Origin of the sequence: Microbulbifer sp. THAF38 (assembly GCF_009363535.1) — a bacterium.
GTDB lineage: Bacteria > Pseudomonadota > Gammaproteobacteria > Pseudomonadales > Cellvibrionaceae > Microbulbifer.
Genome location: NZ_CP045369.1, coordinates 1,490,343 through 1,547,047 on the forward strand (window position 1 = coordinate 1,490,343; position 56,705 = coordinate 1,547,047).

Annotated in this window: 59 protein-coding genes and 2 pseudogenes (1 of these 61 only partly in view); 42 read left to right on the forward strand and 19 right to left on the reverse strand. The window is 50.5% G+C overall.

Going from position 1 to position 56,705, the window contains the following annotated elements; all coding sequences use genetic code 11:
- From FIU95_RS06320 to FIU95_RS06330, 3 genes are all read left to right on the forward strand, one after another.
- Positions 1-28: the 3' portion of a barstar family protein gene (locus tag FIU95_RS06320; RefSeq protein ID WP_172975332.1), read on the forward strand. It extends 272 nt beyond the left edge of the window; 28 of the gene's 300 nt are visible here — the last part of the coding sequence; its start codon lies beyond the left edge, outside the window; it ends in the stop codon at positions 26-28.
- A gap of 151 nt (positions 29-179) precedes the next feature.
- Complete coding sequence (locus FIU95_RS06325; protein ID WP_152452546.1) at positions 180-665, forward strand: hypothetical protein; 486 nt, start codon at positions 180-182, stop codon at positions 663-665.
- A gap of 107 nt (positions 666-772) precedes the next feature.
- Complete coding sequence (locus FIU95_RS06330; protein WP_152452548.1) at positions 773-1,249, forward strand: dual specificity protein phosphatase family protein; 477 nt, start codon at positions 773-775, stop codon at positions 1,247-1,249.
- Between the two features lie 216 nt (positions 1,250-1,465).
- On the opposite strand, the gene FIU95_RS06335 is transcribed toward FIU95_RS06330, so the two are convergent.
- Together FIU95_RS06335 and FIU95_RS21100 are read right to left on the reverse strand one after the other, a co-directional pair.
- The gene (locus FIU95_RS06335; RefSeq protein WP_152452550.1) at positions 1,466-1,723 is read right to left on the reverse strand and encodes a hypothetical protein; all 258 of its coding nucleotides are present in this window, start codon (positions 1,721-1,723) and stop codon (positions 1,466-1,468) included.
- 264 nt (positions 1,724-1,987) lie between these two features.
- The gene (locus tag FIU95_RS21100) at positions 1,988-2,146 is read right to left on the reverse strand and encodes a hypothetical protein (protein WP_172975333.1); all 159 of its coding nucleotides are present in this window, start codon (positions 2,144-2,146) and stop codon (positions 1,988-1,990) included.
- 315 nt (positions 2,147-2,461) lie between these two features.
- Between FIU95_RS21100 and FIU95_RS06340 the strand changes: the two genes are divergently transcribed.
- Both FIU95_RS06340 and FIU95_RS06345 read left to right on the forward strand, forming a co-directional pair.
- The gene (locus FIU95_RS06340; protein ID WP_152452552.1) at positions 2,462-3,136 is read left to right on the forward strand and encodes a hypothetical protein; all 675 of its coding nucleotides are present in this window, start codon (positions 2,462-2,464) and stop codon (positions 3,134-3,136) included.
- 128 nt (positions 3,137-3,264) lie between these two features.
- A complete protein-coding gene (locus FIU95_RS06345; protein WP_152452554.1) occupies positions 3,265-3,855 on the forward strand; it encodes an RNA methyltransferase in 591 nt (196 codons plus the stop codon).
- 240 nt (positions 3,856-4,095) lie between these two features.
- Here FIU95_RS06345 and FIU95_RS06350 read toward each other — a convergent pair whose 3' ends face one another.
- The 6 genes from FIU95_RS06350 to FIU95_RS06375 form a co-directional block, all read right to left on the reverse strand.
- The gene (locus FIU95_RS06350; RefSeq protein ID WP_152452556.1) at positions 4,096-5,076 is read right to left on the reverse strand and encodes a carbon-nitrogen hydrolase family protein; all 981 of its coding nucleotides are present in this window, start codon (positions 5,074-5,076) and stop codon (positions 4,096-4,098) included.
- 18 nt (positions 5,077-5,094) lie between these two features.
- Positions 5,095-5,973 carry a HupE/UreJ family protein gene (locus FIU95_RS06355; RefSeq protein ID WP_152452558.1) on the reverse strand — a complete coding sequence of 293 codons (879 nt, stop codon included), beginning with the start codon at positions 5,971-5,973 and terminating at the stop codon, positions 5,095-5,097.
- A gap of 30 nt (positions 5,974-6,003) precedes the next feature.
- Positions 6,004-7,632 (reverse strand): hypothetical protein, encoded by a 1,629-nt coding sequence (locus FIU95_RS06360; protein ID WP_152452560.1) that lies wholly within the window; start codon positions 7,630-7,632, stop codon positions 6,004-6,006.
- 653 nt (positions 7,633-8,285) lie between these two features.
- Positions 8,286-8,897, reverse strand: coding sequence for a TPM domain-containing protein (locus tag FIU95_RS06365; protein WP_253868892.1), 612 nt, complete (start codon positions 8,895-8,897; stop codon positions 8,286-8,288).
- The gene (locus FIU95_RS06370) at positions 8,897-9,658 is read right to left on the reverse strand and encodes a YgcG family protein (RefSeq protein WP_152452564.1); all 762 of its coding nucleotides are present in this window, start codon (positions 9,656-9,658) and stop codon (positions 8,897-8,899) included. The genes FIU95_RS06365 and FIU95_RS06370 overlap by 1 nt, the downstream gene beginning before the upstream one ends.
- Positions 9,659-9,675: 17 nt before the next feature.
- Positions 9,676-10,290 (reverse strand): LemA family protein, encoded by a 615-nt coding sequence (locus FIU95_RS06375; RefSeq protein WP_152452566.1) that lies wholly within the window; start codon positions 10,288-10,290, stop codon positions 9,676-9,678.
- 86 nt (positions 10,291-10,376) lie between these two features.
- Between FIU95_RS06375 and FIU95_RS06380 the strand changes: the two genes are divergently transcribed.
- From FIU95_RS06380 to ung, 6 genes are all read left to right on the forward strand, one after another.
- On the forward strand, positions 10,377-10,913 hold the full coding sequence (locus FIU95_RS06380) for a YaeQ family protein (protein ID WP_152452568.1): 537 nt from the start codon (positions 10,377-10,379) through the stop codon (positions 10,911-10,913).
- 14 nt (positions 10,914-10,927) lie between these two features.
- Positions 10,928-11,410, forward strand: coding sequence for a YajQ family cyclic di-GMP-binding protein (locus FIU95_RS06385; RefSeq protein WP_152452570.1), 483 nt, complete (start codon positions 10,928-10,930; stop codon positions 11,408-11,410).
- 11 nt (positions 11,411-11,421) lie between these two features.
- Positions 11,422-12,357 carry an esterase-like activity of phytase family protein gene (locus FIU95_RS06390; protein WP_152452572.1) on the forward strand — a complete coding sequence of 312 codons (936 nt, stop codon included), beginning with the start codon at positions 11,422-11,424 and terminating at the stop codon, positions 12,355-12,357.
- A 186-nt stretch (positions 12,358-12,543) separates the two neighbouring features.
- The gene (locus tag FIU95_RS06395; protein ID WP_253868895.1) at positions 12,544-13,482 is read left to right on the forward strand and encodes a hypothetical protein; all 939 of its coding nucleotides are present in this window, start codon (positions 12,544-12,546) and stop codon (positions 13,480-13,482) included.
- Positions 13,483-14,076 (forward strand): uracil-DNA glycosylase family protein, encoded by a 594-nt coding sequence (locus tag FIU95_RS06400; RefSeq protein ID WP_152452576.1) that lies wholly within the window; start codon positions 13,483-13,485, stop codon positions 14,074-14,076.
- Entirely contained in the window at positions 14,076-14,798 is a 723-nt protein-coding gene (ung, locus tag FIU95_RS06405) for a uracil-DNA glycosylase (protein ID WP_152452578.1), read from the forward strand. Before FIU95_RS06400 ends, ung begins: the two co-directional genes overlap by 1 nt.
- Before the next feature lie 290 nt (positions 14,799-15,088).
- Here the strand turns inward: ung and FIU95_RS06410 are convergent, their stop codons facing one another.
- The gene (locus tag FIU95_RS06410; protein ID WP_172975334.1) at positions 15,089-15,895 is read right to left on the reverse strand and encodes a substrate binding domain-containing protein; all 807 of its coding nucleotides are present in this window, start codon (positions 15,893-15,895) and stop codon (positions 15,089-15,091) included.
- Between the two features lie 90 nt (positions 15,896-15,985).
- A pseudogene (locus tag FIU95_RS21680) lies at positions 15,986-16,132 on the reverse strand (LysR family transcriptional regulator); the annotation flags it as partial.
- A gap of 84 nt (positions 16,133-16,216) precedes the next feature.
- Here FIU95_RS21680 and FIU95_RS06415 point away from each other — a divergent pair.
- Both FIU95_RS06415 and FIU95_RS21685 read left to right on the forward strand, forming a co-directional pair.
- Positions 16,217-16,564 (forward strand): SDR family oxidoreductase, encoded by a 348-nt coding sequence (locus FIU95_RS06415; protein WP_152452582.1) that lies wholly within the window; start codon positions 16,217-16,219, stop codon positions 16,562-16,564.
- Between the two features lie 40 nt (positions 16,565-16,604).
- On the forward strand, positions 16,605-16,889 hold the full coding sequence (locus tag FIU95_RS21685) for an SDR family NAD(P)-dependent oxidoreductase (RefSeq protein ID WP_371416964.1): 285 nt from the start codon (positions 16,605-16,607) through the stop codon (positions 16,887-16,889).
- A 247-nt stretch (positions 16,890-17,136) separates the two neighbouring features.
- Here the strand turns inward: FIU95_RS21685 and FIU95_RS06425 are convergent, their stop codons facing one another.
- The 3 genes from FIU95_RS06425 to FIU95_RS06435 all read right to left on the reverse strand — a co-directional run bounded on the left by FIU95_RS06425 (position 17,137) and on the right by FIU95_RS06435 (position 19,676).
- Positions 17,137-17,700, reverse strand: coding sequence for a hypothetical protein (locus tag FIU95_RS06425; RefSeq protein WP_152452584.1), 564 nt, complete (start codon positions 17,698-17,700; stop codon positions 17,137-17,139).
- Positions 17,701-17,886: 186 nt separating this feature from the next.
- A complete protein-coding gene (locus FIU95_RS06430) occupies positions 17,887-18,435 on the reverse strand; it encodes a hypothetical protein (protein ID WP_152452586.1) in 549 nt (182 codons plus the stop codon).
- Positions 18,436-18,635: 200 nt separating this feature from the next.
- A complete protein-coding gene (locus tag FIU95_RS06435; RefSeq protein WP_152452588.1) occupies positions 18,636-19,676 on the reverse strand; it encodes a folate-binding protein YgfZ in 1,041 nt (346 codons plus the stop codon).
- A 114-nt stretch (positions 19,677-19,790) separates the two neighbouring features.
- On the opposite strand from FIU95_RS06435, the gene FIU95_RS06440 reads away from it, so the two are divergent.
- Both FIU95_RS06440 and FIU95_RS06445 read left to right on the forward strand, forming a co-directional pair.
- Positions 19,791-20,036, forward strand: coding sequence for a succinate dehydrogenase assembly factor 2 (locus FIU95_RS06440; protein ID WP_152452590.1), 246 nt, complete (start codon positions 19,791-19,793; stop codon positions 20,034-20,036).
- Positions 20,011-20,463 (forward strand): protein YgfX, encoded by a 453-nt coding sequence (locus FIU95_RS06445; RefSeq protein ID WP_152452592.1) that lies wholly within the window; start codon positions 20,011-20,013, stop codon positions 20,461-20,463. Before FIU95_RS06440 ends, FIU95_RS06445 begins: the two co-directional genes overlap by 26 nt.
- A gap of 31 nt (positions 20,464-20,494) precedes the next feature.
- Here FIU95_RS06445 and nadB read toward each other — a convergent pair whose 3' ends face one another.
- Complete coding sequence (nadB, locus tag FIU95_RS06450) at positions 20,495-22,102, reverse strand: L-aspartate oxidase (protein WP_152456171.1); 1,608 nt, start codon at positions 22,100-22,102, stop codon at positions 20,495-20,497.
- A 178-nt stretch (positions 22,103-22,280) separates the two neighbouring features.
- Here nadB and rpoE point away from each other — a divergent pair, with 178 nt between their 5' ends.
- The 5 genes from rpoE to ycjG all read left to right on the forward strand — a co-directional run bounded on the left by rpoE (position 22,281) and on the right by ycjG (position 26,350).
- On the forward strand, positions 22,281-22,895 hold the full coding sequence (gene rpoE, locus FIU95_RS06455) for an RNA polymerase sigma factor RpoE (protein ID WP_152452594.1): 615 nt from the start codon (positions 22,281-22,283) through the stop codon (positions 22,893-22,895).
- A gap of 117 nt (positions 22,896-23,012) precedes the next feature.
- On the forward strand, positions 23,013-23,711 hold the full coding sequence (locus FIU95_RS06460) for a sigma-E factor negative regulatory protein (RefSeq protein ID WP_152452596.1): 699 nt from the start codon (positions 23,013-23,015) through the stop codon (positions 23,709-23,711).
- 1 nt (position 23,712) lies between these two features.
- Positions 23,713-24,900 (forward strand): MucB/RseB C-terminal domain-containing protein, encoded by a 1,188-nt coding sequence (locus tag FIU95_RS06465; RefSeq protein ID WP_172975335.1) that lies wholly within the window; start codon positions 23,713-23,715, stop codon positions 24,898-24,900.
- 5 nt (positions 24,901-24,905) lie between these two features.
- Positions 24,906-25,358, forward strand: a complete 453-nt coding sequence (locus FIU95_RS06470) for a SoxR reducing system RseC family protein (protein WP_172975336.1) — start codon at positions 24,906-24,908, stop codon at positions 25,356-25,358.
- 44 nt (positions 25,359-25,402) lie between these two features.
- Positions 25,403-26,350 carry an L-Ala-D/L-Glu epimerase gene (ycjG, locus tag FIU95_RS06475; protein WP_152452600.1) on the forward strand — a complete coding sequence of 316 codons (948 nt, stop codon included), beginning with the start codon at positions 25,403-25,405 and terminating at the stop codon, positions 26,348-26,350.
- Here the strand turns inward: ycjG and mpaA are convergent.
- Positions 26,338-27,042: a murein tripeptide amidase MpaA gene (gene mpaA / locus FIU95_RS06480; protein ID WP_152452602.1), complete on the reverse strand. Its 705-nt coding sequence runs from the start codon at positions 27,040-27,042 to the stop codon at positions 26,338-26,340. The genes ycjG and mpaA overlap by 13 nt on opposite strands.
- 175 nt (positions 27,043-27,217) lie before the next feature.
- On the opposite strand from mpaA, the gene FIU95_RS06485 reads away from it, so the two are divergent.
- The 8 genes from FIU95_RS06485 to acpS all read left to right on the forward strand — a co-directional run bounded on the left by FIU95_RS06485 (position 27,218) and on the right by acpS (position 34,677).
- On the forward strand, positions 27,218-28,615 hold the full coding sequence (locus FIU95_RS06485) for a Do family serine endopeptidase (protein ID WP_152452604.1): 1,398 nt from the start codon (positions 27,218-27,220) through the stop codon (positions 28,613-28,615).
- 133 nt (positions 28,616-28,748) lie between these two features.
- Positions 28,749-30,554 carry a translation elongation factor 4 gene (gene lepA / locus FIU95_RS06490; protein WP_152452606.1) on the forward strand — a complete coding sequence of 602 codons (1,806 nt, stop codon included), beginning with the start codon at positions 28,749-28,751 and terminating at the stop codon, positions 30,552-30,554.
- A 44-nt stretch (positions 30,555-30,598) separates the two neighbouring features.
- Positions 30,599-31,366, forward strand: coding sequence for a signal peptidase I (gene lepB / locus FIU95_RS06495; protein WP_152452608.1), 768 nt, complete (start codon positions 30,599-30,601; stop codon positions 31,364-31,366).
- A 48-nt stretch (positions 31,367-31,414) separates the two neighbouring features.
- Positions 31,415-31,855 (forward strand): DUF4845 domain-containing protein, encoded by a 441-nt coding sequence (locus tag FIU95_RS06500; protein WP_152452610.1) that lies wholly within the window; start codon positions 31,415-31,417, stop codon positions 31,853-31,855.
- Positions 31,848-32,528, forward strand: a complete 681-nt coding sequence (gene rnc, locus FIU95_RS06505; RefSeq protein ID WP_152452612.1) for a ribonuclease III — start codon at positions 31,848-31,850, stop codon at positions 32,526-32,528. Before FIU95_RS06500 ends, rnc begins: the two co-directional genes overlap by 8 nt.
- Before the next feature lie 90 nt (positions 32,529-32,618).
- The gene (era, locus tag FIU95_RS06510) at positions 32,619-33,518 is read left to right on the forward strand and encodes a GTPase Era (protein WP_152452614.1); all 900 of its coding nucleotides are present in this window, start codon (positions 32,619-32,621) and stop codon (positions 33,516-33,518) included.
- Positions 33,519-33,541: 23 nt separating this feature from the next.
- Positions 33,542-34,291, forward strand: a complete 750-nt coding sequence (recO, locus tag FIU95_RS06515; RefSeq protein ID WP_152452616.1) for a DNA repair protein RecO — start codon at positions 33,542-33,544, stop codon at positions 34,289-34,291.
- Entirely contained in the window at positions 34,288-34,677 is a 390-nt protein-coding gene (gene acpS, locus FIU95_RS06520; protein ID WP_152452618.1) for a holo-ACP synthase, read from the forward strand. The genes recO and acpS overlap by 4 nt, the downstream gene beginning before the upstream one ends.
- Positions 34,678-34,713: 36 nt before the next feature.
- On the opposite strand, the gene FIU95_RS06525 is transcribed toward acpS, so the two are convergent.
- Complete coding sequence (locus tag FIU95_RS06525) at positions 34,714-37,545, reverse strand: response regulator (protein WP_152452620.1); 2,832 nt, start codon at positions 37,543-37,545, stop codon at positions 34,714-34,716.
- Between the two features lie 225 nt (positions 37,546-37,770).
- On the opposite strand from FIU95_RS06525, the gene cysM reads away from it, so the two are divergent.
- The 12 genes and pseudogenes from cysM to FIU95_RS06585 all read left to right on the forward strand — a co-directional run.
- Positions 37,771-38,661, forward strand: a complete 891-nt coding sequence (cysM, locus tag FIU95_RS06530) for a cysteine synthase CysM (RefSeq protein WP_152452622.1) — start codon at positions 37,771-37,773, stop codon at positions 38,659-38,661.
- A gap of 698 nt (positions 38,662-39,359) precedes the next feature.
- Positions 39,360-41,606, forward strand: coding sequence for a GTP diphosphokinase (relA, locus tag FIU95_RS06535; RefSeq protein WP_152452624.1), 2,247 nt, complete (start codon positions 39,360-39,362; stop codon positions 41,604-41,606).
- A gap of 9 nt (positions 41,607-41,615) precedes the next feature.
- Entirely contained in the window at positions 41,616-42,443 is an 828-nt protein-coding gene (mazG, locus tag FIU95_RS06540; protein WP_152452626.1) for a nucleoside triphosphate pyrophosphohydrolase, read from the forward strand.
- Positions 42,444-42,586: 143 nt separating this feature from the next.
- A complete protein-coding gene (gene adk, locus FIU95_RS06545) occupies positions 42,587-43,240 on the forward strand; it encodes an adenylate kinase (RefSeq protein ID WP_152452628.1) in 654 nt (217 codons plus the stop codon).
- Positions 43,241-43,409: 169 nt separating this feature from the next.
- Positions 43,410-44,408 carry a ferrochelatase gene (gene hemH / locus FIU95_RS06550; protein WP_152452630.1) on the forward strand — a complete coding sequence of 333 codons (999 nt, stop codon included), beginning with the start codon at positions 43,410-43,412 and terminating at the stop codon, positions 44,406-44,408.
- Between the two features lie 265 nt (positions 44,409-44,673).
- Positions 44,674-45,480 (forward strand): hypothetical protein, encoded by an 807-nt coding sequence (locus tag FIU95_RS06555; protein ID WP_152452632.1) that lies wholly within the window; start codon positions 44,674-44,676, stop codon positions 45,478-45,480.
- 164 nt (positions 45,481-45,644) lie between these two features.
- Positions 45,645-46,346, forward strand: a complete 702-nt coding sequence (gene tsaB, locus FIU95_RS06560) for a tRNA (adenosine(37)-N6)-threonylcarbamoyltransferase complex dimerization subunit type 1 TsaB (protein WP_152452634.1) — start codon at positions 45,645-45,647, stop codon at positions 46,344-46,346.
- A gap of 3 nt (positions 46,347-46,349) precedes the next feature.
- The gene (locus tag FIU95_RS06565; protein WP_152452636.1) at positions 46,350-47,147 is read left to right on the forward strand and encodes an undecaprenyl-diphosphate phosphatase; all 798 of its coding nucleotides are present in this window, start codon (positions 46,350-46,352) and stop codon (positions 47,145-47,147) included.
- A gap of 5 nt (positions 47,148-47,152) precedes the next feature.
- Positions 47,153-48,034: an NAD(P)-dependent oxidoreductase gene (locus FIU95_RS06570; protein ID WP_152452638.1), complete on the forward strand. Its 882-nt coding sequence runs from the start codon at positions 47,153-47,155 to the stop codon at positions 48,032-48,034.
- An 81-nt stretch (positions 48,035-48,115) separates the two neighbouring features.
- Positions 48,116-49,237, forward strand: a complete 1,122-nt coding sequence (locus tag FIU95_RS06575; protein ID WP_172975337.1) for a DUF3524 domain-containing protein — start codon at positions 48,116-48,118, stop codon at positions 49,235-49,237.
- A gap of 590 nt (positions 49,238-49,827) precedes the next feature.
- Positions 49,828-50,097, forward strand: coding sequence for a hypothetical protein (locus FIU95_RS06580; RefSeq protein WP_152452639.1), 270 nt, complete (start codon positions 49,828-49,830; stop codon positions 50,095-50,097).
- Positions 50,098-50,244: 147 nt separating this feature from the next.
- A pseudogene (locus FIU95_RS06585) lies at positions 50,245-50,457 on the forward strand (helix-turn-helix domain-containing protein); the annotation flags it as partial.
- A 390-nt stretch (positions 50,458-50,847) separates the two neighbouring features.
- Here FIU95_RS06585 and FIU95_RS06590 read toward each other — a convergent pair.
- On the reverse strand, positions 50,848-51,447 hold the full coding sequence (locus FIU95_RS06590; protein ID WP_216646312.1) for a MarR family winged helix-turn-helix transcriptional regulator: 600 nt from the start codon (positions 51,445-51,447) through the stop codon (positions 50,848-50,850).
- Positions 51,448-51,516: 69 nt separating this feature from the next.
- Between FIU95_RS06590 and FIU95_RS06595 the strand changes: the two genes are divergently transcribed.
- Positions 51,517-52,257 (forward strand): hypothetical protein, encoded by a 741-nt coding sequence (locus FIU95_RS06595; protein ID WP_152452640.1) that lies wholly within the window; start codon positions 51,517-51,519, stop codon positions 52,255-52,257.
- A gap of 545 nt (positions 52,258-52,802) precedes the next feature.
- Positions 52,803-53,762, forward strand: a complete 960-nt coding sequence (locus FIU95_RS06600) for a DUF2279 domain-containing protein (protein ID WP_152452641.1) — start codon at positions 52,803-52,805, stop codon at positions 53,760-53,762.
- Positions 53,763-53,851: 89 nt separating this feature from the next.
- Here the strand turns inward: FIU95_RS06600 and FIU95_RS06605 are convergent, their stop codons facing one another.
- Complete coding sequence (locus FIU95_RS06605) at positions 53,852-54,787, reverse strand: TauD/TfdA family dioxygenase (RefSeq protein WP_152452642.1); 936 nt, start codon at positions 54,785-54,787, stop codon at positions 53,852-53,854.
- Positions 54,780-55,550, reverse strand: a complete 771-nt coding sequence (locus tag FIU95_RS06610; RefSeq protein WP_152452644.1) for a class I SAM-dependent methyltransferase — start codon at positions 55,548-55,550, stop codon at positions 54,780-54,782. The genes FIU95_RS06605 and FIU95_RS06610 overlap by 8 nt, the downstream gene beginning before the upstream one ends.
- Positions 55,551-56,705 lie beyond the last annotated feature (1,155 nt).

Consider the following 56,705-nt stretch of genomic DNA (forward strand, 5'->3'; position numbering starts at 1 on the left):
TAGTTTATTATCATTCAGAGTGTTGTAGTGGTCCCATGCACTAACAAGCCGAGCAATTTGCTCCGGGATAGCTTGCCTGGTACACGTTTTGCGCTGGTCGCTGCGCACCCATTTTCGCGCAAATCGCGCATCAGGTAAGCTGCCCCTGTCGGCGGCGTTAAAAATAGGAAATGATTCAAGTGAAGTTACTATTAACAAGCCTCTTATTGTTCATGAGCTTGCAGGCCTCAGCTACACAACAAATCAAAGAAGAATTTACTGTTGATCAAGCTAGATTCGAAATATCTCAGCTACCACTAGATTCATATATTGATCAAAAATCCTTTCATGAAAAGGTCAAGCCTCAGATGTGTAGCGCAAATTGGCGAGGGTATCGAGGATCATGGGCTTTAGAAAAAGAGATGCTTGTTCTAAGGTACTTGGTTGCCAATGCTTGTGATAAATCTCCAAAACCTATCGATGTGGACACAATTTTTCCGAATAAAAGCTATCCCATTGCCGCTACTTGGTATACAGGAAAAATCATCGTAAGAATTGGTGAGAGAACTTTTCTATCCCCAAAAGAGCATGGTTTATCTGGCGTCGAGTATGAAGCTGTAGTTTATGACTTCCATTCAGGTAAGTTGGTCTCAAGGTCAATTGAGACTATTACTAATAGGTGGTAGAAATTTTTAACAAGGGCAGGCGCGATCGCAAATGCTGCGCATTTACTGGACCTTCGCCGCATTGCGGCTCCGGCCCGTGTTGCTGGCGTTACATAGTTTAGGAGCGTATGTTACCAACTACATATAAAGTAAAAGACATAGAATCTGGCACATTAACAGTAATGGCTAAACCTGCATCTGGAGAGTGGATCGAAGATGAATTTATAGGTTTTGCTCGTCTGGGTATTAACAAGATTGTTTGCCTGCTTGAAACTTTCGAGCAACAAGAGGTAGGTTTAGCCTGTGAAGAACAGCTCTGTATAAAGAATTCCATCGAGTTTGTTTCATTTCCCATACCTGATAGAGGCTTGCCTAATACACAACAAGCAATTGAGTTGGCTGAGCATCTATTGCAAGAAATACGTTCAGGCAAGCATATAGCTATTCATTGCAGAGCCGGTATTGGCCGTACCGGAATAATAGCGGGCGCCATTTTAGTGAAATCAGGTTTGAATGCAGAAGAGTCTTTAGCATTAATATCTAGTGCTCGTGGTGTTCAAGTACCTGATACCGAAGAACAAGAAGCATGGCTTGGTTTTATTTGATGACCAACTATGTAACAAGTGACTATGGTCCTTTGTCAAGTATTTAGGCCGTTTTCTCATCCCAGTAAGTGTTGTTTTTTACCATCGCATTTTGGATGGTAAGTTGTTTCCTCATACATACGATAAGGTGGATAAGGGCAGCTTTCTTTGGTTTGCCAGCAGAGATCAGGCACTCATACATTGGCTTTATTCTAGGGTGGCATTGTATTGCCGACATCATAGAAACAAACAAAACCGTGCGTACACGATGTCGCACATCTCAGGAAGTTCGCTCATTAGCGTGTAAGCCAGTACATTGCCGACTCCTTTAGCGCTTAATAAGAGATCGCGTTTTTGTCGCCACTCGGCAACACTATTAACAAGTTTATCAAGTTGCTTATCGACCCCTTCTAGCTCTTTCTTGACGGCTTTTAAGATAGCCTGAATGGGCTTGTGCACAGACTTGGGCATTCTCTTGAGACGATTCTTTTGCATTGTGCTTATTTCTAAGGACTGGTTCCTGACCGTCAGCAAATCACTGGTATTTCTTAGTTTTTCTGGTTCGATCGATGACAATCTTGGCTTTATTGCTTCACCAAAATGTGCGTTGTCAATTGCATCTAGTTTATCTTTTTTTGCGAGCCGCCCCCGCTGACTTTACAAAGTTTCTTACTTGTGACGGATAGCAAACAACTATCGGCAGTCCCGCTTTATGTGCAGCACAGACAAATTCTAATTCTAGCCTTCCTGTGGACTCGATTAATACTCTTTGAGGTTTAAGCGGTTGTAGTTGTTTAATGGCGTCTTTAATACTTCTTTGTTATTGGTAACACTAAAGAACTGGCCAGTAGGTCTCACATAAATATCGAGTTGTTTACTGCTGGTATCGATACCGACATTGATCTCTTGAGGTTCCATAAGATAAGCTATCTCCGGCTTGCTATTCGGGCTCAAGGCCCACATGACTATTCGAGTTATGCCTAGTGAGTGCCTGTCACGTTCATACTTGTTATCGGTCTTTATGAACCGGCGTAGCAACGAACTGTGACAAACAAGGCCTTCGGTGGCCGCCGAAGGTGGGTCTCAATTTACCCGTTAGCGAAAAGGATTTTCTACATCAGAATCGGACAAGAACAAACATACAAGCGTAAGCACGCGGACCCGTCTTCCGCTCCACTCAAGCTGCCGGTGTTGCGGGCATGATAGTTAGATAAAATAAATGAGTATTTTCACATGTTTCAAGTGATCCAAAAGATAAATTCGGTATTGTTTCTATTAATTCTATTGGTTGGCATTGGGTCTATTTTCTATTTTACTTCCCAATCGGCTAAGTGGAAGAAAAGTAGAGCTGTTGAGGTGGCTAAGGTAGACGGATCAGGAGAGCCTGTTGAGCTTAGAATGGGAAGATTGAAAGAAATTGATGGGCATAACTCATATTTCGTAGAGCTTTATAATGATAGTGAAGGTGGAAAGTTTTCAGGTTACACGCCATCTAAAACACGTAATATCCTTTTTTTAATTGGCGATGAACTTAATTCTAGTTGGCTATTCGATAATAACCGAAACTTGATAGAAGAAATAAAGCTGCTAAAGCAAAAGTCAGAAGAAGGCGAGGAAACACCTGTGAACGCAATCTATCTGAATGTTGTGAAAGAAGACACTAATTTTGATGGCTTGTTATCTAATTACGATAGATTTACCATTGCTTTGGTAAAGCCTGACGGAAGTCAATATACCGAATTAGTGAGCAATATTAATCAAGTCATGGATTATGAGTTATCCAGTGATAGTAAATCTATTGCTTTTATTTGCCAGATTCAGAGAAAAGTGGTGATTCTAAAATATTCATTGATAAGCTTTCAAAAAGAGTCTGAGAGAGTATTGGCAAATGTTGGTGGGAAGCTATAGAAAACGCCTGCAATCGGATCTCCGTCCACTGACACCTTTTATGCAAAAAATCGCACAAAAGGCCTCAGCAGCCTCCAGCAGTTGAGGTGGGTGCTATGTGCAAGTAATTTATCTGAGATCTATGAAATATGGAGGTTGACAAAAGTGACGCTCGGAAAAGAGCCGATGAAATCAAACCTTACCGTTGCAAACATCTTATCGCTGTCCTGGAATATCCAATAGATATGAAGAACATCGGAACAGTCATTAGAAACGTCAATGCGCTAGGGGTCGAAAAAACATACATTGTTGATCCACGCAATTCACTACCTGATGATTGGCAGGAAATGAGAGAAAGGAAATCACTTTCTAAACCATCTGTCTCTGCGATCAAATGGAGCTTCGTAAAGCGGTTTGATAGTACCGAAGAATGTTTGGCTCATTTGGAGAAGAACCGATTTACCTCAATCGTCACTTCACCTCATGTAAAAGGAAAGGACAATTTTATATTGCACGAGGCTGATTATACACAGCCAAAATTGGCTGTATGGTTTGGTAATGAATCTAGAGGTATAAGTGATCTTGCAGTTGAAAATAGTGAATTCTGCGTATCCATTCCAATGTTTGGAATGATAGAAAGCCTGAATCTCGGAACAACATCTGGAATTGTTTTGTATGAAGTTACTAAACAGCGCCGGGAGTATCAGGAAAAGTACAAGCGGGCCAACCGCGGCGCGTAAAAAGTAATACACTCGACGTCTTACTTTGTGCGCTTTTTACACGGCCACAGCGCTCCTATTTTCGTGTAAAAAATACAAAAAGTAAGCCGCGTTTGATTGCGGTGTTTAACCATAAATAATTTATTAAGGTGTTTTTCTGTCACACCCCTATATTAAATAGATCTGGAGTTAGTAAAGCTCTGAATTTCCTTCCCTGCCTGGTATTTTGGGCAGGATTTAATAGGGAGGCTCTGGCATTTCTTAAAAATCAATCTCGTTAAAGTCGATTACCGAGTACCGTGGCCTATGGTTATGCAATAGGGCCACTGCATCGGCGCGAGCATAGTGGCCTGCGGGATCGGCGGTGGTTTTGGCGGCGAGTATTTGGTCTAGGTCAATCTCATCAATCAATAAGCCCTCTTGGTTGTGGGGGAGGTGATTTTTGAATTCTGATCCGTCAGGGGCGAAGATTCGGCTGTAGCCGCCCCCCATTTCTAAATAACTTTCCTGTTGTTCGTTCTTAACCAGCTGGTTGAAAATAGCTTTATCGATTATTGAGCAGGCAGATAAGACAAAGCATTGCCCCTCTAGCGCATAGATTTGGTAGACGCGCATACTGATTTCTGGGCTAAATGCTTTGAAGAGTTTTGTATAAAGACCGTAAGTAGGGGTTGCTGCACAGTGTATTTCTTCATTCTGGCTGTACAGCGCAAACTTCATGAGAGGCTGCAGGTGCTCCCAGCAGCAGAGGGCACCCAGACGTCCATATTCTGTTCCTGCAACAATCAGGCCACTGCCATCCCCCTCGCCAAACACACTGCGCTCTACATGGGTGGGCTTTAACTTGCGACGGCGCCAGAGAACCTCTCCTTCAGGCCCATAGTGCCACTGGGCAATATAAAGGCTGCTGCCCATTCGCTCTGAGAGGCCCATAATCACATGGATACTATTGCGGCATGCAGCTTTGCGTAGAGTTTGGTCGAATTTATCATCGACGACGAGTGAGTTCTTGATATAGCCAATGGCGTACTGCATATTCTCCGCTGGTGGATTTAGCCAGATCCACCAGGGATATCCTGGTAGCCATAGCTCCGGGAAATTTATAATCTTTGCGCCGGCTTGTCCCGCCTCATCAATAAAGGCGATCGCTTTTTCAATCCCTGCTTGTAAATTCAGTAAGCAGGGCGCGGCTTGAACTACAGCCACTTTTAACTTTGAGTTAGTCGATTTACTGTCCAGCATAATAAATGTTGTTTCTTGCTAAATAACACTGATCAACCCATAGCCCCTCTGAAAGGTCCAGATTAAGGCAGCGGCACAACACATAGTGGCAATTGAATAGCGTAGTTGAGTCTCCCATGCTTGCTGTCGGTGCCTAGCCAAGTAAAGAAGAGGCCAGATTGCCAAAATTATTAAAATCTGACCCGCTTCCACGCCGAGATTAAATGCCAACAGGCTCTGACAAATATTAGGTGAGTTGATACTGAGTATGTCGTGCAAAACAAAAGAAAACCCCAGTCCATGCAGTAGGCCCAGCATACAGGCAGTGAAAAAAATTGTTCGCTCGCTGGATGTTGTAGTGATGGATGGTTTCCTTAACGAAAGCCAGGCTACATAGATAATAGAAATAGCGATCCCGGTTTCAATTAATGGGATAAACCAGGCAGCGGTGGGAATAAAACCAAAGAATCCCGCTGACAGGGTAATACTATGGCCGATGGTAAAGCCAGTGACACGCCATAGTAGTAGGGGGAGGGTTAGTGCACTTAAGCTAAGGCAGAGTACAAAAAGCACATGATCTAATCCTTCAATAATATGCACAATGCCCTGCAGGAGGAAGGTCTTTACAGAGTTCACACTGGAATGACTAATTAGAACATTACTCGTTACCCACTTAGAGCGGTTCACCTGAGTTTTTCCTGAGTTGGGATCGGTAGTGAGCTGGGCTTTATCCCCTAGTAAATAAATAAGAGGTAGCTTCGTATAGAGGCTTGCTCCGTTGGAAGTATGCTCAATGTGTCGGACTTTTATATTTTGGTTGAGTAAGAAATGGGCCTCAACAGTTTGGGATATTGCAGATAAGTGTAGCGCCAGAGCCAGTGAAAGGAGCTGAATGAGATATGAATGGTGTTTTTTCATTGTGCTTACCTTCCAAGCCTAGCGGTAAGGTTATCGTATAGAAAGCGGTGTAAAGGCCGATATCTTCCAATAATTGTCAGATTGAGTGATTTCAATGCTCGCACGGGTTTCTCTCGGTAATTGCTCCATCTGTCCCCAGCTATAGTCTTCGATGTATGAGTGCCACTTGCCGACAATTCTGAAGGTCTTATTTCCGTTTACGACGGTTTGATCAGCATGTTCGATTTCCAGATCGCGAATAGACCTGATTGAACCTTTATTGCCACTACTGGTTAATGGTTGATAGATTTGTGAAAGGTTTTGTACCGTGTAGCTAAATCTTTCTCGGCTTACCAGGTTGGCAAGTTGAACTTTTAATTCCTCGCTCTGTGGTTCTTCATAAGCGGCGGAAAGCCTCACAAGCAATGTCTCTGTAATTTCCTTTAGTTCTTTTTTGTTAATGGTTCCAGGTAAAGGAATGCGCAGCTCACTTGGAAGGGCATAATAGATGGGTACTGCGCAGATAATCACGATGCTGTAAAAAAGTATTGGATGCTTGTTTTTGGTCTCCACTCTTTTGCTGCGCAATGTAAGAATAAAAAATACCGCAAAACAGAAAGAGAAAAGTACTGCCATGGGAATGGCGGCTATAGTACTCTCAACGGGCACAGGGTCGCTGTTGGGCGCGCGATAATCGTATAAATAGTTGCGCCATTGGATGTCGGGGAAATCCGGCATCACATGGGTGGGGAAGGGGCCTGCTGGGTCCTGGATTAATGTGGGAACGGAGTTGATAGATTCGGTAAAGAGCTTCCAGTCTATGGTGACACTCTGCGGTAACTCTTTAATAGGATATTTTTCCCGGTAACCAATTAACAGGGAGCCCATCTCAATGGACTCGTGCTCTTTTACGGTGGTGAAGCCCGTATTGTTGGCTTTAAGAAATACCGTTTCAGTGCTTACGGGTTCTACTGGAGTCTGGTCGATGGTGGTGGGATTTTTTCTTAGCAGAAATTTTTCTGCGGTCTCCTGTAGCTGTTTTCTTCGCTTGATTGTGAGCGGTTGCCAGGCGTTAAAGGATTGGTCAGTCCATTGCAATAAGTCTCTCGGGCGCAGTAGGATCTCGTGGCGAATCTGGCGAGGCTCTACATAGAGAAAGGACCTGAGGGGGTGGCGGTTATGTCGATTGATATTTTGGTTTTCGAATTGAGTGTTCCAAGGGTCTTTCCAGTCGATTTTTAGAGGTTCAGCCTGAGACAAATAGTGGAAACTACTCACGGGTGTGTGGCCATGCTGGCTAGTAAACCCGATTGTGACTGAGGCTGTGCCATCTGTATCTAATGGAGGGCGGATTTCCAGATTGGTCAACCCCTTTATGGGAAATTCCAAATTGGCTAAGATGATGGTTTTATCGGAGGGGAAATCCGGCATACGCACCCCGGTCCTGGGGTCTGTTTTTCCTGCAAAAGGGGAGTTTCTTGGCTTTCTCTCTGCAATTCTGATGGATGTTGTTGTGGGTTCAATTTTTCCATCCGGGGAATAAACCTCAATGGCGAACTCTTTTTGTGTTTGGGCAAGCCGAGCGATTTCATAGATACTTTTGGTTGATGGCAGTTCTGGCCAGAATGTACCGGCATCAGCTGCGGAGATTTCAAGGCTGATGTGTAGGTGATTATTCAATATCTCTATTTCTGCGATATTTGGTGCAGTTTCCGCTCCAGTAAGACTAATAAAGTCAGCACGAGTAAGTGGTGATATAAGGATCGGTATAAGGAGCGATGTAAGGATCGAAATTAAAGTGATGAATTTGTCCATTTGACTTTTCTATTTTTGTGGTTTCAAGTTTTTGCTAAGAAGTCTTGAGTTAATAGCGGTCAGGCAGCAGAGTGCTGATCAGTTAATTTGGCGCTTTTACGTCAGTATCGAAAGCTTTATTTACCTTTTGATAGATTTGATTAATCAAATTCTGACAAACCACTGGATCGTCCTCAGTGAAGGGGATGAAGCCCACCTTGCCCTCTAGGCTGGCTGGTAGTTTCTGTATAATGAAATTTAGATAGAAACTAATTAGATAAATACCAAATAGATAAATGCTAAATAGAAGCTAGGCGACAGGCATCGTTATTAACCGCTCCATCCTTGAGGCCACGTTCTATTTAGTGACACGCTATAACATATCATCGTTCGTCAATCCCAACTGTGTAACCCCAGCTGTCTATGGTAATTAACGTTTCTTAAGCAGCAGCTTAGTAGAAGGAATAGTTGGCGCAGGGATATGGGACTATTGTGACGTTAAAAACATGCCTGTCGATAAAGCAGGGCTATAACTAGCGTTAGTTGATCAGGATTAGATGGTTGGGTAGCTCATCCTTTACGGCACTACTTGGGGCGGCCTCTTTTAGTAAGTCTCCACATTGTGCAATACAGAGTAACAGTGCTTCTCCAGCCTTACCGCGCTTGAGCTCCCGCACAAATTGCTCGATGATGGTCTGCCAATCGTCATTGGAGACATGCTGAGCAAGGCCGCGGTCTGCGAGTATTTCTACATAGTGCTCCGCCTCACAGACAAAAATCAACAAACCCAAGCGATCTTTTGTGCTGTGCAGTTCCTGTTCCAGAAATTGGCGGCGGGCCAGGTTTGAGGCTCGCCAGAATTTGATCTTCTTAGGCACCAAGCGCATGGTGATTGGCCGCCAACGAAAGAACACTGCCAGAACGATAAACAGAACCCACTGAAGCAGGAAGGCTTGTTGAAAGCTGAGCCACCAGGGCAGGAATTGAAATAGTGGCGAGAGCAATAGAGTTATGAAAGCGGCCCATAGAGTGGAAATATATAAATATTTATCAGCTTCCCGCGCGACAATTGCCACCAGTTCCGCGTCGGTATGGGTCTCCACTTCCTTGATGGCTTCGGCCACCTGGCGTTGATAACTGCTACTTAGCATTACCATCCTCCCGAAGCGCCTCCTCCGCCAAATCCACCGCCCCCTCCGCTGAAGCCGCCTCCGGTACCACCGCCGGAAAAACCGCCACCTGAATGTCCGGCGCCGAAGCCGCCACTACCATAGTAGCCACCAAAGCGACCGCGCTTGTAATTTCGGCCTTGAACCGGGGAGCTGAGGACAGAGCTGCCGAATAGATGGAGCATTACCAGTAATAGAAATAGACCAACCACAATGGCCAGGCGCCGGTCTTTTTTAGTCTCCACCGGCTCAGCCACATACTCGTTCTTGGTGGCGGCAATGATGGAGTTCACCCCGGCGTAAACCCCTTTGGCTAAATCGCCTTTCTGGAATTCTGGTAGCACCTTGGTTTGGATAATATTGGCAGATAGCGCATCGGTAAGCGCGCCCTCCAGACCGTAGCCCACTTCAATGCGGACTTTGCGCTCCTTGGGCGCTATCAAGAAGAGAATCCCGTTATTTTTCTTCTTGTGCCCCAGCTTCCACTCTCTCGCCAATTGATTGGCGTATTCCTCTATGGTGATACCTTGAAGCTCCGGCAGGGTGGCTACTACCAGTTGATTGCTGCTCTCAGACTCATATTGCTGAATCAATTCTGTCAGTTTGTACCTTTCTTCGGCGGTCAGCAGCTCGGCTCTGTCCACTACTCGCCCAGATAGGGGGGGGAACTGCACCTCGGCCCAGAGCACCATGGCCAGCAGCGGTGTGATGAGTGTCAATAAGGTGAGAGAGGGGCGTGTCATAAGGGGTTTCCGACTGCCTATTGGAAGTTGACTTCCGGAGCCTTCTCGGCTCCCTCACTGGTAGCCTGGAAGGTTTCCCTAAGTGGCATATCCCGGTAGAGGAGAGCATGCCAGATACGGCCGGGAAAAGTGCGAATCTCACGGTTGTAGCGCTGCACTGCCTGGATATAATCCCGGCGCGCCACGCTGATGCGATTTTCGGTGCCTTCGAGCTGAGATTGCAGGCTGAGGAAGTTCTGGTTGGCTTTGAGGTCGGGGTAGCGCTCCACCACAAGCATCAGCCGCGATAGGGCGCTGGAGAGCTGTGTTTGTGCAGCCTCGAACTGTTGTAGCTTGGCCGGATCGTTGAGTAGCTCACCGTCCAGCTGCAGGGAATTAACCTTGGCGCGCGCTTCGGTAACGGCCTGGAGGGTCTCGCGTTCATGGCCGGCGTAGGCTTGAACGGTTTTAACCAAGTTGGGCACCAGGTCTGCGCGGCGTTGGTATTGGTTTTCCACCTGGGCCCAGGCAGCTTTCACCTGCTCGTCATAGGTGGGGATATTGTTGATGCCGCAGCCACTGATAAAGCCTGCCAGCAGACACAGCAGGGTGCAGCGCCAGATTGGCAGGCTGCCACCGGTCGCAGAGGTCATACGGAATATCCTTAATCTTCCGTGAACCAACCAAGAATAGTCCGCCTTAGTTGCAGTGCTAAAGGTGGCGTAGAGATGGAGCCGAAATGGCACTAAAAGCAACAATTTTCAAAGCCAAGGTGCAAATAGCCGATATGGACCGCGATTACTACGCGGAACACCAGCTGACCTTGGCGCGACACCCTTCGGAAACGGATGAGCGCATGATGGTACGCTTATTGGCGTTTGCGCACAATGCGTCCGATGCACTGGAGTTTACCCGAGGTCTCTCCTCTGATGAGGAAGCGGACTTGTGGCAGAAGAACCTCAGTGGAGAGATCGACCTTTGGATAGAGGTGGGCCTTCCGGCCGAGGAGCGTTTGCGTAAAGCCAGCAACCGCGCCGGGCAGGTTTTGGTATACAGTTACGGGCGGCGTGCCGCGCCGATCTGGTGGCAAAAGCTGGAAAGTCAGCTCGAGCGCTTTGAAAACCTCAGGGTTTACCATCTCGCCGCTGATACCACCGAGCAATTAGCGCAGATGGCCGAGCGCAATATGGATTTCAGTATCACCATTCAAGATGGCCATATTTGGCTGGCTGATAACAATCACAATACGGAGATTACTCCGCAAATCTGGAAATAGGAGCAGAGAAATTAATGCCTTCTTTTGACATTGTATCTGAAGTGGATAAGCACCAGCTGACCAACGCTGTAGATCAGGTAAACCGCACTGTCATCAATCGCTTTGACTTTAAAGGCGTGGATGCGGAAGTGGAGATGAGTGATTTTTCCCTGGTGGTGCGCGCCGAAGCCGATATGCAGGTAGACCAAATGGTGGATATGTTGCGCGGTGCTTTGATTAAGTGTGATATCGATCCATTAGCGATGGACGTGGGTGAAAAAGAGCAGTCTGGCAAGCAGGTCAAAGTGGGTATCACCCTGAAAAATGGCCTCGACAAAGAACTGTCAAAAAAAATCGTTAAGCTAATCAAAGATGAAAAACTCAAGGTGCAAGCGGCTATTCAGGGCGAGCAGGTGCGGGTTACCGGCAAAAAGCGCGATGATCTGCAGCAGGTGATTGCCCTTCTACGTGGTAAAGAGCTTGAGCAGCCGCTGCAATTTAACAACTTCCGCGATTAATTGGTTCTTCAGTGATTAAACGTTTTCTCTTCAGTATTACTCTTGTGTTGCTCTCGCCTCTGGCGGCAGCAGTGGAAATTACCCCCGCAAAGCTGCAGGCCAGCTATTGGGTGGATAACAGCGAAGGGCTGGACATTTCGGGCTTAAGCTTTTGTGCCGGCAAGTTGCTGGCAGTTTCCGACAAGGACTCTGGAGAGGTTTACGCTTTGGAGATAGATGGCGATCGCGCCGAGCTGCGCTCCCATCTACTTCTCGCCGATCTGGGTATCCCCAGTAAGGATCAGACGGGGAGTTTATGGGTCGCCCTTACTGAGTTCTTCCGGCCTGCTGATGAGCTGGACTTCGAAGGTATCAGCTGTGCCGATGGCACCATTCACCTGGTGAGCGAGCATTACAACCGTATCGCCAATGTGGATGCTCAGGGTAGGGCGATTTGGCAGGAGCATATCTGGTCGCCAAAAGCCAGGGAGCAGGGCTATCTGCAAAAGCCCAACGCTTCCAGCGAGGGATTGGTCAAGGCCGGTGATACCTTTTGGGTGGCAATGGAGCGCGATCCTCGTGGTTTACTGCGGCTAAGTGCTAATGGCGAGGTCAGAACATTTACCCTGCCGCCGGTTACTGGATTGGACTTTTATGGGCGCTCAGAAGATCTGACCGGTCTTGATTATTATGACGGGGGCCTGTTCACCTTGGAGCGCAATGCCCACGCAGTATGTCGCAGGGAACTCTCAAGCTTAAAAGCCCAGTGGTGTGTGGATTATCGCGCGTTAGAGGAGTCTCCCGAACGGATTTACGAAGAAACCCGTTATGGCAAGGGAGAAGGGTTAGCAGTCAATTCCCAGGGCATTTTCGTTGTATTGGATAATAATAATGTCGGCCGTGCTCAGGCGCCGGAGGACAAACGCGCCTTATTGCTGCATCTAGCCTTCCCTGAGAGTAATCATTAGAGCCTACAAGCACTATCTTTATGACTTCAAAGAGAAGTGCAATTTTTGGCACTGGTGCTGTCGCGTTTGGGGCTTGTCAATTCTGGGCTGAGGGAGCACAAAGACTGTAGTTAGTGCTCGCGTCTGTGAAAACCGCCGCAAAATGCAATCATTGCCTCTTACCTTAGCCTTTTAATAGGAGTGACTGTGATTAAGCGCCTCCTCCTTTGCGTGTTTTTTGTATTGGTGCCATCCCTGGGGATGGCTACAGAAATTATTCCCGCCAAAAAACTCAATCATTACTGGGTAAGCGCCAGTGCCGGGCTGAGTATCTCTGGTTTAACTTTTTGTGATGGCAAACTTTTTACGATTTCTGATAAAAAATCAGAAGAGATTTATGAGATTGTCGTGGAGGGGCGGCGCGCTGAGTTGGAGTCTTATTTGACCCTCTATGGGCTTGGTGCTCCGAAAAAAGATAGGCCCACAAACTTTTGGCACTTTTTACTGGATCTTACCCGACCAGCTGCGGCAATGGACTTTGAGGCAATCAGCTGTGTAGATAATAAATTTTATTTGCTGAGCGAGCGCTATAACCGTATTGCAGAAATCAATATGCAAGGTGAGGGCCATTGGTTGGAAAATATGTGGTCGTCCACAGCAAAAGCGCAAGGTTATTTAAAAGGGTATAACCTTTCAGGTGTGGGCTTGCAGAAGATCGGCGATGACTTCTGGATTGGGCTGGAGAGCGATCCCCGCGGTCTGGTAAAGATCGGTCCCAAGAAGAGCGTGCAGATTTTCAAGTTGCCGCCAGTCACAGGGTTGAACTTTCGAGGACAATCAGAAAATTTAGCGGCGCTCTATTACTATGATGGTGCCCTGTTTACCCTAGAGCCAAATGCTTATGCCGTGTGTCGAAGGGAGTTGCCAAGTTTGAAAGCACAGTGGTGCCTGGATTATTGGGAGCAGGAAAACTCCTCTGAGCTCAGATACGAAGTGTCCCGTACTGGCGGTAAAGGGGATGGGTTGGCGGTGAATGAACAGGGTATTTTTATCGTGTTTGACAACGATAATATTAGCCGCATCCACGATCCTCAGGATCGGAGGGGGCTTTTGTTACAACTGGCTTTTCCCGAGGGGGCGCAGTAGGTGGTAGTTGAGAAGTTACCTGTTCTATTGGAGGAAATTCGCGCTTGTCGCCTCTGTGAGGATCACCTGCCTTTAGGCCCCAATCCGGTGCTGCGTGCAGCGGCATCTGCGCGCCTGTTGATCGTAGGGCAGGCGCCGGGGACCAAGGTCCACGCCACCAGTATTCCCTGGAATGACCCTTCCGGCGATCGCCTGCGCGAGTGGTTATCGATTGATAGAGATACCTTCTATAACGAATCCCAGATTGCCATTATCCCCATGGGTTTCTGCTATCCCGGGCGCGGTAAGGGGGGCGATCTGCCACCGCGCCCTGAGTGTGCTGCAACCTGGCACAAGCGCCTGCTGCTACAGTTGCCTCACTTGCAACTGACACTATTGGTGGGACAATACGCCCAGCGCCACTACCTGCCGCACTGGTATGGCAGCATTACTGAGAATGTACGCCATTACCGCGATGCTCTGCCAGCGGGATATTTTCCTTTACCGCACCCCAGCCCACGCAATACGTTATGGCTGCGGCGCAGGCCCTGGTTTGAGGAAGAGGTAGTGCCCGAGTTGCAAAAATACGTAAAAAAGATTTTGAAGGTTAGATAATGCCGGTTCCGGACAAAATTAAGATCCACCCCTCCTGGTACGATGTATTGGGCGAAGAGTTCAAGAAGCCCTATATGGCCGAGTTGCGCCAATTTTTGCGGGGAGAAAAAGAGGCTGGTAAGTGTATCTATCCACCAGGTGGACAGATTTTCAATGCCTTTAACTCCACTCCATTTGATCAGGTGAAAGTGGTGATTCTGGGGCAGGACCCCTATCACGGTGTGGGCCAGGCGCATGGCTTGTGTTTTTCTGTTATGCCCGGCGTGCGTATCCCGCCATCGCTACAGAATATTTACAAAGAATTGCACTCTGATATGGGGATACCCCCTGCGCACCACGGTTGCCTACAACCCTGGGCAGAGCAAGGAGTGCTGCTACTCAATGCCACGCTCACTGTAGAGGACAGCAAGGCTGGCGCCCACCAGGGCCGCGGTTGGGAGCAGTTTACCGATGCCGCTATCCATAAACTGGCGGAAGAGCGCGAGGGCCTGGTGTTTGTACTCTGGGGTAGTTACGCGCAGAAGAAAGGCGGTTTTATTGATCGCAATAAGCATCTGGTACTACGCGCCCCTCATCCATCCCCCCTCTCAGCCCACCGTGGTTTTTTTGGCACCAAACCTTTCTCTCAAGCGAATCACTGGCTACAAGAACGCGGTGAGAAGCCTATTGAGTGGGCCCTGCCTGAGGCAAATCAGTTAAAAAGAGTGGCAATAGAAATCTAAACGCTAAGATTTCTGCGATAAAAATCACCTCTCAAAATACAGCTCCAGCTTACGATCGTTAAGGGTAAGCTGGGTATATTGAGTCAATTAACCTGAGCGATATTTTTAAGTGTTTGAGGATATTTCTAGCAATATCTTTGCGCTGGTGTATTTAAGTGCTTGAGAAACTCCCCCTCCCAGATGGCTGGTTTTTCTCTGAGGAACTCTAATTACAAAGAATGTTGCCTTTTGAGTTGCACTTATTAGTGAGCTCTTATGAGGATTTGGTGTAGCTTTAATATTAAGTGAGGCTAGGTTAAAAATTCAGCATCAAATGCTCTTAGGGAGTGTGCAGGTGACAATGTAGAGAAAGGGGGGATTAAGTAGTTGCCCATGTAGGTTTCACTTTTCTTTTCTTCTCCTCTTTTCGTGTTGCTAGATACTCCAATTAAATAATTTTTTTCCTCTTTGAGGAAGTCTAGCAATGCAGCGAGTTTCTTAGGTTTGTTGAGCCCCTGCCTGTAAACGGCATGAATATCCATTGGTGGAACATGCCAGTCTGGAAGAATATTAACAAGTGAGCCTTTGTCTAGCTCTTCCATAATGTTGTTGATTGGTAGTTGCGCAATTCCCAGCCCATTGACTGCCGCATTTTTTAGTGCAGTAACATTGGCGCAAAAGAAATTTCCATTAACGGGTACAGTCATTGTCGATTGCTCGGAACTTAGCGCCCGTTCGGTATCTCCAGGATTGAATTGAAACCTCAGGCAGTTATGGCTTATTAGGTCATTGGGTTGCTGGGGTGTTCCCTGTGTAATGAGATATTCAGAGCTGGCTACGAGAACTCGTGTAGAACTACCAAGCTTGCTGGAAATGAGGCGCTCATCGTGTATGTCGCCAACACGAAACGCGAGGTCAATGCCTTGGGAAAAGAGATCTTCAAAGTCGTGAGTGAGGTTTAGGGAGACGGTAATTTTTGGGCAGCGCTTCAAAAAAGTGGGTAAAACCCTCTTGGAGAGAAATTCACCCAGAGCTGGCGGGGCTGAGATTCGCAATAAGCCCTGGACCTGCTGATCCATCACCAGCACATCGTTTTGCATAGTTTTAAAGTCTTCCATCAAATGCAGAGCCCGATCATAGGCAATAGCCCCCACTTCTGTCAGTGCAACACGCCGGGTAGTGCGATCCAATAGTTTGGCTTTGAGGTGGGAATCCAGCTTTGGAACCTCCTTACTAACGGTCGACTTAGGGAGTCCCAGCTGATCTGCAGCCAGTGACAGATTTAAGGTTCTACAGACATGGACAAAAACGGATAAAGTTCTAAAGCGAATTGTTTCCAATTCGCGAATATTCATTTTCTTTTTATATAATTGTTTCCATTTGCTCGAAGAATAGGATGCTCCTGTGTTCGAAGCAACCTAACTCACAGGAGATTTACCATGTCTAACGATCGAATTGCATTGATCACCGGTTCAAATCGAGGAATTGGTCTGGAGGCTGCCAAGCAGCTTTCCGACCAGAAAGTCAAAGTAATCCTGTCTGGTCGAGACAAAGCTAAATTGGAGGCCGTTCAAGCTAATTGGAATGGCAAGGTGGCACCAATTGATATTATTGAGCTGGATTTTACCAAAGTTGAAGATAGGGCACGAGCTGCCCAAAAAATTGCGGAACAATATGGTCGGCTGGATATTCTGGTGAACAACGCCGGTGTTATCGTTGAGGGGAGTGAGGCCAGAACAACAGTGAAACAGTTTCATAGGAGGATCTGCACACCATTTTGGCGTTAATGTATTCGCTCAAATTGGTCTAACGCAAGATCTTCTGTCGCTGCTAAAGAAGAGTAAAGCTGGTCGTATCGTGAACGTGAGTAGTATTCTGGGTTCTTTAGCTGTGAATGCTGATCAGAACTCTGGCTGGAGTGCAGTGAAGCCCTTCGCTTACAATGCCTCAAAGGCTGCGCTCAATATCTTTACAGTGTCTTTGAGCCAAAGTCTTGCAGAAACAGGTATTAAGGTAAATAGCGCACACCCAGGATGGGTTAAAACCGATTTGCGCGGCGCCAATGGATGTGAGCGAAGGGGCGAGAACTGTTGTGGAGCTTGCCTTGATTGATAGTGATGGTCCTAATGGTCAATTTATTCACCTTGGTGAAGAGCAGCCCTGGTAAATAGCTGAAGTATTAGCTGCGTAGTTTTCAGAGCCCCCGTATTTATTAATTTTAAAATAGGTATGGGGCCTTTGGTTTGTTGGGTGACTGTTGATTTTTCTGTAAAGCAGGTTTCTTAAAATCTTTGGCCCACTAAAAATAATTTTCAGGAGTTATTCAGAGGCCCCCTTATGTGCTTAACGGCTTATGTGCTTAACGGCGCCTCCTCAGGCGCTCGCTATGGGGTTGCTTGGCTTCTTTTTTTTCTACAGACTTCCACAGTGGCCGCATCAATAGCCTGGCAAACGCGAATCCCACAAAAAATATATTGCAAATATAAGCCATAAAGTAGGGGCCAAACTCTCGTTCAAAGAATATACCTGCGGCATTTAGGGCGCTTATTATGACCACGAAACAGGCTATTCCAAAGAGCCCATAGTAGGTGAGTCGCATTATGGTAGAGACAAACTTAAAATGCCTTTTCTTCCATAGATAAACGATAAACCCCGTGGTTGCTACTCCCATCAAGGCACTGCTGATGGACCATACATACCCCGGCTTGAGATGAAAGTTTAACAGAGCGAGCGAGAAAGCCGAGAGCAGGGCGCTAAATAGGCTGATATAGACGATCATGGCAAGGGAGACGACATGTCCCCGGGTGATGGTTTCTACTTTACGGGACTGAAATGTCGCCACCATCGCAGCAAAACCCGCCAAAACGATAGCGATTTCTATAATATGAAGCAGCTGATCAATTTGTCCCGACAGTTTATCCATCTTCAGCTGTCGTCCTGAGCGGAGGTGATAAGTTGGAGTGGATTACTCGTGCATAAAGGATAGTTTATGCTTTTTTGTGTTTGCTGTTTCTGTTGAGGGCCTGCATAGAGCGGAAATTTCTTGAGGTCACAATTTTCTTGTGTTGGCGCGATTATCGAATTGATTTTAATTTAGCAAAATTTTTGTCTATCTCCTGCTTATGTGCTTTCTAAGTGGGCCTCTTAATTCATTTTCTCTCACCACTTCCCACATTGGGCGCATAAGTAGTCTGGAAAAGGCGTATCCGACGACAAATAGATTAAAAACAAAAGATAAAAAATAGGGGCCGTACTCTTTGTTGAAGCCAATTCCCAGAGCGTTAAGAATATTCACGAAAACCATGGTTCCAGCAAAGGCAAAAAGAAGGAAATAGGTGATTTTGGCTGCTTTGGATACTGTCTTTAATCGTTTTTTTATCCAGAGATAAACGATAGAAAAGGTTGTGGCTGCGCTCATTGCAAAGCTACTTAAGGACCATAGATTCTGATCGCTTACGCCAAAGTTGGATAAAGTGAGAGTGAAAGCGGCGAGGAGCGCATTGACCAGGCTGATATAAATAATCATTGCAAGGGAGACAATTCTTCCCTTGGTGACCTTTCTGGTCTTTTTGGGCTGGAGTGTGCCCACAATTGCGGCAAAACCGGCCAATACGATGCAGGATTCCAGGGCGATAATAAGCTGATCGATTTCTTTCAATAGCGCCTTCCCCTGCTGCCACGAAAGTGGAAAATAGCATAAACCAGTGTAGTGGCCCTAGCTGCTGCTGTAGTAGATCAGCTAATAAAATTACCGATGTTTCTTTCCTGTGGCAGTAGTGGATTGTTTGTATGGTTTTAAATATAAAAAGGCGACCCGCAAAGTCGCCTTTTTAATTTGTGTCGATTAAGTATTAATTTCTAAGCTAAAGGGTCGGCATCGGCATCGTAAGGTAGTTCCTGAATCTCCAGGGTGCGACCATCTTTTAGTTTTAGGGTTTCGCCGGCGGCAACTTTGGCGATGGTGAGTACAGCGAGTAGCTCTATCCCCTCTTTGCTATGACAAGCTTCAACCAGGTTGCCGATGCTCTGTTGTCCGTCAGCAAAAATCTCCAGTCCGCTGGCGGGAAGATCACCACCCTCACACTTCGCACGGTATAGGCGGCGCTTGGCGGCACCGCGGAACTGCATACGGGCGACGACTTCCTGGCCGGTATAACAGCCTTTTTTGAAGCTTACGCCGCCGAGCAAGTGCAGGTTGGTCATCTGCGGGATAAACATCTCAGAAGTGGCAGCATCAATTTGGGGGATGCCGGCCTCTATTTGTCCTTTTTGCCACTGGTCGTAGCCGGTGGCCTCGCTGTGTGGGGAAAGTATCTGCCAAAGTTGTTGTGTCTTACTGGCAGGACAGAGTAGGGCCAATTGGAACTCATTGGCCGACTGGACGATACAGCGTTCGCCGTCAAAGTTAAAAGTGACACTTTGACCGGGGGAGGGGGCTTCGAAGCCGAGTAATTGTGCCGCCTGTTCCGCGACATCCTGCCCTTGCAGGCCGAGCCAGTGGTATTCCTCGCTGATATCGCGAAGCTCCGCCTTAAAAAATACGGCGTACTTCGCCAGTGCCTGCTGGGCTATCGGGGCCAAGTTGCGGGGCAGGCGGAGTATAAATTCGCTTTGGGAGAGTTTTAGGGCGCTAAAGGCGCTGATCATGCGCCCTTTAGGGTTACAGTGGGCGCCCAAGGTGCTGTGTCCATCGGGTAGATTCACAAGGTCGCAGGTGAGTTGGCCTTGTAGGAACTTCTGGCTATCGGGGCCGATTACTGAAACGACGCCTACTGGGCCGAGATCGATCAGATGCAACCCCTGGCGATTATCATTGCTGGTAAGAGGGAAGTGGGCCCTGCCGCCTTCCCAAATGGCGCCTTCGCTGCTGAGAAAATCCTGCCACTGTTGCTGGTCCATAGTGTTGCCACCTCCGGTTGTCTTGGTGGCATTAATTGGGGATTGCCGCGCCCCTTTTCAAGTTTGCCCAGCTAGCAGGTATACTGCGCGCTTTAACCTGGTTGGAAATGAAGTATGGATCGCAACCGCCTGTTTTGGGCCAGCCGCCGCGGCATGTTGGAGCTGGATCTGGTGCTGCTGCCGTTTCTGGATAATATCTACGAGACTCTGGAGCCTGAGGATCAGCAGCGCTATGTGCGACTGATGGATGAGCAGGACCAGGACCTGTTTGCCTGGTTCATGCGCCGTGAAGATCCGGCCGACCCGGATTTGCTGCGTATAGTGCAGATCATTCGTGACAACACCGGTTTGCAGCAGTAATTCTCCGCCCCAATATTACGAGCGCAGCGCGCGCTTAAGCTGCGTTGTTGCGCGATCGTCTCTGCTTCATCTTTTTTTGCTGCTTGCTACGGGGCAGGCGGTATTGCTGCTCTGGTTGTGTGACCTCCCTCTCTGGCTGTTCTGGCTCTCTCTGTTGCTTGTCTGCGTCTATGCCTTTTTAGAGAAACGCCGTCTGGGGCGAATGGTTGGGGTTATATCGACCCGGGAGCGCCGCTGGTTTTGGCGGGGTGAGAGTGATGAGGAGCGTGAATTTGAGTTTTGCGGTGAGCTGGTGTTGTTGCAGTGGCTGCTGGTAATCCGCGGACGCGATCAGGCCGGCGCACCCCTGCGCCTTGTGCTGGCGCGGGATGCGCTTAATGGGGACGACTGGCGCCGATTGCAGGTGGCATTGCGTTATTCACGTTAGGGCGGATTTCTGCCCGCCCTAACCGCGCTACTTAAATAAACTGCCGCTGATTGGCGTAGTTTTCCGGTACCAATACCGTATCCATAGCCAGTTCCCTGAGACCCGGATAGTCGAGGGAGTAGTGCAGCCCGCGACTCTCGCGGCGGTCCAGGGCCGAGCGGATAATCAACTCGGAAACCAAGGCCAAGTTGCGCAGCTCCACCAGGTCGTTGGTGATACGGTAGTTGGCGTAAAACTCCAGGATCTCCCTCTGCAGCAGCTTCACCCTGTGCTGGGCGCGCAGCAGGCGTTTGCGGGTGCGCACGATTCCCACGTAGTCCCACATAAAGCGGCGCAATTCATCCCAGTTGTGGGAGATCACCACGTCTTCATCGGAATCCGTCACCCGCGAGGCATCCCACTCCGGCGCCTTGCGCGGTGCTTGCACTGATTCGAGATGTTCATCGATATGCAGAGCGGCCGAGCGGGCATATACCAAACATTCCAGCAATGAGTTGCTGGCCAGGCGATTGGCACCGTGCAGACCGGTAAAAGTGGTTTCACCGATAGCGTAAAGTTGATCGAGGTCGGTGCGCCCATGCTGGTCAACCATGATGCCGCCGCAGGTGTAGTGAGCGGCAGGCACCACAGGAATGGGCTCTTTGGTCATATCTATGCCGTACTTCAGGCAGTTGCTGTATACGGTGGGGAAGTGCTCGCGCACAAAAGCGGGATCTTTGTGGGAGATATCCAGGTAGAGGCAGTCGGCACCGAGGCGTTTCATCTCGTGGTCGATAGCGCGGGCGACGATATCCCTGGGGGCCAGCTCGCCGCGCCTGTCGAAACGCTCCATAAAGCGGCTGCCATCGGGTAATTTCAGTTGCGCGCCCTCACCGCGCAGAGCCTCGGTAATCAGGAAAGCCTTGGCCTTGGGATGGTAGAGGCAGGTGGGGTGGAATTGGTTGAATTCCATATTGGCCACTCGGCAACCGGCGCGCCAGGCCATGGCAATGCCGTCGCCACTGGCGCCATCGGGGTTACTGGTATATAGGTATGCCTTACTCGCGCCGCCGGTGGCGAGAATTACCGCCTTGGCTTGCAGCAGCTCCACATCTTCTGTGGTTTTATTCAGTACATAGGCACCGGCGCAGCGAAAGCGGCCTTTTTGCGGGTCAGGCTGGCGGATCAGGTCTATAGCTACATGATGCTCAAAGCAATCGATGTTCGGGCTGTTGAGAACTTTTACCAGTAGAGAGCTGTGTACTGCTCGACCGGTGGCATCGGCGCTGTGAATAATGCGGCGATGGCTGTGGCCTCCCTCTTTGGTCAGGTGGTAGTCCTCGCCTTCGCGGGTGAAGTCCACGCCCTGGTCGATCAACCAGCGAATGGCCGCGGTGCTCTCTTCCACGGTGAAGCGCACAGACGATGGGTGGCAGAGTCCGGCACCCGCGTCTAATGTGTCTGCAATATGTGACTCCACCGAATCCATCTCGTCCAACACTGCGGCGATGCCCCCCTGGGCGAACCAGGTTGAGCCGTCCTGCAGGCGCTGCTTGGAGAGCAGGGCTACTCGGTACTTGGCCGAGAGATGCAGGGCCAGGGTGAGGCCGGCGGCGCCGCTGCCGATGACAAGAACGTCGTAGTTTACCTGGGCATTCATAGATTTCATTTATCTTTTAGGGTCGCGTAGTATAGCGCCTCTTATTTTTTCGTCGATTTGACGTGGAACTTATGTCCTATTGTCAGTGTCTTCAACACAGTAAAAGAAACGCCTGCGCAGGCAGCCCTTTAATAAATAGTCGTGGCACCCGCAGTGTGGCTGGATATGGGAGTTGGGGATGACAGCGCATCAGGCGTCAACGAGTGACCGTGAGCTGGTAGAGCGGGTTCAAAAGGGAGATAAACGCGCTTTTGACCTTTTAGTGCTCAAGTATCAACACAAAATAGTTGCTGTAGTCAGCAGGTTCATCAAGGACCATAGTGAGGTACAGGATGTGACTCAGGAGGCCTTTATCAAGGCCTACCGGGCGCTCGCCAATTTCCGTGGCGACAGCGCCTTTTACACATGGATGTACCGGATTGCGATTAATACCGCCAAAAACCACCTGGTTTCCCGCAGCCGCAGGCCCCCGTCTTCCGATGTGGATCTAGAGGATGCCGAGTTCTACTCCGGCGCCGACCTGTTGCGGGACAACGAAACGCCTGAAAACCAGTTGTTTCGCGACCAGCTGGAATCTGCGGTGCATCGCGCCATACGCGCACTGCCAGAGGACCTGCGCTCAGCGGTTACGCTGAGGGAGCTTGAGGGACTGAGCTATGAGGAGATCGCCGAGGTGATGGGATGCCCGGTGGGTACGGTGCGTTCGAGAATATTTCGTGCACGGGAAGCTATTGACCGGACAGTCCAGGCCGTGATGGCCGGTGAGCCGGAAACACTGGGTGACCGAGGTTAAATTTGCGGAAAATTTTCCCAATTGGGGAAACAAACCGCCGAGAGCCCGGTCTTATCTCATACCAACTATGGTGCGTGTGGGCACCGAATAAACGATTGCACAAGAGGGTTAACCCCTATGTCCCACGGGAATCATCAGGAACGTCTCAACGAGTCGCTCTCGGCGCTTATGGATGGCGAAGTCAGCGAGTTGGAGCTGCAACGGCTGTTAAAAGCCTCTGCGGCTTCTGAAGAGTTGGGTGAGCGCTGGTCACGCTACCAACTGGCGGCGAGTGTTATGCGCCGCGAACAGGTCGCCTCCGTCGAAAGCGGCCTCGCTGCGAGTATCTCTGCGGCGATCGATCTCGAAGAGCCTCTGTCACAAGCCGGGAATGGTGGTGCCGTTGCGGCCAATGGGTTGATCAACAACCGTTGGTGGCGTCCGCTCTCACGCGGTGCGATAGCGGCCACAGTGGCATTTGCCGCAATCCTGGGGGTTCAACAGATTAGCGATACCCAGCAGAATCCAGTGCAGGGTAATGAGCTAGTGGCGGAAGTCGAACGACCGGCACAGCCGGTGGTGCAATCTGCCCCACAGCCGTCCGGCTTCTATGTACCGGCTCCATCCACCCGTTCGGTGAGTACCGCAACTCCGAGTTTCGTGCCCGAGCAACGGGGTGTGGTCGGTCAGCAGGTGATTCAGCAGGTGCCTACGCCGGAGCTGATGCGCCATTTGAACCGCGTAATGATTCAGCACTCTGAGCAGGCGGCGCATGTCGGCAGCCAGGGTATGGTGCCTTTCGCTCGCGCGACTTACGGCGAACAAGTTGGAATGTAGTGTGACGAAAGTCGTTTTCAGGGGGAGCCTTATCCGTATTGGAATTCTCAGGGCCAGCAAATTACTGCTGGCCTCCTCTCTGCTGGCGCCGCTGGCGTTTGCGCAGGAGTCCGCCAACACTGTTAACACTATCCCCTCCAGTGCGCCAAGTACTGTGAATCTCGATATGGCCAGCTCCCAGGCAGCGACTGGCGCAGTGGCAGCCTCTGTTGAGGTGGCCGATCCGGCTGCTGAACAGGATGGCCGGGCCCCTACCAATGCCGAGCCTGAGATTGTCGACCCTACCGTGCTCTCTTCCGAAGCCCTGGTCAGTCCAGGTGCGGTGTCTGTCGCGGTGGCCGGCAATGAAGTGGAGCAGTGGCTGGCCAAGCTTGCCAAGGCGGTTGCCGAGTTGGAGTACAGCGGGTTGGTCACCTTTGAGCACGCCGGCATGCTCGAAACCCTACAGGTTGTGCATGCGGTGCGCGACGGCGAGCAGGTGGAGCGTGTGCGTTACCTGAGCGGCGAGCCGCGTGAATTAATCAGTCATGGCAGCGGCAGCAACTGCGAGTACGGTGTGTCGCCAAGTGCGCGGGCCACACTGTGGAACGCAGTGGGGCAGCAGCAGGTACAGCGCGCTTATCAATTTATTTTGCGTGGCGAGGAGCGTATTGCCGATCGCGACGCGGTGGTGATCGAGGCCCGGCCGCGGGATCGTTATCGCCTTGGGCTGGTGGTCAGCTTGGACCGGGAAACCGGTCTGCCCCTTAAAACCATGTTGGTGAGCACTCAGGGCCGTGTCCTGGAACGTTACCAATTCGTACAGCTGGACCTGACACCTGTTGAAGATAGTGCCCTAGAGGCTGTCTCCAGTAATGCGCGACGGGTTGATAATCGCACTAGTTGTGAATCTTCCCAGAGCCGCTGGCAAGTGCGCTGGCTGCCGGAAGGGTTCAAGGTGGTATCGGTCAAACCCCTCTCCGATGGGGATATGATGGTCTTCAGTGACGGCCTGGGCGTATTTACCGTGTTTGTGCAGCGCCTGGGTCCTGAGCTCAAGGAGTTTAAAGGTCGGGCCATACGCGGTGCTACCGTGGCCTATATGGACCGAATGGAAGTCAATGGCGTGGCTTACACCATCACTGTAGTTGGGGAGATCCCCGATGCTACGGCGCGCAGAGTAGCCAGCTCTATCGCTGAAAAAGGTTGAGAGCCGTGCTGGAAGAGCGCGGCCGTATTGTGGCCATAGAGTCCGATGCTATCTGGGTTGAAACTATCCAGCGCAGTGCCTGTAATGGCTGTGAGGCCAAATCCGGCTGCGGCACAGGGCTCCTTGGCGACTTCTTTTCCTCTTCCACAAGGGTGAGAGCCGTTCTCAACGGCTACCCGGCCAATAAAATTTCCTTGAATGATACTGCGGTGATTGGCATCGCCGAAAATGCCCTTACCAGCAGTACCCTGCTGGTTTATCTATTGCCCCTGGTTTCCCTGGTGCTTGTTGCTCTGCTGGGGGATTACCTTTTCGCTGAAGCTGGTGCGGTAATTGGTGCCGTGCTGGGCCTGTTAGGAGGTGCTCTCGGAGTGCGCTGGTACAGTCGCCGCCAAGCTTCCAACCCCACCTACACGCCAGTGCTGTTGCGAATCGAGCACAACAGCGGGCACGGATAACTAAATCTAAACTGATAACTCCAAAGATTAATTGGAGTCTTTCCATGTTGGCCCGCTGCTATATCGAGCGCTGGCCTCTGCGCACGGCCTTTGTCATTTCCCGTGGGGCTCGCACTGAGGCAGAAGTCGTCGTGGTGGAGGTAAAACTGGAAGGTCGTGTGGGTATTGGGGAGTGCACTCCCTATGCCCGCTATGGCGAGAGTCCCGATTCGGTCGTGCGACAGCTCGAGCCCCTGCTTTCCGAGCTAGCTGCCGGCTTAAAGAGAAATGCTTTGGCGTCGCGGCTGCCTGCAGGGGCAGCGCGCAATGCCTTGGATTGCGCTCTCGCAGACTGGGAGGCGAAGTACAAAGATGAAACTTTTGCCGGCCCCGACTCCCTCCCCACCGTACAGACTTTGGTAATCGATAGCCCGGAAGCTATGGCTCTGGCTGCGGGTGAGGCTGCTTCCCAGGGAGTGGAGGTGCTAAAGCTCAAGCTGGACGATCACCTGGTCTATGAGCGGGTGGCGGCTGTGCGTGCTGCCGCACCCAAAGCTCAGATGGTAATTGATGCCAACGAGGCTTGGCACAGCGCTGACCTGGTCGAGCGCTGCCAACAGCTTGCGGATTTGGGGGTTGCGATGCTGGAGCAGCCCCTGCCTGCCGGTGACGATGAATTTCTTGCCACATTTACACACCCCCTGCCTATCTGTGCCGATGAAAGCTGCCACACCCGCGCCGACTTGCCACGCCTAAGAGGGCGCTACGAAATGGTCAATATCAAGCTCGATAAAACGGGGGGGATTCGCGAGGCCGAAGCTCTGGCGGAGGAGGCGTCCGCGCAGGGTTTTGAGCTGATGCTCGGTTGCATGCTGTGTACTTCAAGGGCAATTCGCGCAGCCTGGCCTTTGGGGCCAAAGGCGCGCTATCTGGACCTGGATGGCCCCACTTGGCTGGCGAGGGATACCGAGCCTCCGCTGCGTTTTACCGCCGGCAGGGTTTATTGGTCGTAAGTGAGTAGATCTATCAGAATACTTAGGTACTCTTCGCTGGCAGCATCGGCAGAGATGGGGGGAAACTCCACAGTAATACAGGGCAGGGCGTGTTCAGCGCACCAGGTACCGAAAGAGCCTGGCGTTTGGTAGCCTATCTGCTCGATTAGTGGCAGCTGCATGCCCTCGGCCAGCCAAGCTCCCAGTTCAGTTTTATCCGGGTCTTCCACACAGCCCAAAGGCTCGTGGATGGATACTGTCCAAGGGGGCGCTAGTGTGGCAATCAGTTGGCACAGTGCGGAGGTCTCGCTCTCTGAAGCGGGGCTATCGCCGGTGCTCAGTTGGACGTCGCGGGCATCCGCCGCGCTGTTCCAGCGGTACACATTGCCATCGCCATCCCAGTTCTTTGTGGCAAAGTTGCGGTTCAGGTCCACCCCATGTGCATTACAGCGGGTGCCCAGTTGGCAACCATCGGGGTTTACCGCCAGTATCACATGGTGCTTGAGGTGGCCCGCTGCCAGTGAGCGCAATGCACAAGAGAGCGCCACCACAGCGGCGACCTCATCGCCGTGTGTGCCGGCCATTACCAGGCCCGCTTTGTGGCCGGATTGGGCGGGAAAATAAAAAAGTGGCGCGCCCAGGGCACTGTATCCGTACAGCTCTCTGGGAAGGTGGAATTGGCCTCGCTGTGGGCGTGGGCGCAGTTTGGACATCGCTGGCCTTTACACAGATTTACATAAGGCAAGAGAACTTTTGTGGCTGTATAGCCACTAAATCGTTACTGAATGTCCCCAAAGGGGCCGGAGCTATTTTGCCATGGCAAGCCCTGGAAGGGATTCAAATTCCAATGGTTTCATATTAGAAGGGAACACTAGGGGTAACAAACCTATGGTTAAACGCTGTACACAATATCTCTTGGTACTCTGTCTTTTGGTTTCCGGCGCTGCCAGTGCGCGCGGGCTGCCAGAACTTACCGAACTGATCGAGGAGAACTCCCCTGCGGTGGTCAAGATCAACACCGTGGATCGCAGCCGTATGGCTCGCGGCAATAACAATGCGCCGCAATACCAGCAGGAGATCCCCGACATTTTCCGCCATCTGCTCGAGCCGCGCCGGAACCAGCGCCCGGTGGCCAGCATGGGTTCCGGTTTTATCATCTCCAAAGATGGTTATATCGTGACCAATAACCATGTGGTCGATGGGGCTGACGAGGTGAGGGTCACCCTAACCGATCGCCGTGAATACGAGGCCAAGGTCATTGGTACCGATGAGCGCTCGGATCTGGCTCTGCTCAAGATCGAAGCTGAAGACCTTTCGGCAGTACGCTGGGGGGACTCAGAGGACTTGCAGGTGGGTGAGTGGGTGGTCGCAATCGGCTCACCGTTTGGTCTCGACTACTCCGCCAGTGCTGGTATCGTGAGTGCTATGGGGCGCAGTATCCCCAATGAGAGCCGCGAGAACTACGTGCCGTTTATTCAGACCGATGTGGCAATCAACCCCGGTAACTCCGGTGGTCCGCTGTTTAACCTCGATGGTGAAGTGGTGGGTATCAACTCCCAGATCTATACCCGCAGTGGTGGCTCTATCGGCCTGTCGTTCGCCATCCCAGCGAGCCTGGCTCAGGATGTGGTGGCGCAGCTGAAGGAGAAAGGGCGTGTGGATCGCGGCTGGCTCGGCGTTGGCATTCGCAATGTGGACCGCGATATGGCGGAAGCCATGGGACTCGGTAAGCCATCCGGTGCGCTGGTGGAACAGGTGAGCCCCGGCACTCCTGCGGCAGAGGCTGGCATCAAGCCCGGAGACATTATCACCCGTTTCGATGGCCGCAAGATTGGTGTGCACGGAGATCTGCCCCATGTGGTTGGCCAGGTCCGCCCCGGTACCCAGGTGCCCGTGGAACTGATGCGCAAGGGCAAGACCGAAAAGCTGCAGGTAATCGTCGGCTCTCTGCCGGGCTCTGATGAGGAGCGCAGCCAGGCTTCCGCACTGCCGGCTTCAAGAATGGGTGGTCCCTTGGGCGTTGTCGTGGAGGAAATCCCCGAGGGCATGAAGCAGCGCTGGAATGTAGATACCGGTGTGCTGGTGCGCCAGGTCATTCCCGGCAAGCCAGGCGCCAAGGCGGGGCTGCGCAGTGGCGATATCATTGCCCAGCTGGGTTTTGAGGAAGTGACCGATATAAGCGACTACGAAACCGTGGTCGATGACCTCCCCAAAGATGAGCTGTTGCCGATCCGCTTCTTCCGCGCCGGCCAGTCAACTTTCCGCACAATTAAGATCGAAAGTTAAGTACAAGAGGCGAATGGTGGCCCAATGGGTCACCTGCCTCTCACCTCTGCTCAGGAGTTCTGTTAGACTTGCGCCACACAGCTGGCAGCTCCGCCGGCTAATCATCTGATTTTTCAAGGGTTTTTATTCCGCAGTGGCCACAGATCTCTCACATATCCGCAATTTCTCCATTATTGCCCATATCGACCACGGGAAATCTACCCTGGCGGACCGCTTCATTCAGGACTGCGGCGGGCTCTCAGACCGCGAAATGGCAGCGCAGGTGCTCGACAGCATGGAGCTGGAACGCGAGCGGGGCATCACCATCAAGGCGCAGAGTGTAACGCTCGATTACAAAGCGCGGGACGGCAAGACCTACCAGCTGAACTTTATTGATACCCCCGGGCACGTGGACTTCTCCTACGAAGTATCCCGCTCCCTGGCGGCCTGTGAAGGGGCGCTACTGGTCGTGGATGCTGCCCAGGGTGTTGAAGCCCAGTCGGTGGCCAACTGCTACACGGCGATTGAGCAGGGGTTGGAAGTTATTCCGGTACTGAACAAGATGGATCTGCCCCAGGCGGACCCGGATAAGGTCGCTGAGGAAATTGAAGAAATTATCGGCATCGATGCTGCCGATGCGACCCGCTGCAGCGCCAAATCCGGCCTGGGGGTGGAGGATGTGCTGGAGGATCTGGTTCGCCTGGTCCCCCCACCGCAAGGTGATGTCGACGCGCCGCTGCAGGCCCTGATCATCGATTCCTGGTTCGATAGTTACCTGGGCGTTGTGTCCCTGGTACGCGTGGTGCAGGGTACCCTGAAAACCAAAGACAAGATTGTCACCAAGTCGATTGGCCGCCCTCACGTGGTGGACAGCGTTGGTATTTTCACTCCCAAGCGCACAGAAACTGGCGTACTGCGCGCCGGCGAGGTGGGTTTCGTGGTGGCCGGCATCAAGGACATCCACGGCGCGCCGGTGGGCGACACCCTGACTCACGCCAAAGGCGCCGATGAAATCGAAATGCTGCCGGGCTTCCAAAAGGTCAAGCCGCAGGTATATGCGGGTCTGTTCCCGGTTAGCTCTGACGATTACGAAGCCTTCCGCGATGCGCTGGAGAAGCTGTCGCTGAACGACGCCTCCTTGTTTTACGAGCCCGAGACCTCCGATGCGCTCGGCTTTGGTTTCCGTTGCGGCTTCCTCGGCATGCTGCATATGGAGATTATCCAGGAGCGTTTGGAGCGTGAATACGATCTCGACCTGATCACCACCGCACCCACCGTGGTGTACGAGGTTGAGCAGACCGATGGCGAAGTGGTGATGGTGGATAACCCATCGCGCCTGCCGGATGTGGGCAATATCGGGGAAATGCGCGAGCCTATCGCCGAGGTGAATATCCTGGTGCCGCAGGAGTACCTGGGTAACGTGATCACTCTCTGTGTGGAGAAGCGCGGTATCCAGAAGGATATGCAGTATGTGGGTTCACAGGTATCCCTGCGCTACGAGCTGCCGATGAGTGAAGTGGTGATGGATTTCTTCGATCGCCTCAAATCGGTAAGCCGCGGCTTCGCCTCCCTGGATTACAGCTTTGTGCGCTTTGAAGCGGCAAAACTGGTGCGTCTGGATATCCTCATCAACGGGGATCGCGTCGATGCCCTGGCGCTGATCGTGCATCGCGAAAATGCCCAGCAAAAGGGACGTGCCATGGCGGAAAAAATGAAAGAATTGATTCCCCGGCAGATGTTCGATGTGGCGATCCAAGCCGCTATCGGTGGACAGGTGGTGGCCCGTACCACCGTGAAGGCTCTGCGCAAGAATGTGACTGCAAAATGTTATGGTGGCGATGTCACCCGTAAGAAAAAACTGCTGGAAAAGCAGAAAGCGGGTAAACGCCGTATGAAACAGCTCGGCCGAGTGGAGGTGCCACAAGAGGCCTTCCTGGCAGTGCTGAAGGTGGATCAATAGCGGGTTGGGCCCGCTATTGGCATCAAGGAAAATAGAGATACGTAATGGATATTAATTTACCTTTGATTCTGCTCTGGTTGGTCGTTATCAGTGGCGGTATCTGGCTGGTGGACAGCTTGTTCTTTGCCCGCCGCCGTAAAAAAGAAGGCGGGGACAAGCAGGAAGACCCGGTTATCGTGGAATACGCGAAGTCGTTCTTCCCGATCCTGGCCATCGTTTTTGTGCTGCGCTCCTTTATTGTTGAGCCCTTCCAGATTCCCTCGGGCTCTATGATCCCGACCCTTCAGGTCGGTGATTTTATCCTGGTCAATAAGTACGAGTACGGCCTGCGTCTGCCGGTATCCCGCAAGAAAGTGGTGGATATCGGCGAGCCTCAGCGCGGTGATGTGATGGTGTTTTTCCCACCGCACATGAACGATACCTACTTTATCAAGCGGGTAATCGGCCTGCCTGGCGATAAAATCGAATTGAAAAACAACGTGCTCTATGTCAACGGTGAGTTGGCTCCGCAGGAGCTGATCCAGGCGATACCACCAGTGAATCCGCAACAGGAAATACTGTGGGAAAACCTCTATGGCAAGCGCCACTTGATGCAAAAAAATGTCCGTGCCAGTCAGTACGGTAACTTCAGCGGCATAGTCCCTGAAGGTCATTTCTTTATGATGGGTGACAACCGGGATAACAGCCTCGATAGCCGTGCCTGGGGATTTGTGCCCGAGCGCGATGTCGTGGGCAAAGCCTTTGCCATTTGGATGCACTGGGATCATTTGCTCAGTTTGCCCAGCTTTAAACGTGTAGGCTCTATCCAATAACGAAAACGGCCGGCGTTCTGCCGGCGATATGGATTGAGGGCAAAAGTCATGAGTAGTGTTATCCGAGCTTCACTAAAGCGTCAGCGTGGTATGAGTTATTGGGGCTGGTTAGTGGTTATTGCGGTGCTGGGCTTTGCCCTCACCTGTGTTTCCAAGATGGCTCCCGCCTACGTGGATGCGCGCTATGTGAGTGAAGCTCTGAAAACCCTGGGGGAAAACCCGGAGCTGGAAAATATGTCGACGGGCCAGATCAAGAAAGAACTGGGCCGTTTCTTTCTGATCAATAATGTGCGCGGCGAGCCTACTAAGGCACTGCAGGTAGTGCGTGGCGCAAAGAGCACAGTGGTCAGTATCAATTACGAGTTGCGCCAGCCACTGATTTATAACGTGGATGTCGTAATGAAATTTAACAAACAGCTCGATACGGCCAAGCCCGAGCTTTGTTGTGATCCTTTGATAGATCTGGAGCAATTCCGCAAACGTGACTGACCTTTTACTGGAGCGCCTCTGTCAGCGCCTTGGCCATAAGTTTGAACAAAGCGCACTGCTGGAGTTGGCGCTCACGCACCGCTCTCACGGCAGCCGCAACAATGAACGTCTGGAATTTCTCGGTGATTCCATTCTCGGCTTTACCATTGGTGCCGCACTCTACGAGCAATTTCCCCAGGGGCGCGAGGGCCAGCTGAGCCGCTTGCGCGCGCAACTGGTGAGTGGTGAAACCTTGGCCAAGCTGGCACGCGAGCTGGATATTGGTGACTGCTTGCGCCTGGGTGAGGGCGAGATGAAAAGCGGCGGTTTTCGCCGCGCCTCGATTCTGGCTGACGCGGTAGAGGCCCTGATTGGTGCAATCTACCTCGACGCCGGCTTGGAGGCTGCACGTTCCAGAGTACTGGAGTGGTTTGCGCCACGACTGCAGGAGTTGTCACTGGAAACGGTGAAAGACCCCAAGACCCGGTTGCAGGAATGGTTGCAGGCCCGCAAGAAACCGCTGCCGGAGTATTCGGTTGTGGATGTTTCTGGTGCTGAGCACGCCCAGCACTTTATCGTAGAATGCCGCGTTAGCGGTCTGGCGCAGCCGGTGCGCGGTGAGGCCAATAGTCGTCGCGCCGCGGAAAAAACTGCTGCGGTAGAGGCATACAAACGCCTCACTGGCCAGGACTAACCTTACAATAAGAGCGCGGGCGGCTCACCGCCCGGCTCGGACAGACAGCCCCTATACACGGGCGCTTCCAACCCTTTTCGGAGAAACTTCTTGAGCGAACAACCCTCTCGCTGCGGCTATGTCGCGATTGTCGGCCGTCCCAATGTGGGAAAGTCTACGCTGCTTAACCATTTGCTGGGCCAGAAGCTGGCGATTACCTCGCGCAAGCCTCAGACAACCCGCCACAATATGCTCGGTATTAAAACCGAGGGGCCCAATCAGATTATTTTTGTGGATACCCCCGGACTGCACTCGGATCAGGAGAAGGCCATTAACCGCTATATGAACCGAGCCGCCTCCAGTGCGGCGCGGGATGTAGACGTGGTCGTATTTGTAGTGGAGCGTACCCGCTGGAGTGAGGGGGATCAGTTGGTGGCTGATAAGTTGCGGGGCCTCAAGTGTCCGCTGATTATCGCCGTCAATAAGGTGGATCAGCTGGAGGATAAGAATGACCTGCTCCCCCAGCTACAGACCCTGGCTGAGCAGAACCCGAATGCCGAGATTGTGCCGATATCGGCGCTGCGCAATGTCAATCTCGATGCCCTGGAGCAGGTGATTCTCAAGCATCTGCCAGAAGGGGAACACTTCTTCCCGGAGGACCAGGTTACCGATCGCAGTTCGCGTTTCCTCGCCGCAGAAATTGTGCGTGAAAAAATCATGCGTCAACTGGGTGCTGAAGTGCCCTACCAGGTCACTGTTGAGGTCGAGGAGTTCAAGCAGGAAGGTAAGATCCTGCATATCAGTGCGGCGATCCTGGTAGAGAGATCGGGGCAGAAACGTATCATCATCGGCAACAAGGGTGAGCGTATCAAGCAGATTGGCAGCCAGGCCCGTGAGGATATGGAGCGCCTTTTCGACAACAAGATAATGTTGAATTTGTGGGTCAAGGTTAAGTCTGGCTGGTCTGATGACGAGCGCGCCCTGCGCAGTCTCGGGTATCGGGACGAGTAAGCTTTTTCAGCCAGCCGCTCGCCATGAAAACGCCACCGCCGGCACAGCCGGCGTATATCCTCCACTCCCGACCCTATCGCGACTCCAGCCTGATCCTAGAGCTGTTCACCCCGGACTATGGCCGGATTGGCTGTGTAGCCCGCGGCGCGCGAAGGGATAAGCAGCGGCGCCAACAGGCGCTGCAGCCATTCACCCCTCTGCTGGTTACTCTGCTTGGTGCAGGATCTCTGAAAACCCTCGGACCGGTGGAGAATGCCGGTGTACCGCTCTGGCTCAAGGGGCGGGCAGTGTATGGCGGGCTCTATGCCAATGAGTTAATGGTGCGCCTGCTGCCAGAAGGTGAGGCGCACTATGGTCTGTTTGCCACCTACCAGCGCTTACTGCAAGAGCTGTCTGGCCTGAGGGGCATGGACAGCGCTGAGTTGGAGGGGCCACTGCGCAGTTTCGAATTACAACTGCTCACCGAGTTGGGCAGTTGCCCGTCTCTGGATTACTGTGCAGAGAGTCAGGGCGTTGTGAGTGAGGCCGGCAGCTACCGGCTGGAATTGGAGTTGGGCTTTGTACCGGTGCTCAGGCAAGGTAACGCAGCTCTGCATGAGGGGGAATTTTATGGTTCAGAGCTGCTGGGTATGTTGCGGGCTAAGGAGTCGGGCAGGTGGCCGGCGGAGGTGCTGGGCCCGGCAAAGCGTTTAACCCGTATTTTGTTGCGCACATTACTGGGGGAAAAGCCCTTGCAGAGCCGTGAGTTATTTATACAGGTTTACGGGAAATGATCGTTAGTATCGGTACCGACATTTGTAATTACAGCCGTATCGAGTCCGTTTGGCGTCGTCACGGCGATCGTTTCGTGGCGCGAATACTGAGCGATGGTGAGCGCTGTGACTTTGCCGACCTGGCCGAAGCCAATCGAGCGGCCTATTTGTGCAAGCGCTTTGCCGCAAAAGAAGCGGTAGGCAAGGCCCTGGGTACCGGAATTGGTGAAGGGGTCTCCTGGCAGGATATTGAAGTGCGCCGGCGCCAGGGGGCAGCTGCGCAAGTGCTACTGCGCGGTGAGGCGCAGAGACGCGCTCAGGCGATGGGGGCAGAAGTGATACATCTTTCCCTCTCAGACGAAAAAGACGCGGCCCTGGCATTCGTGATTTTTGAGGCCCGGCGTTAGGCCGGAGCAATCCCCCCGGCCGAACACCATTGAGGGCTAGGCAACTTCCAGCCCAAATAGCGCGTCCAGGTCTTGTTCTGAGGCCCATTCACGCAGGGCGCGAATCTCTCTTAATACCCTGTCCAGTTTGCGTCGGTCGAATTCGGGGTTCTCCTTGCTCTGCTGGGTGCGCAGTTCCTCTTGCAATACACAGGTGGCTTCGCGCAGACGCGACACGCCACAATAGCAGCAACCGCCGTGCATTCGGTGAGTCAATTCAAACATGCCTTTGATGTCGCCGAGGCTGTGCAGGCGCTCCAGTTCCCGCTCATCGGTCATCAGTCCATCTATAAGCATCTGCAGCATATCCCTGGCCAGTTTTGCATCGCCGTTGGCCAGGTTTAGGCTCTCACCGATATCCACCAGGCGCATTTGGTTTGGATTCAGCTTTTCCACTACCTGGGGCGTGATGATTTTGAGCCAGCGTTTGATCATGTGGGATAGCTGGGCTTCACTCACCGGTTTGCTCAGGTAATCGTCCAGTCCGGCAGACAACAAGCGCGCCTTCTCCTCGGCGCCTACATGGGCGGTGAGGGCGATAATGGGGGTGCGGCGGCCAGTTTCCCGCTCGCGGATACACCGGGTCACTTCAATACCGTCCATGCCTGGCATCTGAATATCCATAAAGACCAGATCGAAGGCGCTTTGCTGCCAGTGCAGTAAGGCTTCTTCACCACTTGCGGCAATCACGACTTCCACACCCTGGGCGCGCAGTAACTCGCCGACCAGGCGCCGGTTGGCGGCGTGATCATCTACGGCCAGAACCCGTGGTGGTGCGGGCCAGGGCAGGGCGGGGACGGCGCCATTGCTGGGGCGGGGCTGGCTCTGTTGGGGTACAGCTCTCTTCAGGGCGCGCAGCAGGTTTTCACGTGTTACCGGTTTGCCGAGGAAGGTCAGGGTGCGGGTGCGCAGTTGCTCGTAGCAGCGGCGCAGCTCCGCCGGAGCACCGAGTACAATCACCCGGCACTGGTAGGCATCGACCAGGGACTGCACCTTAACGCTGAAGTTGTCGAAGTCCCCCTTGGCGATGGCGGTGTCGATAATCACCGCGTCCGGTAGAGCATCGTGCCGCCACATTTGTTCAATCGCCGGCTGCAAGGTGTCGGTATCGGCGAGCTCTACGGGCTCTACCTGCCACTGTTTGAGCAATTGTGCGACCTGGGAGCGGGTCAGTTGGTTGGGATCGGCAATCAATATACGGCAGTTCGGGAAAAGTACGCGTGGCGGGATGCCGCGGTTGCGTTCCGGTACCAGGGTCAGTTCCACCCAGCAGGTACTGCCACCATTGGCGGCAACTTCCATACCGGTGCAGCCGCGCATACGCTCGACGAGGCTGCGGGCGATAGAGATGCCGAGACCGTTGGCGCTGATCTGCTGTGAGTGCTGCGGTGTCTTGGCGTTGAGGATTTGTTCCAGCTCACGGCGGCCCGGCTCATCTATGCGGTTGCCGAGGTCGGTCACACTGATCCGCAATACCAGCTCAGAGTCTTTGTTGCTTTGTACCGTAAGGCGCACAGGAATATTGCCGTTCTCTGAGCTGCGCACGGCATTGCCGAGCAGGTTGGTAAATATTTGCTTAGTGCGCAGCGGGTCTCCTACTAGGGTGGCCGGAAGCTGTGGATCGATCAGTGGTACCAGCTCCAGGCGATGCTCATAGGCATAGGGGGCGAGGATTTGCAGGGTCTCTTCAAGTAGCTGCCCCAGGTCCATGGGAATATGGTCGAGCACCAGATTACCGGATTCGATACGGGAAAAGTCCAGGATATCGTTAATTGTGGTCAGCAGGTTTTCCGATGAGCGCAGAATGGTTTGCAGGTAGTCCTGCTGCAGCTCATCGATTTCGGTTTTTAATAATAGGTTTGTAAATCCGATGATGCCGTTCAGTGGAGTGCGAATTTCGTGGCTGGTATTGGCCAGGAAGGTCGACTTGATACGGCTCGCCTCCTGGGCTCTTTTACGGGCCAGGTCCAGCTCGATATTCTGCTCTTCCATACTGTCGAGAGACTGGCGCAGGTCGTCCATGCTCTGCAACATATTTGATTTATAGTCCCGCTGGTAACTGGAGAGACTCTCGCCCATCTCGTTGATCTGGCTGGCTAGTTGTGCCAGTTCGCGGTTCCCTATTTCATGGGTGCGGCGGTCGAACTCGCCGCGCCCCATGGCCTGGAGAACCTGCCCCATTCGCACCAGGCTGTGTGCAAAACGCTCAGATAAAATCACCGACCAAGCCAAGGCTGCCAAGGTACAGATAATCAGGCCCACCAAGCCGACGAGTAATACCTGGTAGGTGCCCACAAGAAAATAGGGACGGTGCAGTTCGATGCTGATCCAGCAGGTGGTGATATCCCCTTTTAATGGCTGTAAAACCTGCAGGGTCTCGTCATCCTCAAAAATAAAGGCTTCGCGCTTATTGAGTTGGTTGCTGATAATAGGGGTGCGCGGTCGCGGACCCACACTTGCCAAAAGGCCTAGCCCGGTGGTGAGATCCAGCGGACGTTTTTTGCTCGCCTCGGTGGAATAAATATGCACCGAACGCACCATGTCCTTTTCCAGCATTAGCGCTAGCAGGCTTTTGCGTAACCACTCCATGCGCAGCTCGGACGGGTGGCCGCCACTCATCTCGATCAGCTCGGCAAGTTGCTCGGCACTCGCACGTCCGTGACTGAGCAAGAGCTGGCGACGATCGTGCATTTGCTGAAGCGTAAACACCAGGGCCAGGGTCATAGCCAGGATCAGTGCCGGCGCAACCGTGAAGCGAAACATGGTTGAGCGCAATGAGCGCAGCTCGGAAGGCGCCGGTATGGAGGAGTCGGTATTTTTAGGGGCCATGGCAGCTGGGGAGTCTTGTGCGATTATTTTTTCCCCATTTTACCCATATGTAAGAGGGGGCGCACTCTTATACAGGCTCTGGGGGTAAATGTTTTTCTATTTTGTTTATCACAGGTGCTGCGTAATAACTCGACTACCTAGTCCACCAAAATAGTCGGTATTTAGCCGGACAGAGCGCTTCGGGTACACTGTGCGGCCGCAATATTTGTCTGGATTCAAGGTACTATGGATTACCCAACGATTGCTGACTGTGTAGGCAATACGCCCCTGATCAAGCTGCAACGCCTGCCCGGTGACACCAGCAATACGATTTTGCTCAAGCTGGAAGGCAATAATCCGGCTGGCTCGGTAAAGGATCGCCCGGCCCTTTCCATGATTAACCGCGCAGAGGTAAGGGGGCAGATCAAGCCAGGGGACACCCTAATAGAAGCCACCAGTGGCAATACCGGTATCGCACTGGCCATGGCGGCAGCCATCAAGGGTTACCGCATGATCCTGATTATGCCGGATAGTGCTACTGCAGAACGCAAGGCCTCTATGACCGCCTACGGGGCCGAGCTCATTTTGGTCAGTGCGGAGGAGGGCATGGAAGGTGCTCGGGATCTGGCTCTTAATATGCAGGCCGAAGGCAAGGGCCTTGTTCTCAATCAGTTTGCCAATACAGATAACCCTCTGGCCCATTACGAGGGCACCGGCCCTGAAATTTGGCAGCAGACCGGAGGAGAGATTACGCACTTTGTCTCTTCAATGGGAACCACAGGCACCATCATGGGGTGCGGTCGCTTTTTGAAAGAGCAAAAGCCGGAAATCCAGATTGTTGGCCTGCAGCCAACCGATGGCTCCAGCATTCCCGGCATTCGTCGATGGCCTAAGGCTTATTTGCCGAAAATTTTTATCCCAGACGAAGTTGATCTCGTTATCGATATGGATCAGCGGGAAGCGGAAGAAATGACCCGCAGATTGGCACGGGAAGAAGGCATTTTCTGTGGTGTTTCCTCTGGAGGTGCGGTTGCCGGCGCTCTGCGTCTCTCAAGTCAAGTGGAGAATGCCACGATAGTGGCAATTATTTGCGATCGCGGTGATCGTTATTTATCTTCCGGACTTTTCAATCAATAAGTTTGATTTTTAACAAAGATTCATTGGGTGCATAGAAATTTTTTCTGCACCCAAAATTTACGGGAAAACTTTTAAGTATCCATTTTGCTGCCTGCTTAAATTTAATGTTTTCGCTTATCTGCTTTCGAAATTCTTCATTCTTGTTTTCCCTTAACGCTTCTTATCTTGCAAAGTGCCTTTGCTTTCTAGGTCGATAACTCATATTTCCTATTGTAGGAATACAAACCATTCATTGGCTGATGGCAGTAGAAAAAGGCTAAGAGTTTTATTGGCTAATCAATTAATGTTCTATCTTTCTGTAGAAAAGCCCCAGTAAAGGCTGGTTTTTACTAGATGGGGCGCCAGTTCTCGTGTTGATATGATTATAAAAAAGCCTCCCCGGAAAATCCTTTCAGCGTGGCGAGCATTCCTTTGGTCGTATTTTTCATGGTGCGGATTTCTTCACTTAAAAGAGTTTGACTAGTTGGTGTTATGACTTCCAACCCCTTTATTAAACGCTGTCCACCGCTGCGAGTTATCGCTGAATTTCACGCAGCGTATTGAAAACATAAAGAAAATCGTGGACTTTAGTGTGTCCAAACTTATGATAGAAGCGCCCCTAATGAGGGAAGGTATTCTTTTTGCTTGGTTTTGCTGTAGTACAAGCCGGCAAATGGTGCTAACAAGCTAACTAATTCCTGTTTCGGCCCGGTTAAGACATGGTTCAAGTCAGAAAACATCATTCCTTTGGAGGTGAAAGAGAGCACGACCTGGAAGCCTGGTTGCGCCATGTGCAGAAGCTGGCCGGGTTGGACGGTGCTGCCATAGTGACATTGCGCCGTGCGGCAGAAGTGAGTGCCGAGGCGGAGCAGCGGGCTATCGCCGCGGAAAATATTTGGGCCGAGGGTGCTAGCAGTTTTGCCACCGGCCTCGAAATGGCCGAGATACTGGCGGATTTGCAGATTGATTCTGAGGCACTGGTGGCCGCGGTGCTCTACCGGGCGGTGCGAGAGAAGCGCCTGACGCTAAAAAGTGTTGAGGAAGAGTTTGGCCAGACCGTGGCCAAGCTTATTCGCGGTGTACTGCGTATGGCGGCGATTCGCAGCCGCAGCGCCGATACCGGAGGGGAAAGTAAAAGCGGCGCGGTAGAGGAGCACTCGGAAAATATTCGCCGTATGTTGGTGGCACTTGTCGATGATGTCCGAGTTGCTCTGATTAAGCTTGCCGAGCGAACCTGTGCTATTCGCGCGGCCAAAAATGCTGAGCCTGCAAAGCGCAAGCGGGTGGCCCGCGAAGTAGCCGATGTCTATGCGCCGCTGGCCCACAGGCTTGGCATTGGGCATATCAAGTGGGAGCTGGAGGATCTGTCCTTCCGTTACCTGGAACCTGAAGACTACAAACAGATCGCGCGCTTGTTGGATGAAAAGCGGATGGCGCGGCAAAAATATATCGATGAGGTGCTGGAGCTTCTTCGTTCGGAGCTGGCGCGGGCGGACATTGAAGGCGACGTCTATGGCCGGGCAAAGCACATCTACAGTATCTGGCGCAAGATGCGCCGCAAAAATATCGGCTTTTCCCAGGTTTACGATATTCGCGCTGTGCGCATACTGGTGCCTACGGTGCGGGACTGCTATGCGGTGCTGGGGATAGTCCACAATCTCTGGCGAAATATTCCCAACGAGTTTGATGACTATATTGCCTCTCCAAAAGAGAATGGCTACCGCTCCCTTCACACAGCAGTGATCGGCCCCGAGCGTAAGGTACTTGAAGTGCAAATCCGTACTTTTGCTATGCATGAGGAGGCTGAGTACGGGGTCTGTGCACACTGGCGCTATAAAGGTACCGACCTGAAAACAGAGAGCCAGGATAGCTATGAGCAAAAGATTTCCTGGCTGCGACAAGTACTTGACTGGCATGAAGAGGTGGGGGGCAATCCTTTACAGGACGACCTGCAGACTGGGGAGGGGGATTCCCGCATTTATGTGTTCACCCCCGATGGACACGTGGTCGATCTGCCTCGCGGTGCTACTCCATTGGATTTCGCTTACAAAATTCACACCGAGATCGGCCATCGCTGCCGCGGCGCCAAGGTGGATGGGCGCATTGTGCCGCTAAACCACGAGCTGGAAACTGCCAACCAGGTGGAGATTCTTACCGGCAAGCGCGAAGCGCCCAGCCGTGACTGGTTGTCATCCGGTATGGGCTATATCACCACCTCGCGAGCACGGGCCAAAATCATCCACTGGTTCAAGCAGCAAGCCCGCGATCAAAATATTGCCGATGGACGCAGTATTCTCGATGGTGAATTTAAGCAACTGGCCCTTATTGACTTTAATTTTGAAAAGCTCGCCGCCAAGCTGAATATGCACTCACTGGACGATCTCTATGCGGCGGTGGGAGCTGGGGACATCGGTGTCGGCCAAGTATTGAATACCGCCCAGCGTATGGTGAAAGTCGACGATGTTGAGCGGGTTCCCTCTCTGACTGCACCGGTGGCGACAGGGGCGGGCAAAGCGGATGTTTATATCGAAGGGGTCGGTAATTTACTGACGCATATTGCGGGCTGTTGTAACCCTGTACCCGGCGATGAAATTATGGGCTACATCACTCTCGGGCGCGGGGTATCCATACACCGTAAAGACTGTACGAATATGTTGCGCATGCAGTCGGAAGAATCTGAGCGGGTCCTAGAGGTCAATTGGGCGGCTAAGCCGAGGGAGCTCTACGCGGTGGAAATCGTTATTGAGGCCTACGATCGCCTGGGGCTGCTACGTGATGTCACCGCCATGCTCGACAGCCAGAAAATCAATATAACGGCGATGCAAACTCACACCAATAAGCATAAGCACACGGTTGAGATGGTGCTCACCGCCGAGATTCACAATTTTGAAGAGCTGAGTTACGTATTGCACCGCATTAATCGTCTGCCTAATGTGGCATCGGCAAAGCGGCGCATGCTGCGCTGAGGGGGATACTTGCAAGATCAATATTCGGTGGAGGACTTGCTCCACCTAATGGCCCAGTTACGCAATCCAAATGGTGGTTGCCCCTGGGATCTGAAGCAGACATTTTCCAGTATCGTCCCTTCTACGATTGAAGAGGCCTACGAAGTTGCCGAGGCCATTGAGATCGAGGATTACGAGCATCTGCATGAAGAGCTTGGGGACTTGTTGTTCCAGGTGATCTTTTATTCTCAACTCGGTCTTGAGCAGGGTCACTTCGATTTTTCCCGTATTGTCGACACCTTGGTGCGTAAGCTAGTGCGCCGCCATCCCCATGTATTTCCCAGCGGCGAACTCTATGGAGAGAATGACCCCTCTGCGGTGGACGAGGCAGAGGTAAAGCGTAGTTGGGAGGCCATCAAAGCCAAAGAGCGCAACGCTAAGGGGGAGAGTGGAGTCTTGGCTGGTGTTACCGCCGGGTTGCCGGGTTTGACGCGTGCGGGCAAATTACAAAAGCGCGCCGCTCAGGTGGGCTTCGACTGGCCTGATATCAATGGTGTGCTGGACAAAATTGAAGAAGAGGTGGCGGAATTGCGGGAGGCTGTCGCGGCCGGAAATCGTGAGCATGCCGGGGAAGAGCTCGGCGATTTGTTATTTTCCTGTGTCAATGCCGCTCGCCACCTGAAAATTGACCCAGAAGCAGCGCTGCGTCAGTGCAATCGCAAGTTCGAGCGCCGCTTTGGTTTGGTTGAGGCCACACTTCGGACCGATGGACGCGGACCGGAAGAGGCTAGCCTGCAGGAGTTGGACCAGCTTTGGGAGCAGGCGAAAGCCGACGAGAAGCAGAAACCAGGTACATAAACGACAGGAAAAGTCGTCGTTAATCCTGGAGTAATGGGCGTACAACAGTCGCAATCTTGCCCAATTTGGGGTGTACGTGTAAGGTAGCGCTCTTTTGGCGCGGCGGCTATTGGTGCGTCGATAGTTTTGGAGGCTTACTGAACATGCGAATTATTCTCTTGGGCGCGCCGGGGGCCGGCAAAGGCACTCAGGCACAATTCATAACAGAGAAGTTCGGCATTCCGCAGATCTCCACCGGCGATATGCTTCGCGCAGCGGTGAAAGCGGGCACACCTCTCGGCTTGCAGGCGAAAGACATTATGGAGGCCGGCAAGCTGGTTTCCGACGACCTGATTATTGCCCTGGTGAAAGAGCGCATTGCTCAGGCGGATTGTGCAAACGGGTTCCTCTTCGATGGTTTCCCTCGGACTATTCCCCAGGCGCAAGCGCTGTTGGACGCCGATGTTCATATCGACCACGTGCTGGAAATTGCCGTAGACGATGAGGAAATCGTCAAGCGCCTGTCGGGCCGTCGTGTCCATGAAGGTTCTGGCCGTGTCTATCACGTTGTGTACAACCCGCCCAAAAGCGAAGGTGTAGACGATGTGACTGGTGAGGCATTGGTGCAGCGCAGCGACGATACTGAAGAGACTGTGCGCAAACGTTTGGCGGTTTATCACGAGCAGACCGCGCCCTTGGTTGGCTTTTACCGAGAGCTGGAAGCGCGCTCACCAGAAGCGGCCCCCAAATACAGCAAAGTGATGGGTGTAGGCAGCATGGATGAGATCCGCGATAAGATCATCGAGGCCCTGAGCTGATTGCTGCAATAACACTTTTAAAAAAGCCCCCATTTGGGGGCTTTTTTGTATCTTCTCAATGGAGCTCTTTGGAGCTTTCAGGGAGAGTTTCCCTTATAGCTGACTGATCAATCCTTAAGATAGTCGGCAGTTTTTTCCTGGCAAAATTGTATTACAAACGGGGCTTTTTATGTCCACAGCGATCGTTTTGATGAATTTGGGTACCCCTGCGCAACCCACTGCGTCTGCAGTAAGAGATTTCCTGAGGGATTTTCTTTCCGATCCCAGAGTGGTGGAAATACCCCGGCCGTTGTGGTTAACAATCTTAAATGGCCTGATATTACCTTTTCGCCCAAAGCGAATTGCACCGGCTTATGCAGAAATCTGGAATTGCAGTGCAGACGATGCGCAAGTTGAAGGTTCGCCACTTCTCTACTATACCCGCCGCCAAGCGGAGCTACTAGAAGCGCACTTGACGGATAAAGGGTGGGATGTTGCTGTGGAGTTTGCCATGACCTATGGCGAACCGAGACTCGATAAGGTTATTGAGGCGTTGCGAGCGAAAGGCTTTGAATCCTTTATTGTATTTCCCTTGTACCCACAGTATTCAGCTACGACCACCGCTGCAATTTATGACCAGGTGGCGCAAATTTTCCGTAAGAGTCGCGATATTCCGGATATTTCTCTGATTCGTGACTATTACCATAACCCTCTTTATATCAAATCACTCGCTAATTCTGTCCGCGAGCATTGGCAGAAACATGGTCAGGCTGAAAAATTAATGCTGTCTTTTCACGGTATCCCCAAAGCGAATGTCGATAAAGGGGACCCCTATTTGCGCCATTGCCAGGAGACTGCGCGACTTCTCGCGGAGGAATTACAAATTTCGCAGGATCGTTGGCAAGTTACTTTCCAGTCTCGATTTGGTAAGGCAGAGTGGTTGCAACCTTATACTGATAAAACATTGATTGAGTGGGGCAAAAACGGCATTAAGAGTGTCGATGTGATTTGCCCGGCGTTTTCAGCAGATTGCCTGGAGACATTGGAAGAAATTTCGGTAGAGAATCGCGCTAATTTTATCGATGCGGGCGGAAGTGAATATCATTATATTCCCGCGTTAAATTTGCGAGCGGATCATATCGAGGCACTCGCAGCGATTGTCGAAAATAAGTTGCCGGGGCCAAAATAATTTTCGGTTTTAAGCCATTTGGGTACCGCAAAAGGCAATTTGATAAGAAAAAGATACTTTTTTGCTGAAAAGTTTCTCATTTTTCGCTTTTTTACTTGCAATGCCGTATATTTTTATTAACTTTGATAAAGTTGTATCGAAATAGGCGGTGCACCGCTCTGTATAAGCAATAAAACAACCCATTGTGGTTTTATTCGATAGCTAACAGGCAGCGCTGCCAGCACACTTTTGGAAGTACTTCTTCTTTTTAGTGAGGAGACAAGGGATGGCAAGAGTAGTAAAAAAGAGTACACGTGCTAAAAAGGCAACTGGATCGACCAAGGCGTCGCCAGTAGTCGTAAAAGCACAAAAAGCCGTGGATGCAGCGAGTAAGTCGCTGGATGCACAAATGGATCGTGTGGCAAAAGCTAAAGCGCGGGCACAAAAGAGTAGTACGGCAGCGGCAAAGACTTCTTTGACCAATGCCAATAGCAAAGCAAAGGATTTACGCGCCAAGCTGGCGATGGCAAAAATGGAGCTCGCCAAGGCCAGGACCATGGATGCCGTTCGTCTCGCCGAAGAAGCGGCTAAAGAAAAGGTTAGCGCCCTTTCTAATAGCCTCTCTGCCAAAGCCGATAAAGACCTGGCCGCAGCGCTCAAGGCTTTTGAATCGCGCTGGGTGAAGGCCCGAGAGAAGGCTCACGCCAAGAAAATCAAAGCCGCAGAGAAAAAAGCTGAGGCCAAGATAAAGGCCGCAGCGAAGAAAGCCGCTGCAAAAGCGAAGGAGTTAGAGAAGAAGGCCGCTGCCAAGCTTAAAGCTGAAGGGCAAAAAGCGAAAAAAGCCGCGACTAAAAAGTCTACTCCCGCCAAAAAAGCAGGTCGTCCGAAAAAGGCTGCCTCTGAAACTAAAGCCGCTAAGCGCGTAGGGCGTCCTAAAAAGGCTACTTCAGCAGCTAAGCCAGCCAAGAGAGTGGGTCGCCCGAAGAAGTCCACCGCCAAAGCGGAAGTGACCAAGAAAGCACCGACCCGCCGTGGTCGTCCGCCCAAGGCTGGTACCGGCCGCCGCGGCCGTCCGCCGAAGAATGCAGCCTAGTTCAGTATTGTTTTAGTTCGCTGCATGCCTTAGGGCATGGCTGACTCTTCGTCAACCCCGGTTTGCGCCGGGGTTTTCTCTTTGTGCATAACACTAATCTACATGACTAGACATTGTGACCATGCCACAATTCACCCCCCTCGATTACCCGGTTTGAAATAGTTGTGAAGATTCTTGCCTTGGATACCACCTCTGGTGCCTGCTCTGTGGCACTCTATAGTAACGGTCAAATCAATGAGCGCTTCGTACAGGCGGAACGGGATCATACTCGCCGCCTGTTGCCGATGGTGGATGAAGTATTGGCAGAAGCAGAATTAGGCTTATCTAATTTAGATGCCTTTGCTGTGAGCAGGGGGCCCGGCTCATTCACAGGCCTGCGAATTGCTATTAGCTGTGTGCAAGGCTTGGCCTTTTCCGCCGATAAACCCGTAGTGCCGGTTTCCAGTTTGGCCGCTTTGGCTTTGGGTGCCAGGCGTGAGCACCCGCATTGGAAGCAATCCCCAATTATCGCGATGCTGGATGCTCGAATGCAGCAAGTATATTGGGGTATCTATGGCACCGAGACGCCCAATGACAGCCTGCTACCTGAAGCGGTGCAGAACCCGGAGCAGGTTTTACTGTCATTGAACGAGGCTGAACTGACAAATTTTTATTACGGTGCTGGGCCTGGTTGGCACTATGAGGCTTTCGAAAAGGCTCAGGCGGAAGAGTTAGACCTGGATGCCTTGATCCATGCTCGGGATATTGCCGAATTGGCTGTGCCCCTTTTTCAAGAGGGAAAGGTAGTGCCTGCCGAGGCATTGGAGCCCGTTTATCTTCGCAATGAAGTCACCTGGCAAAAACGTCAAAAAATTCGATCCCGGTAATACATGGAAATATTTCAGATTGTCGTACTGGCCTTGATTCAGGGCCTCACTGAATTTCTTCCCATCTCAAGCTCGGCGCACCTGATATTGCCCGCAGAAGTTCTAGGTTGGCAGGATCAAGGGCTCGCTTTCGATGTAGCTGTACATTTTGGTTCACTGATTGCGGTAATCACTTACTTTCGAAAAGATATTTGGCTACTGCTGCGCGATGGCCTGGGAGGGCTTAAGTCGATGCAGTTCAGTGATGAAGGGCGCCTGGCCTGGCTGATCGTACTCGCAACGATTCCTGTAGGCTTGGTGGGTTTAATTTTTAAAGGCTATATAGAAACTCATCTGCGCTCGGCGGCGGTTATAGCGGCTACTACAATTGGATTTGGTTTATTGCTTTGGTGGGCAGATGTGCGCGGCAGACGGGTGCAGACCCTGGCCCAACTCAACTGGAAAAAGGCGCTGCTCATCGGTGGCGCGCAAGTGCTGGCGCTTATTCCCGGTACTTCTCGTTCCGGCATCACCATGACCGCAGGGCTGATGCTTGGAATGAAACGCGAAGCCGCCGCACGCTTTTCTTTTCTGTTGTCGATACCGGCGATAGCCCTGCCTGCCATGTTGCTGACATACGATTTGCTTGCCCTGGAATCGGTACCTTGGGGTGATATTTTATTGGGCACACTGCTTTCTTTTATCAGTGCCTATTTGTGTATTCATTTTTTCCTGCAATTTATTAGTCGCATCGGCATGGCGCCATTTGCGATTTACCGCCTGATTTTGGGGGCGGCTCTTATTTGGATGATATGGGGGTAATCAATATGGCAACGGTAGCGTTTATTGGTTTGGGCGTAATGGGTTATCCCATGGCGGGATACCTGGCAAAAGCCGGCCACTCAGTACGGGTATATAACCGTACCGTAAGTCGCGCAGAAAAATGGCTGGCTGAATATCAGGGTAAACGCTTTGCAACACCCGCTGAAGCCGCAAAAGGTGCAGATGTGGTGTTTGCCTGTGTGGGTAATGATAACGACCTTCGCCAGGTCGTCATTGGGGAGCAGGGTGCCTTCGACACTATGGAAGAGGGCTCACTGTTTGTGGATCACACCACCGCCTCGGCGGATGTTGCCCGTGAACTGGCTGAAATTGGTAAAGAGAAAGGAATAGGCTTTCTGGATGCTCCGGTGTCCGGTGGCCAGGCGGGAGCAGAAAATGGCGTTCTCACCGTAATGGTTGGTGGCGAGGCGGTAGACTTTGAGCGTGTTCAGCCCCTCATTGATACGTTTGCCCGTGCCGTAACCCTGCTGGGCCCGGTGGGCAGTGGCCAGTTGTGTAAAATGGTCAACCAGGTCTGTATTGCTGGCGTTGTACAGGGGTTGGCCGAAGGTTTGCACTTCGCCAAAGCGGCGGGCCTGGATGCCGAACAGGTTGTGGATGTCATTTCCAAAGGCGCAGCGCAGAGCTGGCAGATGGAAAACCGCTCTAAAACCATGCTGGCAGGTGAATATGAGCACGGTTTTGCTGTGGACTGGATGCGTAAGGATTTGGCCATAGTTCTGCAGGAAGCGCAGCGCAACGGCGCCCTGTTACCGGTGACTGCACTGGTGGATCAGTTCTATAGCGAAGTACAGGCAATTGGCGGCTCCCGCTGGGACACTTCCAGCCTGTTTGCACGCCTGATGAACGTGCGCTCTTTCGACTGATTTTCATTCATAAAGCATGTGGTAGGGCTGGATATCTCTATTTCCAGCCCTGCATCCCCTTCTTTTGTTGTTTAGATTTCCATGAAAGTATTACTGCTCTCGGCCTATGACGCTGACAGTCACAAGCGTTGGCGTAAAGGCCTGGTTGCCGCCTTTCCCGAATGGCAATGGACAGTCCTTACCCTGCCGCCGCGATATTTCAGTTGGCGCATTCGCGGCAACAGTCTCTCCTGGGCCAGGGGTGAGGCGGCGCAAACGCTGAGGCAGCAATGGGATCTGATTATTGCAACCTCCATGACGGATCTCAGCGCACTGCGTGGCTTGGTGCCTGAGATAGTGGGGGTGCCCACCGTGGTGTACTTTCACGAGAATCAGTTCGCCTACCCAACCAGTTCGGATGCGTTTCAGTCTATAGAGCCGCAACTGCTCAATATCTACACCGCGCTAGCCGGTGACCTGTTACTGTTTAATTCAGAATACAACCGCCGCACCCTGATTGAGGGAGCTGCCAGGCTTCTGAAGCGTTTCCCCGACTGTGTACCTGTGGGAGTTTGTGAGGAAATAGAAAGCAAGTCTAAAGTATTACCGGTGCCACTAGAGGATTCACTTTTTACTCAAGAATACACTCAAACTGATTTTTGCTGGGATCACCGCTGGGAGCAGGGCTTCAAGGGAGAGGTAACCGACGACATCCTAATTATTAGCTGGGCCGCTCGCTGGGAGTATGACAAAGGTGCCGATCGCCTGCTGCAAATTCTTCGAGGCCTAAAAGAGAAAAAGGTAAAATTCCTGATCAACCTCATGGGTCAATCGTTTCGCAGCAGTCCAAAGGAGTTTGAGCTGATTCAACAGGAGTTTAACCAGAATCTCCTGGTGGTAGGTTATGTGGAAAGCGAATCTTTATATCGACAAACCTTACGTAACAGTCATGTATTTCTATCTACCGCTTATCATGAATTTCAGGGGTTGGCGGTAATGGAGGCTGCCGTAGCGGGCTGTACGCCATTGGTTCCGAATGAGCAGTGTTATCCGGAGTTTTATCCTGAGGAGCTGCGTTATTGTGGAGTTGAAGATGCGATAGATAAGCTAGCAGATTGGGCGAAGAACTCTGAGGAAAAGGTAAGAGGAAGTGTGGATTTCAATAAAATCCGTTTGGGGCGGATAAAGAAAGAATATGCCAGAATGCTGCTAGATTTGAACTGATCCTGCTTTAAAGCAAGCCTCTTTGCTTATTCCATTAGTTCTGCTGGTGGTAATGAGTTTAGGTCTTAGTTCATGAATCAAATTATGTTTCAATCAAGAAGTTTATTGCTTGCTTAGTTATTAATCGTTGTAAAGGCGCAAGCCAGCGCTGCAACCCTACGTGCTTTTTTGCTAGTTGCCAAGCATTTGTATGTGCTAAAAAAGTGCGCATACTTATTTTGGAATCTCTGGTGCCACCCATCAATTTAAGATATTTAATTTAGACTCAAGGTTTACCTTTCTCCTGTTTGGACAGATATGGTCAACGGAAAGTCTTACCAGATGATCCCTTAAAGAATCCGGGTTGGCGGTTTATTGCATGTTAAGTGAAAAAGTTTTAGATGCGCCTTTCATCTTGACTTGCAATATTTTGTTGTGGCGTAAGGGGCTGATTAAGATTGAGGTGTGTTTCTCGATGAGTGATCATTGTAAATCGGGGTGAAATATTTTGTAAGTCTGTAAATTATTGAAAATATGGTTTGTTTAAATTGGTTAGAATGGTGTGTTACACTTCAAATATGGAATTAAGTGTAGAATGATAAGGATGTGTTATGAATAAATACTGTTTGTCAATATTGGTGCTTTTTGTTGCCGGTTGCACCACCGTGCCACTTGATCAGGAAAGAGATAGCGGAAATCAAGTTGGAAAACTAGCCTCAAGTCCCAGTCAAGAAGGGGAACCCAAAAGTGAGCTCGTATGTAAGTTTCGAGAAACAACGGGTTCAAAATTTAAGAAAAAAGTTTGCATGACAACAGAAGAGTGGCTGAATGATTCAGAGGAAACAGTTAGGAAAATTAAAAAACTTAAGAGGCATTTGTAGATGAATACAGATGCGAGAATGTTAGTTGGGATCGATATATAATATGGATTAGTTTAGGCCAAATCTGACATATTCTCTTGAAAAAGGGGGGTTTACCGGTTTTGATGAAGGCGCCTAAACCTAAAAGAAAAACCGAGGATAAACCCCATGATCCATACTAATGATCGTATCATCAAACACAAGACTGGATTACTAAATCTGGCAGAAGAGCTCGGCAATATATCCAAAGCTTGCAAGAGGCTGGGTGTATCGAGAGGCACTTTCTATCGGTACAAGGAAGCCGTTTCAAGTGGCGGCGTGGACGCCCTTCTTGAGAAGAGCCGGCGTATGCCCAACCACAAGAACACAGACTCTTCAACTGCTGTGTCAACATAGCCTCAAAGGATTCACTATATTCTTTTTCCGTGAGCTATCAATTACTGATATCAGTTATTATAAGGTAGATACCTATCACGAAATCTATGCCGCTGCCCAGTTCCTCCAAATATTTAATTAATATTTTAAGGTTGGCCTTTTGGGGCATAGATATTGTTAATACTCTCAATTTTTCATCCCGCCGAAATGGAACTGTGCCAAAGATAGTAATCCACCTGTCTAATCTTTTACCTGAAAAAGCCCAGTAACACTCTCAAGTAATTAACCCGAAGTTTTTATCATTAGTATACTTTTCATTGAGTTGATTCAGGCTAGTATCAATATTTTTATCAGGAATAGTGATTCATTTTCTATCAGTTACTAAGGGGATTTTTGTTATCCCGTTGCTTTATTACAAGTATATTCACGGCAGATTAACTGGGTTTCATCCGGAGTTAGGGTTTCACCAGTCAAACCACATAAAAACTTTTCGCCATTTGGTTGGTTATAGTCGCAGTGGCGGCATTGGCCAAAGGCTTTAAGGCGGTTTTGTTGCTGAATGGTTTGTAGTAGCTTCCGCAGCGATTCCTCAGTGGCCTCTTGCTGGGCTTCAGGCATGCTTGCCAGAGCGGCTTTTAGCCAGGGCGAAGGAAATAGTGTTGATACTATCGCTTGCCCCTGAGTCGTTAAAGTCATGTGAGACACACGTTTATCTTTCTGGTCGGCTGTCTTTACGATCAGTAGCTTCTTTTCCAGCACCTTCAATGTTTGAGATACCGTTCCCTTGGTCTGGCGCAAATACTCGGCGACAGCTATTGGCGTATTCGAATAGCGGTTGCACTGCGACAAATAATGCAAAGCCTCTAGTTGCACCGGTTGTAGGCCGTATTCGCTCAGTAGGCCACGCCCCTCACTGCGAAGCAAGCTGCTCAAGCGCTCTAGTAAGCGGGATGTTATTTCAATGTTCATGAGAAAAATGGTATCGACTAAAAACATTGTTGACAACCATTATTGTGACATGTCAGCCTATATTGGTATCGGCTCGAAACGAAAAGGAAGACACCAATGAAAATCCTCCCTTATTTTGCCCTCTCTACACTAACAATCACTTCTCTGGCGCACGCTGGTGGGAGCCATCGAGGTGGTGTGCACGCCGGTATTTCCGAGGGGGTACTGGCACCATTTGATATTGTGCATGCTCGAGTGAGTTTCCAGGGTAATGTGGCAACATTTCACATGGGAGTGTCCGGTCAGGCGGGCAGCAATAAGCCTACTGCCAACGGTAAACTAGTTGGCAGCGATGTGTTTTCTTATGTATGGCCGACGACGCTCAATAGCTCTACTGTTGGGTTTGCAGAAAATGCAGGCATCCTAGCCCTGGCGGTTACAGCACATCCAGACTTTGACGATACACCGCTATACGATGAAAATGCCGATAATGATCCCGGTAACGATGGCAATGTATGGCACAGTCATTGGGTTGTACTAAAGCCCAATGAGCATTGCGGAGCAGATGCCTTAGCAGTGGTAGATATTCCTGAGGGTAGCAAGCCCACCTTGCCCAATACTTGGCCTGGCCTACCATTATTGCTTGATAGTCCGGGATGGGACCCGATAATCAATGAGGACATTGTAGAAGTGAAAGTGGCCTTCGATCACCGGGTAGATTTGAGCACTGTGCAATACGATGGGGTAACTGCTGGACTCAGAGTGAACCAGAGTGCGCATGCTCCGCTGCTTTGTGTTGTCAATGTAATGGATATCGCCTCTGGTGACTTAAGCCTGCCGGGGAGAATAGAGCAGTAAATTGTGCATTGCTGACAGATTGAGCGTTTTCGCTTGAATCTTGTCGGTAAAGTCCAAGGATGGACTTAGTGGGATATAAGGGAATATTTGAACTAATTGACAGGCTCCCTAGTATTTTATACCTCTTTGCAGATCAACAAATGGATAGTATGGAAAAGATTTGCCTGGTATTTTAAGTTGTATTTTTGATACTAGATAATCATTTCGCTCACTTCACTCCCCTTTGCAATCAGTTCGGCTTCCTCTCATCGCTATATGGTGTAAGAGGTGAGCTTTCTATCTGAAATATAATATTCAAGTGTTTTTTACTTCTATCGTTATTTGGGTGATGTTAATTATTTGTCATGAAAATCCTTGCTGAAAGGAATTAATAGACTTTAACTGTATTAATTTCTATCTTTATTGGTTGATATGTTAAGCGTTAATTAGGAAAAGTGGATTCTTAGGTGTAATTTAATGACCTTGATCGTTTGTCCTCCATCTTAAAATCATCTTTCAGTAAGCTAAATTGAAAGCGGATTTTCCTCTTAAGGGAATAAAAGGAAATGATGAATATTGAAGTGAAACGAATACTTTGTTTGGTTGCGGTTTTTTTCTCGAGTGCTGGTAACCTATTAGCCAAAGAGATGAACGATTCTACGGATATTGATAAGGGAGCCTTCAGCCAATCACAGAGTTTTGGCTGTATCCAGCAGTATCCTGTCACTGACCCCAGATGGCAGGGCTTTGAGGTTTCACAATTCAAACAACATCTTTCTGCTACTCCTTTCGAAACAGCTGGGGTTGCAGTTTCTACTTTAGCTCTTGGCTTAATGGATTGGGATTGGGGCTCCAGTAGTTTTGGTACAAGCAGCGAGGGATTCTTTGGGGACGATACCGCCAACGGTGGTATGGATAAACTCGGCCATGTCTATGGAGCCTACCTTCTCAGTGAACTCTTTACAGATGCTATTCACTGCAGGGCAGCTAATTCTGTGGGCGCAGAGGCTAGTGCGGTCACTTTAGCTTGGCTGAGTATGCTTTTTGTGGAACTGGGAGATGGTTACTCTGAGAAACATGGTTTTGCCTGGGAAGATATTGTAGCCAATACCGCAGGGGTAGGTCTCTCTTACTTGAGAAGGAACATACCCGGACTTAGGGGGAAACTGGACTTTCGTCTTGAATATCTTCCTTCCGGTAATCGCTCAGGCTTTAAGCCACATTCAGATTACTCAGGACAGAAATACCTACTAGCGCTAAAGTTAAGTGGATTCGATCTATCGCCTAGAAATCCTCTTAACTATCTCGAGTTACATGGAGGTTACTTTGCCCGTGGATTTACCCTGAAAGAGCAAGAGAAAAACGAGCCTCTGCGTAGGGAGCTCTATTTTGGAGTTGGATTGAATATCGGGGAGCTGTTTTTTGGTAGAGCTGGCATCAGGGAAACTACAGGAGGGCGATTAGGGCGAAAGTTCTTCGAATATGTACAGATTCCCCACACCTATGTTGCTAATGAGGGTGATTAATAGAGTAAGTTCAAACAATGTATAGTGTAGGTGATCAAACCTAATGTGGCTCCAGGAGAAGTTTCTCTTCTCCTGGGAGTTGTTGATACTTAATCTATCCACACCCTTGTATAAACTCGTTTTTGGTCGGGAGTGTCGATAAACTCATCACGGTCGTGCAGAACTCTGGTGTTGTCAATAAAAATCATGTCGCCAGAATTCATATAAAAACTAACGACATTTTCTTCATTGTTGAGCTCTCCATCTAGCATATCCAGTGCCTGAAGTACTTCTGGTGTTAGAGGCTTATCCACGCGTTGGTGGCCTTTTTCTATCCAGTAGCGCATATAGCGAATGGAAAGTCTTCCATTGACATAACTGAAAATTGGGAAGTGATTGTTTAGAATATTTTGGAGATCTTTGTCGCTTCCTGGTGTGACAAGGTCTCGAATGTAATTGTTGTAGAGTAGCTCCAGTTGCTGAGGAGCACTTTCCTCGAGATTTTTATGCACCTGAGCAGCAGAAACTACTTTGGACTTGCCACCCTCAATGGCTGGAGTAATACAGCAGAGCCCGAGGATATTTGGCTGTATTGCTCGTTGCGAGCTATCCGTGTGCACACCAGTTGCCGCGTTGGTCTGAGAGACAGGAATGGCTTCCTCTTTATAGCTTCTACCGGTATCTAGAATACCGTAGAGTCTGCCATAGGTGTCGATAGTTTGTCCCATTGCCAGGCTTAGATTCAGGAACAGAAGGTTTAGTGTTTTCTGGTCAAAACCTTCGACACCCTGAATCCAGGTTATACCACTTCCCTCTTGCACTTCATGTTTGATCTTGTAAGCAAGTTGATCGAACTGAGGCGTGGAAACGGAATCGGCTCGCAAAGCTTGTATGGGGTCCTCTTGTCCTTTGGACCACTCTTGGAGAGCTTTGATTTCTGCTTGCCAATTGACAGGCCAGCTAAATTTCCAGTTGGATTTTGCCGTCATCTCCGAAGCTGCCCACGCTTGTGCGCGGACAGCTTCGGCTGGTGCCATTTCAATCATTTGCTTTTACCTTAAACAATACATGCAGAGGGTAGCCCTTCAGTGGGCTGAAAAATTCAGGGTCAAAAGCTAGGTGCTTATCGGTTACGGCTAACTCTTTTACTTCGGGCATACTATTAAAGCCGGCTTGTGTCAGGGCTTCGAAATAGTGCGCAAAGGTTTTATGAACACATCGAACAGATACAGGAATGCCATCTCTGCGCCAGATTTTTCCCTCGAAGGTTTGATTAATGCCATCAAGATAGGATTTATCGCCATGCTCAAAATAAAATGGAGGGGTTTCTTCCCTCATAAACGGAAGACAAGGATGAGGGACAGTGAAGACGAAAGTGCCACCAGGAATTAATAGTGAGCGTACTTTACTCATTACCTGAGTCATTTCTTCGATGGTTAGGTAATTGAAGAGGAAAACCGCAATCGCTTTATCGAATCTGGTTTTTGGGAATTGGTTAAATGTAACCGCATTACCCTCTGTATAGCTTGCATTAAACAGCTTTAGTTCCTTGGCCATCGTTTGTGCCTGGGAAATCATTTCAGCTGAAGAGTCAATACCAAAAATAGACTTGGCACCGGCTTCCAGTAGCATGCGTGATACGTAGCCTTCGCCGCAGCCAAAGTCCAGTATATCCTGGTCAGTGATCTCGCCCAGAGCCTCTAAGACGCGAGGTCTTGCAGTGAAATCACTTAACAGTACTTTTTCAGACCTGAGCCAATTGGTAGCTTGCGCGTTGTAAATTGTCTCAGTTGAGATAGGTTGGTTCATCCTGAGCCACTCCTGATGTCTGGCTGATTGATAATTAATCTTTGCTTGATTTTATTGTTTGAGTGTTATATGGCTGTTCGAGCATCTAAATTTAAAGTTCTACCTTCGATCCGAAGTTTTTAATACGCTTTTCCTGGGGTAATGACACTAACCAATCATGATTTTTTCTGTTTATTGAGTTTTCAAATTCTCTTTTTAATTGAAAAGTTAAAGTGATTGGTTGGGCTCTTGGTAAACTGCTAGTGCACATCCTGTGGTTCAGCTCTTATTTTTATGCTTGAAATTTTATGGGTGATTTCAGTATACGAAGTTGGATTTTTATTGGCAATTGTTAAATTCTTGTTGATTTTCTTTGTGTGTTCTTTTCTTGGTAAAGTTTCAAATAATGTTTTCTCTTGATGGTTATATGTTTATACCTATTTTGGGTTAGTTGGTTTTATGGCACCCTAGTATGTTGGGTCTGAATATTTGTTTAAGTGACGTTTGTGAGAAGGCATCCTTCCTGATGTTCAAAAATATTTTATGAAATATACTTATTTTTTGGTATTACCCTATCAATATTGATGTCTCCTATCGTGAGCTGGCTTGAATTGTTACCTGCAATTGCAATAGGCATTTTTTGATTTCGTGTTGATCTTGGTTGATTTGAATCAAGGGGTTGAAATATTTGGTAGGTTAGGTGGGTAATAGTTTTTGGCTGAGTGCTTAGTTTCAAAAGAAATGTGGTGAATACAAACTAGTTGACTCTTTGGTCTCTCGAGTAGGTGGCATAAACTCAATTCACTTCTTTAAAGTAAGGGAGTGGACGGTATATCGGTAAAGGTACCCATTCGGCTGGTGGGTTGGGCAGAGTTTATGGGGAGTGACCTGACTTTACTGGCGGTCCACTCTGGGGAAAGCACTATTAGTGGCAGATTAATAAGCATAGTCCTTACAGGCTATCTTCCGACTATATCTTGACGTTGGGCTACAATCGCTTTTGCGGCTAGTTTCGTTTCTGAAAAGATCAGGCGTATGGGAAAGCGGTAACTCAAACTGCTTGGGCGGGCATAGGGATAGTGCCCAAACTGCTAGGAGGGATGACCCGACAGAGTTATTGTTGGAGCCATGCAATTTCATGTTTCTCGTGCCAAAATTATAGTTCTTTGAGCCGTA

Bases quoted from the DNA above. Each gene is read 5' to 3' on its own strand.
- FIU95_RS06330 (WP_152452548.1), top strand. From the start codon at position 773: ATGTTACCAACTACATATAAAGTAAAAGACATAGAATCTGGCACATTA.
- FIU95_RS06335 (WP_152452550.1), bottom strand. From the start codon at position 1,723: ATGCAAAAGAATCGTCTCAAGAGAATGCCCAAGTCTGTGCACAAGCCC.
- FIU95_RS21100 (WP_172975333.1), bottom strand. From the start codon at position 2,146: ATGGAACCTCAAGAGATCAATGTCGGTATCGATACCAGCAGTAAACAA.
- FIU95_RS06340 (WP_152452552.1), top strand. From the start codon at position 2,462: ATGTTTCAAGTGATCCAAAAGATAAATTCGGTATTGTTTCTATTAATT.
- FIU95_RS06345 (WP_152452554.1), top strand. From the start codon at position 3,265: ATGGAGGTTGACAAAAGTGACGCTCGGAAAAGAGCCGATGAAATCAAA.
- FIU95_RS06350 (WP_152452556.1), bottom strand. From the start codon at position 5,076: ATGCTGGACAGTAAATCGACTAACTCAAAGTTAAAAGTGGCTGTAGTT.
- FIU95_RS06355 (WP_152452558.1), bottom strand. From the start codon at position 5,973: ATGAAAAAACACCATTCATATCTCATTCAGCTCCTTTCACTGGCTCTG.
- FIU95_RS06365 (WP_253868892.1), bottom strand. From the start codon at position 8,897: ATGCTAAGTAGCAGTTATCAACGCCAGGTGGCCGAAGCCATCAAGGAA.
- FIU95_RS06370 (WP_152452564.1), bottom strand. From the start codon at position 9,658: ATGACACGCCCCTCTCTCACCTTATTGACACTCATCACACCGCTGCTG.
- FIU95_RS06375 (WP_152452566.1), bottom strand. From the start codon at position 10,290: ATGACCTCTGCGACCGGTGGCAGCCTGCCAATCTGGCGCTGCACCCTG.
- FIU95_RS06380 (WP_152452568.1), top strand. From the start codon at position 10,377: ATGGCACTAAAAGCAACAATTTTCAAAGCCAAGGTGCAAATAGCCGAT.
- FIU95_RS06385 (WP_152452570.1), top strand. From the start codon at position 10,928: ATGCCTTCTTTTGACATTGTATCTGAAGTGGATAAGCACCAGCTGACC.
- ung (WP_152452578.1), top strand. From the start codon at position 14,076: ATGCCGGTTCCGGACAAAATTAAGATCCACCCCTCCTGGTACGATGTA.
- FIU95_RS06410 (WP_172975334.1), bottom strand. From the start codon at position 15,895: ATGGAAGACTTTAAAACTATGCAAAACGATGTGCTGGTGATGGATCAG.
- FIU95_RS06415 (WP_152452582.1), top strand. From the start codon at position 16,217: ATGTCTAACGATCGAATTGCATTGATCACCGGTTCAAATCGAGGAATT.
- FIU95_RS06425 (WP_152452584.1), bottom strand. From the start codon at position 17,700: ATGGATAAACTGTCGGGACAAATTGATCAGCTGCTTCATATTATAGAA.
- FIU95_RS06435 (WP_152452588.1), bottom strand. From the start codon at position 19,676: ATGGACCAGCAACAGTGGCAGGATTTTCTCAGCAGCGAAGGCGCCATT.
- FIU95_RS06440 (WP_152452590.1), top strand. From the start codon at position 19,791: ATGGATCGCAACCGCCTGTTTTGGGCCAGCCGCCGCGGCATGTTGGAG.
- nadB (WP_152456171.1), bottom strand. From the start codon at position 22,102: ATGAATGCCCAGGTAAACTACGACGTTCTTGTCATCGGCAGCGGCGCC.
- rpoE (WP_152452594.1), top strand. From the start codon at position 22,281: ATGACAGCGCATCAGGCGTCAACGAGTGACCGTGAGCTGGTAGAGCGG.
- FIU95_RS06460 (WP_152452596.1), top strand. From the start codon at position 23,013: ATGTCCCACGGGAATCATCAGGAACGTCTCAACGAGTCGCTCTCGGCG.
- ycjG (WP_152452600.1), top strand. From the start codon at position 25,403: ATGTTGGCCCGCTGCTATATCGAGCGCTGGCCTCTGCGCACGGCCTTT.
- mpaA (WP_152452602.1), bottom strand. From the start codon at position 27,042: ATGTCCAAACTGCGCCCACGCCCACAGCGAGGCCAATTCCACCTTCCC.
- FIU95_RS06485 (WP_152452604.1), top strand. From the start codon at position 27,218: ATGGTTAAACGCTGTACACAATATCTCTTGGTACTCTGTCTTTTGGTT.
- lepB (WP_152452608.1), top strand. From the start codon at position 30,599: ATGGATATTAATTTACCTTTGATTCTGCTCTGGTTGGTCGTTATCAGT.
- FIU95_RS06500 (WP_152452610.1), top strand. From the start codon at position 31,415: ATGAGTAGTGTTATCCGAGCTTCACTAAAGCGTCAGCGTGGTATGAGT.
- recO (WP_152452616.1), top strand. From the start codon at position 33,542: ATGAAAACGCCACCGCCGGCACAGCCGGCGTATATCCTCCACTCCCGA.
- acpS (WP_152452618.1), top strand. From the start codon at position 34,288: ATGATCGTTAGTATCGGTACCGACATTTGTAATTACAGCCGTATCGAG.
- FIU95_RS06525 (WP_152452620.1), bottom strand. From the start codon at position 37,545: ATGGCCCCTAAAAATACCGACTCCTCCATACCGGCGCCTTCCGAGCTG.
- cysM (WP_152452622.1), top strand. From the start codon at position 37,771: ATGGATTACCCAACGATTGCTGACTGTGTAGGCAATACGCCCCTGATC.
- relA (WP_152452624.1), top strand. From the start codon at position 39,360: ATGGTTCAAGTCAGAAAACATCATTCCTTTGGAGGTGAAAGAGAGCAC.
- adk (WP_152452628.1), top strand. From the start codon at position 42,587: ATGCGAATTATTCTCTTGGGCGCGCCGGGGGCCGGCAAAGGCACTCAG.
- hemH (WP_152452630.1), top strand. From the start codon at position 43,410: ATGTCCACAGCGATCGTTTTGATGAATTTGGGTACCCCTGCGCAACCC.
- FIU95_RS06555 (WP_152452632.1), top strand. From the start codon at position 44,674: ATGGCAAGAGTAGTAAAAAAGAGTACACGTGCTAAAAAGGCAACTGGA.
- FIU95_RS06565 (WP_152452636.1), top strand. From the start codon at position 46,350: ATGGAAATATTTCAGATTGTCGTACTGGCCTTGATTCAGGGCCTCACT.
- FIU95_RS06570 (WP_152452638.1), top strand. From the start codon at position 47,153: ATGGCAACGGTAGCGTTTATTGGTTTGGGCGTAATGGGTTATCCCATG.
- FIU95_RS06575 (WP_172975337.1), top strand. From the start codon at position 48,116: ATGAAAGTATTACTGCTCTCGGCCTATGACGCTGACAGTCACAAGCGT.
- FIU95_RS06580 (WP_152452639.1), top strand. From the start codon at position 49,828: ATGAATAAATACTGTTTGTCAATATTGGTGCTTTTTGTTGCCGGTTGC.
- FIU95_RS06590 (WP_216646312.1), bottom strand. From the start codon at position 51,447: ATGTTTTTAGTCGATACCATTTTTCTCATGAACATTGAAATAACATCC.
- FIU95_RS06595 (WP_152452640.1), top strand. From the start codon at position 51,517: ATGAAAATCCTCCCTTATTTTGCCCTCTCTACACTAACAATCACTTCT.
- FIU95_RS06600 (WP_152452641.1), top strand. From the start codon at position 52,803: ATGATGAATATTGAAGTGAAACGAATACTTTGTTTGGTTGCGGTTTTT.
- FIU95_RS06605 (WP_152452642.1), bottom strand. From the start codon at position 54,787: ATGATTGAAATGGCACCAGCCGAAGCTGTCCGCGCACAAGCGTGGGCA.
- FIU95_RS06610 (WP_152452644.1), bottom strand. From the start codon at position 55,550: ATGAACCAACCTATCTCAACTGAGACAATTTACAACGCGCAAGCTACC.